47 protein-coding genes and 1 tRNA gene (1 of these 48 running past the window's edge) are annotated in these 57,671 nt (G+C 71.1%); 40 read left to right on the top strand and 8 right to left on the bottom strand.

The features are described 5' to 3' along the window. The 10 genes from HF526_RS34555 to HF526_RS10950 form a co-directional block, all read left to right on the top strand. The coding region (locus HF526_RS34555; protein ID WP_211177050.1) for a hypothetical protein at nt 1-249 on the top strand (249 nt) is incomplete at its 5' end. 213 nt (nt 250-462) lie between these two features. Next, the gene (locus HF526_RS10910; protein WP_169381268.1) at nt 463-2,499 is read left to right on the top strand and encodes an MFS transporter; all 2,037 of its coding nucleotides are present in this window, start codon (nt 463-465) and stop codon (nt 2,497-2,499) included. Then, the gene (locus HF526_RS10915) at nt 2,496-3,647 is read left to right on the top strand and encodes a DNA polymerase III subunit delta' (protein WP_169381269.1); all 1,152 of its coding nucleotides are present in this window, start codon (nt 2,496-2,498) and stop codon (nt 3,645-3,647) included. Before HF526_RS10910 ends, HF526_RS10915 begins: the two co-directional genes overlap by 4 nt. A 44-nt stretch (nt 3,648-3,691) precedes the next feature. Next, nucleotides 3,692-4,111 carry a nuclear transport factor 2 family protein gene (locus HF526_RS10920; RefSeq protein WP_169381270.1) on the top strand — a complete coding sequence of 140 codons (420 nt, stop codon included), beginning with the start codon at nt 3,692-3,694 and terminating at the stop codon, nt 4,109-4,111. Between the two features lie 124 nt (nt 4,112-4,235). Continuing rightward, nucleotides 4,236-4,312, top strand: a tRNA-Thr gene (locus HF526_RS10925). Nucleotides 4,313-4,603: 291 nt separating this feature from the next. Then, nucleotides 4,604-5,713 carry a plasmid pRiA4b ORF-3 family protein gene (locus HF526_RS10930; RefSeq protein WP_169381271.1) on the top strand — a complete coding sequence of 370 codons (1,110 nt, stop codon included), beginning with the start codon at nt 4,604-4,606 and terminating at the stop codon, nt 5,711-5,713. Beyond that, nucleotides 5,707-6,423 (top strand): UPF0158 family protein, encoded by a 717-nt coding sequence (locus tag HF526_RS10935; RefSeq protein WP_169381272.1) that lies wholly within the window; start codon nt 5,707-5,709, stop codon nt 6,421-6,423. The genes HF526_RS10930 and HF526_RS10935 overlap by 7 nt, the downstream gene beginning before the upstream one ends. Next, nucleotides 6,423-8,066: an SWIM zinc finger family protein gene (locus HF526_RS10940; RefSeq protein ID WP_169381273.1), complete on the top strand. Its 1,644-nt coding sequence runs from the start codon at nt 6,423-6,425 to the stop codon at nt 8,064-8,066. Before HF526_RS10935 ends, HF526_RS10940 begins: the two co-directional genes overlap by 1 nt. A 95-nt stretch (nt 8,067-8,161) precedes the next feature. Beyond that, nucleotides 8,162-8,434 (top strand): hypothetical protein, encoded by a 273-nt coding sequence (locus HF526_RS10945; RefSeq protein ID WP_169381274.1) that lies wholly within the window; start codon nt 8,162-8,164, stop codon nt 8,432-8,434. Further along, nucleotides 8,431-8,778, top strand: coding sequence for a PIN domain-containing protein (locus HF526_RS10950; RefSeq protein ID WP_169381275.1), 348 nt, complete (start codon nt 8,431-8,433; stop codon nt 8,776-8,778). The genes HF526_RS10945 and HF526_RS10950 overlap by 4 nt, the downstream gene beginning before the upstream one ends. Nucleotides 8,779-9,100: 322 nt before the next feature. Here HF526_RS10950 and HF526_RS10955 read toward each other — a convergent pair whose 3' ends face one another. Beyond that, nucleotides 9,101-9,718 (bottom strand): TetR family transcriptional regulator, encoded by a 618-nt coding sequence (locus tag HF526_RS10955; RefSeq protein WP_169381276.1) that lies wholly within the window; start codon nt 9,716-9,718, stop codon nt 9,101-9,103. A 125-nt stretch (nt 9,719-9,843) separates the two neighbouring features. Here HF526_RS10955 and HF526_RS10960 point away from each other — a divergent pair, with 125 nt between their 5' ends. The 5 genes from HF526_RS10960 (at nt 9,844) to HF526_RS10980 (ending at nt 15,987) form a co-directional block, all read left to right on the top strand. Further along, nucleotides 9,844-11,388, top strand: coding sequence for an acyl-CoA synthetase (locus tag HF526_RS10960; RefSeq protein WP_169381277.1), 1,545 nt, complete (start codon nt 9,844-9,846; stop codon nt 11,386-11,388). Between the two features lie 33 nt (nt 11,389-11,421). Next, complete coding sequence (locus tag HF526_RS10965; protein ID WP_169381278.1) at nt 11,422-12,414, top strand: LLM class flavin-dependent oxidoreductase; 993 nt, start codon at nt 11,422-11,424, stop codon at nt 12,412-12,414. Between the two features lie 65 nt (nt 12,415-12,479). Then, entirely contained in the window at nt 12,480-13,235 is a 756-nt protein-coding gene (locus tag HF526_RS10970) for an SDR family NAD(P)-dependent oxidoreductase (protein WP_169381279.1), read from the top strand. A 22-nt stretch (nt 13,236-13,257) separates the two neighbouring features. Next, a complete protein-coding gene (locus HF526_RS10975; protein ID WP_169381280.1) occupies nt 13,258-15,231 on the top strand; it encodes an acetoacetate--CoA ligase in 1,974 nt (657 codons plus the stop codon). 3 nt (nt 15,232-15,234) lie between these two features. Next, nucleotides 15,235-15,987: an LLM class flavin-dependent oxidoreductase gene (locus tag HF526_RS10980; protein ID WP_169381281.1), complete on the top strand. Its 753-nt coding sequence runs from the start codon at nt 15,235-15,237 to the stop codon at nt 15,985-15,987. 301 nt (nt 15,988-16,288) lie between these two features. Here HF526_RS10980 and HF526_RS10985 read toward each other — a convergent pair whose 3' ends face one another. Genes HF526_RS10985 through HF526_RS10995 form a run of 3 tightly spaced genes read right to left on the bottom strand, consistent with a single transcriptional unit; the run spans nt 16,289 to nt 19,910 of the window. Further along, nucleotides 16,289-17,716, bottom strand: a complete 1,428-nt coding sequence (locus HF526_RS10985) for an oxamate carbamoyltransferase subunit AllG family protein (protein WP_169381282.1) — start codon at nt 17,714-17,716, stop codon at nt 16,289-16,291. Next, the gene (locus tag HF526_RS10990; RefSeq protein ID WP_169381283.1) at nt 17,713-19,125 is read right to left on the bottom strand and encodes an FdrA family protein; all 1,413 of its coding nucleotides are present in this window, start codon (nt 19,123-19,125) and stop codon (nt 17,713-17,715) included. Before HF526_RS10990 ends, HF526_RS10985 begins: the two co-directional genes overlap by 4 nt. After that, nucleotides 19,122-19,910, bottom strand: a complete 789-nt coding sequence (locus HF526_RS10995; protein ID WP_211177051.1) for an oxamate carbamoyltransferase subunit AllH family protein — start codon at nt 19,908-19,910, stop codon at nt 19,122-19,124. Before HF526_RS10995 ends, HF526_RS10990 begins: the two co-directional genes overlap by 4 nt. Here HF526_RS10995 and HF526_RS11000 point away from each other — a divergent pair, their 5' ends adjacent. The 20 genes from HF526_RS11000 to HF526_RS11095 all read left to right on the top strand — a co-directional run bounded on the left by HF526_RS11000 (nt 19,911) and on the right by HF526_RS11095 (nt 45,849). Continuing rightward, a complete protein-coding gene (locus HF526_RS11000) occupies nt 19,911-21,176 on the top strand; it encodes a helix-turn-helix domain-containing protein (RefSeq protein WP_169381285.1) in 1,266 nt (421 codons plus the stop codon). A 163-nt stretch (nt 21,177-21,339) separates the two neighbouring features. Continuing rightward, complete coding sequence (locus tag HF526_RS11005) at nt 21,340-22,725, top strand: uracil-xanthine permease family protein (protein ID WP_169381354.1); 1,386 nt, start codon at nt 21,340-21,342, stop codon at nt 22,723-22,725. Then, nucleotides 22,722-23,555, top strand: coding sequence for an FAD binding domain-containing protein (locus HF526_RS36885; protein WP_169381286.1), 834 nt, complete (start codon nt 22,722-22,724; stop codon nt 23,553-23,555). Before HF526_RS11005 ends, HF526_RS36885 begins: the two co-directional genes overlap by 4 nt. Beyond that, complete coding sequence (locus tag HF526_RS11015; protein ID WP_169381287.1) at nt 23,552-24,040, top strand: (2Fe-2S)-binding protein; 489 nt, start codon at nt 23,552-23,554, stop codon at nt 24,038-24,040. Before HF526_RS36885 ends, HF526_RS11015 begins: the two co-directional genes overlap by 4 nt. Next, on the top strand, nt 24,037-26,433 hold the full coding sequence (cutA, locus tag HF526_RS11020; RefSeq protein WP_169381288.1) for an aerobic carbon-monoxide dehydrogenase large subunit: 2,397 nt from the start codon (nt 24,037-24,039) through the stop codon (nt 26,431-26,433). The genes HF526_RS11015 and cutA overlap by 4 nt, the downstream gene beginning before the upstream one ends. Next, complete coding sequence (locus tag HF526_RS11025; RefSeq protein ID WP_169381289.1) at nt 26,430-27,083, top strand: SRPBCC family protein; 654 nt, start codon at nt 26,430-26,432, stop codon at nt 27,081-27,083. Before cutA ends, HF526_RS11025 begins: the two co-directional genes overlap by 4 nt. Next, complete coding sequence (locus tag HF526_RS11030) at nt 27,080-28,495, top strand: amidase (RefSeq protein WP_338051405.1); 1,416 nt, start codon at nt 27,080-27,082, stop codon at nt 28,493-28,495. Before HF526_RS11025 ends, HF526_RS11030 begins: the two co-directional genes overlap by 4 nt. Before the next feature lie 230 nt (nt 28,496-28,725). Continuing rightward, complete coding sequence (locus HF526_RS11035; RefSeq protein ID WP_169381291.1) at nt 28,726-30,804, top strand: hydantoinase/oxoprolinase family protein; 2,079 nt, start codon at nt 28,726-28,728, stop codon at nt 30,802-30,804. Then, entirely contained in the window at nt 30,801-32,750 is a 1,950-nt protein-coding gene (locus HF526_RS11040) for a hydantoinase B/oxoprolinase family protein (RefSeq protein ID WP_169381292.1), read from the top strand. The genes HF526_RS11035 and HF526_RS11040 overlap by 4 nt, the downstream gene beginning before the upstream one ends. After that, the gene (locus tag HF526_RS11045; protein ID WP_169381293.1) at nt 32,750-33,436 is read left to right on the top strand and encodes an SDR family oxidoreductase; all 687 of its coding nucleotides are present in this window, start codon (nt 32,750-32,752) and stop codon (nt 33,434-33,436) included. The genes HF526_RS11040 and HF526_RS11045 overlap by 1 nt, the downstream gene beginning before the upstream one ends. Before the next feature lie 234 nt (nt 33,437-33,670). Beyond that, entirely contained in the window at nt 33,671-34,603 is a 933-nt protein-coding gene (locus tag HF526_RS11050) for a carbamate kinase (protein WP_169381294.1), read from the top strand. A gap of 25 nt (nt 34,604-34,628) precedes the next feature. Then, complete coding sequence (bar, locus tag HF526_RS11055; RefSeq protein ID WP_169381295.1) at nt 34,629-35,732, top strand: barbiturase; 1,104 nt, start codon at nt 34,629-34,631, stop codon at nt 35,730-35,732. Nucleotides 35,733-36,203: 471 nt separating this feature from the next. Further along, on the top strand, nt 36,204-37,361 hold the full coding sequence (locus HF526_RS11060; protein ID WP_169381296.1) for a CaiB/BaiF CoA transferase family protein: 1,158 nt from the start codon (nt 36,204-36,206) through the stop codon (nt 37,359-37,361). A 118-nt stretch (nt 37,362-37,479) separates the two neighbouring features. Beyond that, nucleotides 37,480-38,112 (top strand): cation diffusion facilitator family transporter, encoded by a 633-nt coding sequence (locus tag HF526_RS11065; protein WP_338051406.1) that lies wholly within the window; start codon nt 37,480-37,482, stop codon nt 38,110-38,112. 235 nt (nt 38,113-38,347) lie between these two features. Continuing rightward, the gene (locus tag HF526_RS11070) at nt 38,348-38,992 is read left to right on the top strand and encodes a phosphoribosyltransferase (RefSeq protein ID WP_211177052.1); all 645 of its coding nucleotides are present in this window, start codon (nt 38,348-38,350) and stop codon (nt 38,990-38,992) included. A gap of 926 nt (nt 38,993-39,918) precedes the next feature. Then, nucleotides 39,919-42,576 (top strand): helix-turn-helix transcriptional regulator, encoded by a 2,658-nt coding sequence (locus HF526_RS11075; protein WP_275403963.1) that lies wholly within the window; start codon nt 39,919-39,921, stop codon nt 42,574-42,576. A 358-nt stretch (nt 42,577-42,934) separates the two neighbouring features. Next, entirely contained in the window at nt 42,935-43,174 is a 240-nt protein-coding gene (locus HF526_RS11080; protein ID WP_169381299.1) for a hypothetical protein, read from the top strand. A gap of 31 nt (nt 43,175-43,205) precedes the next feature. Continuing rightward, nucleotides 43,206-43,448, top strand: a complete 243-nt coding sequence (locus HF526_RS11085) for a hypothetical protein (RefSeq protein ID WP_169381300.1) — start codon at nt 43,206-43,208, stop codon at nt 43,446-43,448. Between the two features lie 310 nt (nt 43,449-43,758). After that, complete coding sequence (locus HF526_RS11090; protein ID WP_211177053.1) at nt 43,759-44,967, top strand: hypothetical protein; 1,209 nt, start codon at nt 43,759-43,761, stop codon at nt 44,965-44,967. A gap of 39 nt (nt 44,968-45,006) precedes the next feature. Beyond that, a complete protein-coding gene (locus tag HF526_RS11095; RefSeq protein WP_169381301.1) occupies nt 45,007-45,849 on the top strand; it encodes a GIN domain-containing protein in 843 nt (280 codons plus the stop codon). A 31-nt stretch (nt 45,850-45,880) separates the two neighbouring features. Here HF526_RS11095 and HF526_RS11100 read toward each other — a convergent pair whose 3' ends face one another. Continuing rightward, a complete protein-coding gene (locus HF526_RS11100) occupies nt 45,881-46,705 on the bottom strand; it encodes a glycoside hydrolase family 25 domain-containing protein (RefSeq protein WP_169381302.1) in 825 nt (274 codons plus the stop codon). A 216-nt stretch (nt 46,706-46,921) separates the two neighbouring features. On the opposite strand from HF526_RS11100, the gene HF526_RS11105 reads away from it, so the two are divergent. The 5 genes from HF526_RS11105 to HF526_RS11125 all read left to right on the top strand — a co-directional run bounded on the left by HF526_RS11105 (nt 46,922) and on the right by HF526_RS11125 (nt 54,384). Continuing rightward, complete coding sequence (locus tag HF526_RS11105) at nt 46,922-47,419, top strand: DnaJ family domain-containing protein (RefSeq protein ID WP_338051407.1); 498 nt, start codon at nt 46,922-46,924, stop codon at nt 47,417-47,419. A 675-nt stretch (nt 47,420-48,094) separates the two neighbouring features. Further along, nucleotides 48,095-49,030, top strand: coding sequence for a C40 family peptidase (locus tag HF526_RS34560; RefSeq protein ID WP_211177054.1), 936 nt, complete (start codon nt 48,095-48,097; stop codon nt 49,028-49,030). Nucleotides 49,031-49,302: 272 nt separating this feature from the next. Continuing rightward, nucleotides 49,303-49,761 carry a MarR family winged helix-turn-helix transcriptional regulator gene (locus HF526_RS11115; protein ID WP_211177055.1) on the top strand — a complete coding sequence of 153 codons (459 nt, stop codon included), beginning with the start codon at nt 49,303-49,305 and terminating at the stop codon, nt 49,759-49,761. Then, nucleotides 49,758-53,681 (top strand): ABC transporter ATP-binding protein, encoded by a 3,924-nt coding sequence (locus tag HF526_RS11120; protein WP_338051408.1) that lies wholly within the window; start codon nt 49,758-49,760, stop codon nt 53,679-53,681. Before HF526_RS11115 ends, HF526_RS11120 begins: the two co-directional genes overlap by 4 nt. Before the next feature lie 10 nt (nt 53,682-53,691). Continuing rightward, entirely contained in the window at nt 53,692-54,384 is a 693-nt protein-coding gene (locus HF526_RS11125) for an HAD family hydrolase (protein WP_169381304.1), read from the top strand. A gap of 10 nt (nt 54,385-54,394) precedes the next feature. Here HF526_RS11125 and HF526_RS11130 read toward each other — a convergent pair whose 3' ends face one another. The 3 genes from HF526_RS11130 to HF526_RS11140 form a co-directional block, all read right to left on the bottom strand. Beyond that, complete coding sequence (locus HF526_RS11130) at nt 54,395-56,023, bottom strand: AMP-binding protein (protein WP_169381305.1); 1,629 nt, start codon at nt 56,021-56,023, stop codon at nt 54,395-54,397. 70 nt (nt 56,024-56,093) lie between these two features. After that, on the bottom strand, nt 56,094-56,840 hold the full coding sequence (locus tag HF526_RS11135) for an SDR family NAD(P)-dependent oxidoreductase (protein ID WP_169381306.1): 747 nt from the start codon (nt 56,838-56,840) through the stop codon (nt 56,094-56,096). 31 nt (nt 56,841-56,871) lie between these two features. Next, a protein-coding gene (locus HF526_RS11140; RefSeq protein WP_169381307.1) for an acyl-CoA dehydrogenase family protein crosses the window boundary here: on the bottom strand, nt 56,872-57,671 show its 3' portion. The gene runs 349 nt beyond the window's last position; the window shows 800 of its 1,149 coding nt (coding positions 350-1,149); the start codon falls outside the window, past its right edge; its stop codon occupies nt 56,872-56,874.

Raw genomic sequence — 57,671 nt, forward strand, 5'->3', positions numbered from 1 at the left:
GCGCCGGCAGCGGCTCCCGCCCGCCCTGCCCGTCGTCCGGCCGACCGCCAGCACTCGCCCGGTACCCCGGCTGCGCCGGCCACCGTCGGCGGGGTGCAGTACCGCCCGCGCATCGAAGCGGAGCCGAGCATCCTGGGCCTGTCGCGGCACACCCGGGGCCGGTTCGGCGCCCGCGCGTTCAACCTCTTCTTCATCGGCGTGTTCGCGCTGATCCTGATCCAGTTGATCGTCGCGTTACTGAACCCCTGAGAGCCCCCTGAGCCCCGTCGGATGCCCGTGGCGCCGGTTTCGGCGGGGCGCCGACTACCCTGACCGCCGAAGGTCGGCACCCGCTCCAGGTGCCTGCCCCCCAGGTCCGGCGCAGCGCCGGGCCCGCCGAGGAGGTGAGGAGCGATCGGTTCCGAGGCCGCTCCGCCCGGTGCGCCCGGGCTCTCCCCGCCGACGTCGCACCGTGTCCGCAGCGTGCTGGCGATCCCGGCGTTCCGCCGGTTGTGGCTGGTCACGGCTGTCTCGTCGACGGGCGACTGGCTGTCGCTGCTCGCGCTGTCGTCGCTGGCCACCCAGCTGACGACCGGTTACCAGGCGCAGAGCTTCGCCCTGGGCGGTGTCGTCGCCACCAAGCTGTTGCCGGCCCTGGTCTTCGGGCCGTTGGCCGGTGCGCTGGCCGATCGCTTCGACCGCCGGCGCGTGATGGTCGTGTGCGACCTGCTGCGGTTCGGGCTGTTCATCTCGATCCCGCTGGTCGGGTCGCTGTGGTGGCTGTTCCTCGCCACGTTCGTCATCGAGATCTGTTCGTTGTTCTGGATCCCGGCCAAGGACGCGTCGGTCCCGAACCTGCTGCGCCGCCCGGACCAGGTGGAGACGGCCAACCAGCTCGCGCTGGTGATGACCTACGGCGTGGCGGTGATCACCGCGTCCGGTCTGTTCACGGTGGTCTCCACGGTCGGTTCGCTGTTCGGCGGCACCACTCCGGTCACGACGGTCTACATCGCGTTGATCATCAACGGGTCGGCCTACCTGCTGACCGCGGCGACCGTGTGGTTTCGCATCAAGGAGATCTCGGGACGGCCGGAGAGCCGCCGGGAGATGGCGCCGGGACTGATCGGTCTGCTCCGGGACGGCTTCACGTTCATCGGCAGCACACCGCTGGTGCGCGGGCTGGCCATCGGTATCATCGGCGCGTTCGCCGCCGGCGGCGCGGTCATCGCGTCGGCCAAGCTGTACTCGGCCAGTCTGGGCGGTGGCGACGCCGCCTACAGCGTGCTGTTCATCGCGGTGTTCGTGGGTCTCGCCCTCGGTATGGGCGCGGCCCCGCGGCTGGCCCGGCGGCTGCCGCACAACCGGCTCTTCGGCGCCGCGATCGTCGCGGCCGGGTTGGCGTTGACCCTGGTGTCGCTGGCCCCCCACCTGTTCGTGGCCATCGCCGCGGTGGGGCTGGTCGGCTGGTTCGCCGGGATCGCGTTCCTCACCGGGCTGACCATCATCGGATCGCAGGTCGCCGACGAGGTGCGAGGCCGCACGGTCGCGTTCGTCCAGTCGCTGGTGCGGCTGGTCCTGCTCGGCTCGATGTCGCTGGTGCCGGTGCTCGTCGGTCTGGTCAGCGCGCGCACGATCGAGGTGCTCGGCTACCCCTTTATCGTCGACGGCACCCGCACGGTGATGTTCGCCGGCGGTCTGGTGGCCGCGGTGGTCGGGATGCTGGCGTATCGGCAGATGGACGACCGCCGGCTCGAGCCGCTGCTGCCCGATCTGCTCGCGGCGCTGCGCCGGGGCGATCGGCGAAGCGGGTCCGGGGTGCTGATCGCGGTCGAGGGTGCGACGCCCGAGGAGACCGCCGAGCAGGCTGGGCGGCTGGCCGCGACGCTGCGCGCCCAGGGACACACCGTCGTCGAACCCGAGGACGGTGAGCGGGATCAGGCCCGCTGGGCTGCGGCCACCCGGGAGGCGCACCTGTCGAGTGCGCGGGCCAAGGCGCTGGCGGCCGCGGCCGTGCGTGCCGATCTCGTCGAGCGGGTGATCCGTCCGGCCCTGAACCAGGGTGCGGTCGTCGTCGTGGACCGATTCCTGGCCAGCCCGCTCGCCCAGTTCGGGGTGGCCGCACACCGGATGGACGCCGAGCTCGACCCTGGAGAGCTGGAGAACCTCGCCGGCTGGGCGACCGGCCGGCTGCGCCCGGACATCTCGGTGCTCCTGGACCGGGCGCCCACCCCGGCCCCGCCGTCGGCCGAGCCGCTGCCGTCGGCCGAGGCGCCGCGTGAGCTGGCCGGTGAGGAGCACGTCCGCGTGCAACGGCTGCTGACCCGGATGGCGGCCGCCGAGCCACACCGCTACGTCGTCGTCGACGCCGACGGGACGGCCGAGGAGGTGGCCGCCCGCGTCGCCGCCGGGCTGGCACCGGTGTTGCGCACCCCCGTCGAGCCCGAGCAGATCACGCAGCCGGCCGGCGGGGACGAACAGCCCGTCGGGTCGGCCGTTGAACCGGACCGGGCGTCGCCATGAGTGTCTGGACCGAGGTCGTCGGGCAACCTGCCGCGGTCGCCGAGCTGAGCACGGCCGCACAGGACCCGACCGCGATGACGCACGCGTGGCTGTTCACCGGCCCGCCCGGGTCGGGCCGCTCGGTCGCGGCGCGGGCGTTCGCCGCGGCGCTGCAGTGCCCGCAGCACGGATGCGGGGAGTGCAGCGCGTGCCGGACGGCGATGGCAGGAACGCACGCCGACGTCCGCGAGGTGGTCCCGGAGGGCCTGTCGATCTCGGTGGCCGAGATGCGGTCGCTGGTGCAGCTGGCCGCCCGCCGCCCCGCCACCGGACGCTGGCAGATCCTGATCATCACCGATGCCGACCGGCTCACCGAGGGCGCAGCGAACGCGCTGCTCAAGGCGGTCGAGGAACCGGCGAGCCAGACGGTCTTCCTGCTGTGCGCCCCGTCGGACCATCCCGAGGACGTGCCCATCACCATCCGGTCGCGCTGCCGGCTGGTGCCGCTGCGCACACCGTCGGCCGAGGCGGTGGCGGGTGTGCTGGTGGAGCGCGACGGGATCGACGCCGAGACCGCGCAGTGGGCGGCATCGGTGTCGGGCGGGCACGTCGGACGGGCGCGCCGGCTGGCCCGTGACGCCGAGGCGCGCGGCCGCCGCGAGCGCATCCTGAGCGTCCCGCTGCGGCTGCGAGGCCTCGGTGACGCGTTCGCCTTCGCCGACGACCTGGTCCGCTCGGCGGAGGCCGAGGCGGCCGAGGTCAGTGGCACCCGCGATGCCGCCGAGCGCGAGGAGCTCGCGGTCGCGATGGGTGCCGGGGGCACCGGCAAGGGCGCCGCCACTGCAGCCCGCGGGGCGAAGGCCGCCGAGCGGGAGCTGGAACGCAAGCAGAAGTCCCGCGCCACCCGGACCCAGCGCGACGCGCTCGACCTCGCCCTCGTCGACCTCGCCGGGTTCTTCCGCGACGCGCTGATCGCCGAGAGCGGCGCCCGGGTGCCGTTGTCCAACCCCGATCGTGACGCCGACGCCCGCCGCGTCGCCACGGAGTGGTCGGCGGAGTCGTTGCTGCGCCGGCTCGAGGCGGTCCTGGCGTGCCGGGAGGCGCTCGAACTCAACGTGAAACCGCGGATCGCCGTCGAGGCGATGATGGCCGCGCTGCACCGCGGCTGACCGGCGCGCGGGTTGAACCCGCCGGCCGCGGGTAGCCGAGAGGCATGTTCGAGGACAACCACATCCGCAACTCCACGACCCGACGGTTCGTCGGGGCGCTGCGGCACTTCGAGCAGCAGGGCGACATCGGGCCGCTGGTCGCCCTGTTCACCGAGGATGCCGTGCTCTTCCGACTGGATGGCCGAGGTGAACGGCGTGGCGACGTCCGGCGGTTCTGGCAGGAGTACCGGGCGCAGTTCGCGGAGGTGCGGACCCGGTTCCTCAACGCCGTCGAGGGGGCGGACACCGTCGAGGGGTACGAGGAGGCCGGCCTGGAGTGGCACAGCGAGGGGAGGCTGGCCGACGGCCGCCCGCTGGACTACTACGGCTCCACGTTCCTCGCGCTCGACGGCGACCTCATCACCGGCCTGCGCTCCTATTACGACACGGCCGTGTTCGTGAAGATGCCGGTCGTCGCCCACTGACCCGGACACGCGGGATCGCGGCCGGCTGCACGATGTGCGTGGCCTCGATGTGGCGCCGGGGATCACGGCGCGGGGGCCCGGAGGGCCGCGGAGGCGGGCCGCTACACTGATCCCCGCACCACCCGCCGCCTTAGCTCAGTCGGTTAGAGCGACGCACTCGTAATGCGTAGGTCTGGGGTTCGACTCCCCAAGGCGGCTCCATTTTCGCAGGTCAGACGCTTACATGAGGATTCATTCCTTTGTGGCGTGATCGGCGTGGCCTCCTTCGTCTGCATCGTCGCTGGTCAGGGCGTCATGGCGTGGCCTCCCTCGGTGTGCGTTCGTCATCGTGCGCATCAGAGGCAGGAGCGGGCATGGATGGCGGGGATGGGTCGTAGCGAACCAGTGATCTGCGCTTGTGCCGGTGATGCCGATGTCGCAGGTGAGCACCCGGCCACGTCACGGCCGGCCAGCGGGGTTCGGGTGCCGCGGAGCGTCGGTACCGTGCTAGCCATGCAGACGACCCGGCTGCGGATCACCATGCGAGGCGTCGAACCAGAGGTCGTCCGGGTGATCGACGTGCCCGCCGCTGTCACGTTGGCGGAGTTGCACGATCTGCTGCAGGTGGCGCTCGGCTGGACCGATAGCCACCTGCACATGTTCGAGGCCGACGGGATCCGGTATGGCGTGCCGGATCCGGACTGGGACGATGAGCTCCGACCTCGTGACGAGGCGATGGCCCTGCTCCGGGAGATGCCGGGGCGGTTCGCGTACCTCTACGACTTCGGCGACAGCTGGGAGCATGTGGTCGAGGTTGTCGGCGCGGGCGGCGAGGATCCGGGCTGTGTGGAGGGCGAGGGTGCCTGCCCGCCGGAGGACTGCGGCGGCGTGCCGGGGTACGAGCACCTGCTCGAGGTGCTCGCCGACCCGAGTCACGAGGAGTATGAGCACCTGCGGGAGTGGGCAGGTGAGCTTCCGGTCTTCGACCGGGAGGCGACGAGCCTGCTGATCCGGCAGACGGTGGGTGAGGTGCCGGAGAGCGTGCGGATCGTCCTCGATCTGCTCGCGGGCGGGGTGAACCTGACGCAGGGTGGGCGGCTGCCGCGTGCGGTGGTGCGGGCGGTGCAAGAGCAGCGGCCGGGCTGGTACCCGCTGGACCGGCCGGCGTCGATCGAGGAGGACCTGCCTCCACTGGCGGTGCTGCACGACATTCTTCGCAAGGTCGGGCTGGCCCGGCTCGCCCGCGGGGTGCTGAGCCCCACCCGGGCGGCGGGCGACGACCTCCAGGTCGTCCGGCGGTTGCGCCGCTGGTTCGAGCCGGGCGGGTACGAGGAGATGCTGGCGACGACGGCGGTGGCGGTCCTCGCCGCATCCGGCCCGCTCGCACGTGAGGATCTGGTCCGTCGGGTCGTGCCGCTGATGGGCGTCGGGTGGGGTGTCGGCGGGCGGGCCGCTACGGCCGACGATCACGAGTCGTCGTTGGGCTGGATGTCCGCAGAGCTTCGCGCGCTCGACCTCCTCAGCGGGGACTGGCGCACGTGGGAGGCGGGGCCCTCGGCGCGCACGTTGCTGCCGCGCGCGACGGCGCTGGCCGCGCTGTCCGCCGACGAGAAGCCATGGTGACCTGGGAGGCCCGTCGGGACTGGCTGCAGCGGCTGCGCGGCGCCGTGTACCGCGGGGACGGGGCCGCGGTCGTCGGCCTCCTCGCCGCGGGCGAACCGCTCCCGGTCTGGCAGCTCATCGGGGACGGGGTGGCGTCGGCCCTTGCCCACCGCGTCGAGGGAGCGGCCGGGCTCGCCGCCGACTGTGCCGCCGCTCTGCGCGGGCGGGGCTGGGTCGGCGACGTCGAGCTTGCCGAGCAGTTGGACGGGCTCGCGGGCACCGGTCCGATGCAGCTGCTCCGGCCACTCGCCGTGGACCTGGATGTCCTGACCGAGATCCTCGAGGGCGATCCGCTGACGACCGGGGGCGCGCTGGACCTGCGGACCGGTGAGGTGTGGCCTCGGTCGGCGATCGAGTACGCCGAGGAGGACGGCTCGGATGTGGAGGCGCCGGACTTCGAGGACACGGACCGCTTCCGCTGGGCGGACGGCGACTCCCGCGACGGCTACCGCGACATGGTCGGCTTCATCGACACCGTCGCCGACGCGCGGCTCGGCGAGCGCCTTCACGACGCCATCCATGGTCGCGGCGCCTTCCGTCGGTTCGCCGACATCCTCCGTCGGAGCTCCGAGGTCGAGCTGGGCCGCTGGTTCGAGTGGAGCAACGAACGCAAGCGCGGCCGGGCCCGGGCCTGGCTCGTCGACGTCGGGTGCCGGGTGGCGAGCCGCTGATGAACCTCGACATCACCGACGTCGAGCGGCTGACCGATCCGGTCACGTTCGGGCGCGGCCGGGAGTACGCGGAGGGAGGTGCGGTCGGGCGGGTCAGGCATGTCGCCGGCGGGGTGCGGGCCACCGTGACCGGCTCGGAGCCCTACGCCGTCGAGCTGGACTCCGGGCCGGACGGCTTCGGGTTCCACTGTTCCTGCCCCGTCGGCCTGTCCGGGGCCTTCTGCAAGCACTGCGTGGCGCTCGCGCTCGTGGCGGCGGGATCGCCGGACACCGCTCCTGATCCGCGGGCCTACCTGGAGACCCTGAGCCACGACGAGCTGATCGACATGATTCTGGATGCCGCGGGCCGCGACGAGGTGCTCCACACTCGGCTCGCCGCGGCCGCGGCGGACCCCGACGCACCGGGATCCCTGCGGCGCATCCTGTTCGACGCGATCGTCCCGCGCGGATACGTGCGCTACGACGAGGCGTACGGCTACCTGCAGACCGTCGACGCCGTCGTCGACCGGGTGGAGGCGTTGCTGGACGCGGGCCGTGCCGACCTGGTCCTCGAGCTCACCGAGTACGCGGGGGACTGTGCCGAGCGGGCCGTCGAGTACGTCGACGACTCGGACGGCCTGCTCGGCGGGATCACCGACCGTCTCGCCGATCTCCATCTGGCGGCCTGCGAGACGATCCGTCCCGATCCTCGCGAGCTCGCCCGGCGGCTCCACGCCCGCGAGTCGGCCGGCGGTGACCTCGGCATGTTCGACGACGCGGTGTCCCGCTATGCCGACCTCCTCGGCGAGCCCGGGCTCGCCCTCTACCGCGACCTGGCCGAACGGGACTGGGCCGCGCTCCCCGAGCGAACCGCCGCCCATGACCCGGCACGCCTGCGGGTCCGGAGCACGCTGGAGGCGCTCGCCGCCCTCACCGGCGACGTCGACGCCGAGGTCGAGGCGATGGCCCGCGACCTGTCGTCGGCCCACCAGTTCCTCCGGATCGCGGAGCGCCTCCTGCGCGAGGACCGCCACGGCGACGCGCTGCAGTGGGCGGAACGCGGCCTGGAGAGTCACGGCCTCGCCGACGCGCGGTTGGTCGAGCTCGCGGCTGCGGAGTACCACCGAGTAGGACGCGGGGCGGCGGCGGTCGACCTGCTCCGGAGGGTGCTCGACCGCGCGCCGACCCTGGGGAACTACCAGCGGCTTGCGGAGCACGCCCGACGGGCCGGGATGTGGGCCGACGAGCGTGACGGGGCTCTCGCGCGCCTGCGCGCCGAGGTCGATCGTCGCGAACCTCCGCGGTACCGGTGGCAGCCGGCGGCCGACGCCTCGCTGCTCGTCGAGGTGCTGCTCTGGGAGGGCGATCCCGACGCCGCATGGGCGGAGGCGCAGCAGGGTGGCTGCTCGGGCCCGACGGTCATGCGGCTGGCCCGGGCCTGCCGGGAGCTGCGGCCGCAGGAGGTGATCCCGCTGTACGAGCGTGAGATCGAGGCCGCGATCGGACGCAAGAACAACTCCGCCTATGCCGAGGCCGTCGAGTTGCTCATCGAGGTGGAGCCCCTGTTCGAGGCGGACGGGTTCGCCGACCACCTCGCCGAGCTGCGTCACACGCACCGGGCCAAACGCAACCTCATGGCCCTGCTCGCCGCGCGGGGCTGGTGACGTTGTGGGGCGAGCGCCGCATCCTGGTCGGCGTTCTGCCATGCAGCCGTCGAGCCGCCTCGATCGCGACGGTCCACCGGTAGTATGCAGGCACCATGAGCACCACGCCTGAGACCGCGGACTCGTTCGAGGTCGTCGTCAGCAGCGACGGGAGCCTGACGGTTCCGGCCGCCGAGCTGGCGCGCCACGGCGTGCGTCCCGGAACCCACCTGCGGCTGGTGAAGCCCGAGGTAGCCAGTCGTCGAGGTGGTCGGTCGGCGGGCAAGCTCGCTGGTCTGGTGCCGGACGAGGTGATCGAGGCGTGGTCACAGGCGCTCGATGACGACCGGCCCGAGCGTCGTTCCGCGCTCGGGCCTGTCGCCGGGTGAGAGTCGTCGCGGACTCACATTCGCTGCACTACTACCTGTTCACGCCGGACCGGCTCTCGGAGCCGGCGTTCGACGCTCTGGGTAACGCCGAGAACAGCGACGGGCTCGTCGTCTCGGCCGCGACGCTGGGTGATCTCTGGTACTCGTCGCACAAGATCGGCAAGCGGGCGTTGACACCGGGTGCTTTCGAGTCCCTGCACGCGACCGTGCTGGATCCGGAGAACGAGGGCTTCGAGGTGGCCGCCGTCGACGCTGCGACGATGGCGCGCTTGGTGGCGTGGCCTCCTTCGTGGCCTCCAACTGGTTCCTGCGATACCAGCTGGTGCCTCCTCGTGCGCCGCTGACCTGCGCCGATGCCACTAGTGCCTGTCGCGAACGCGTGGACGAGAATTCGCGCAATGCGTAGGTCTGGGGTTCGACTCCCCAAGGCGGCTCCATTTCTGCAGGTCAGAGGCGTGCAGCTGTGCGCTGTGTGATGTGAGTGCGCCACTGCCAGGCATTCGTGCAACAGCGTTTCAGATGTCAGGGCGCCTGGAACCGTGCTGGTCAGCCCGCTTCGGTGAACGATCCTGTGCGGAAGTGTTGTGGCATGGCGAAGTCATGCCACGGCGGGTGCGTTGCTCGCAGGTTCGAGGCAGGCGACTGAGCCAGGGTCTCGTGTGTAGGTCAGACGAACAGCCGGGGCAGCAGGTCTCGGCTGCCGTCACGGAGGTCGTCGAGCGCTGTCTCCGAGCCGGCGAGGTGGCGCTGCAGCGCCTGCTGGAACAGCCCGTCGAACATCGCGTAGGCCGCGGAGGGCGAGCAGGTCGGCTGGGTGCCGGTGAGGTCGGCGTAGGCGCGGACGAGGCGCCAGATCATGTCCTGCAGCCTGCCGTCGATCTCGGCGACGTCGTCGCGGAAGGCCTCCTCGAACAGGGACTGCGAGCGCAGGTCGTACCAGAGCCGGTGCATGAGCGGGGCGTCGGCGAGCGTGGTGGCCAGCCCGTTCCCGCAGGCTGCGGCGAGCTCGTCGGGTGTGGACGCCTCGGCCACGAGGCCCTCGTAGCGCTGCACGCAGGCGTCCTTGTAGCGCCGCACGCAGTAGGTGATCAGGTCAATCTTGTCGGCGAAGTAGTAGTGCAGAAGCCCGTGGGAGAACGACGTGTTGTCTGCGATCGTGCGCAGGCTGGTGCGCGCGTAGCCGAGGTCTGCCAACGTCAACAACGCCGCGTCGGCGAGCTCGCGGCGGCGGTCCTCGAACTTGTCGGCACGGGACCGCAACCGCACGGCGGCTGAGCTGGGCATGAGGCTGACGATACCCAACGGGCGGATTTCCTGACCAGTCGTCCAAGAAAATCTTGACATCCGTCCAAGATCAGGCCACGGTCGTGCCTGCCATCACTGGTGCTGACGAAGATCGAGAGACGACGATGTCGCTGACCTTCTATCTGGACAAGGGGGCCTCCCTGGACCCCGAGGCGTCCTGCCTGACCCTCGACGGGAGGTCGCTGTCGTACGGCGAGGTCGTCGAGCTCTCCCACGCAGTCGCCAGGGCGCTGCGGCGCTCGGGCGTCGAGCCCGGGGACAAGGTCGGCATCCTCTCGGCCAACGACCCGACCGCGTTCTCGTGCGTCTTCGGCATCGCCCGGGCGGGTGCGGTGTGGTGCCCCATCAACCCGCGCAACGCGGCAGGTGAGAACGCGGAGCTGCTCGACCTGTTCGACTGCTCCGCGTTGATCTTCCAGCCGGCCTTCGACGAGCTGGTCGCCGAGATCGTCCCGAAGCTTCCGAAGCTGACCACGCTCGTCCGGCTCGGCGACGGCGGGGATGACGGCGGGGACCTGGTGCAGGCCTTCCACCCCTGGCTCGACGCCGCCCGGGCCGATCCCTCCGCCGAGGCCGGGCAGCCCGAGGACGTGGTGGCACTGGTCGGCACCGGCGGCACCACGGGGCGCCCCAAGGGGGTCATGCTCACCGACCGCAACCTCGAGGCGATGTCGGCGATCACGCTGATGAGCTATCCCTTCGAAGGGCGGCCGGTGTACCTGGCCCAGGCTCCACTGACCCACGCGGCCGGCGTGCTGTGCTTCCCGATCCTCGCCCGCGGCGGGGAGGTCGTGATCATGGCGAAGCCCGACGTCGGCCGGTTCCTGGAGCTGATCGAGCGGCACCGGGTCACCCACACCTTCCTGCCGCCGACGCTGATCTACATGGTCCTCGGCCACGCGGCACTCGACAGCACGGACCTGTCGTCGCTGCAGTGCTTCTGGTACGGCGCGGCGCCGATGTCGGCGGCCAGGCTGGCCGAGGCACTCGACCGCATCGGGCCGATGGCGCAGCTCTTCGGGCAGTCCGAGGCCCCGATGATGATCTCGACGATGTCACCGGCCGAGCACCGCCTGCCCGACGGGACGATCAACACCGCACGGCTGTCGTCGGCAGGCCGGCCCTCGCCGCTGGTCACCGTGGCGATCCTCGACCAGCAGGGCCGGCCCGTACCGCGCGGGGAGCGGGGGGAGATCTGCGTCCGGGGCTCCCTGGTGATGGCCGGCTACTACCGCAACCCCGAGGCCACGGCCGAGGCGTCCGCCCACGGCTGGCACCACACCGGCGACATCGGTTTCCTCGACGAGGACGGCTACCTGTACATCGTCGACCGCGCCAAGGACATGGTGATCACCGGCGGGTTCAACGTCTACTCCGCCGAGGTCGAGCAGGCGCTGATGGCCCACGACGCCGTCCGCGACTGCGCGGTGATCGGCCTGCCCGACGAGAAGTGGGGTGAACGGGTCACCGCCGTGATCCAGCTCCAGCCCGACGCCGAGGTCGATGTCGACGACCTGATCGCGTTCGTCAAGCAGCGCATCGGCAGCGTCAAGGCGCCCAAGCAGATCGAGATCTGGCCCGACCTTCCCCGCTCCACCATCGGCAAGGTCCTCAAGACGGAGATCCGCGGCACGCTCACGGGTCACTGACGTAACCGACGAAGGCCGTAAGGAGGCCGCATCATGAAACTCGCTCTCTACCTGCCGAACTTCCGCGACAAGGTGACCGTCAAGGAACTGGAGGACCTCACCGCGCTCGCCGAGGAGCTCGACTTCGACTCGGTGTGGACGCTCGACCGGATCGTCGTCCCGGAGGCGTCGGACCGGCAGGAGATGCAGTACTCGTTCGGCATGATGGACGACCTGCCCAAGGCCCTGCCGGTGTCCTCGCGCGGCGAGTGGTTCCAGGGCATGCCGCTGATTCCGTGGCTCGCGGCGAAGACGTCGAAGGTCCGGATCGGGATGAGCATCATCGACACGCCCTACCGCGCCCCCGGCGTCCTGGCCGCCGAGATGGCCACCATCGACCATCTCTCGAACGGTCGGCTCAACGTCGGCGTCGGGTCCGGGTGGATGCCCGAGGAGTTCGCCGCCTCGAGCGCCTCGCACATCTTCCCGAAGCGGCACAAGCACGTGCGCGAGACGATCGAGATCATGCAGGGCATCTGGAGCAACGACCTCTTCGAGTACCACGGCGAGTTCGCGGACTTCGAGAGGTGCGGGTTCGGGGTGAAGCCGCTGCAGAAGCCGGGCCCGCCGATCTTCTTCAGCGGGCTCAAGGACCCGGAGCGCGCCGCGAAGCGCGTCAGCAAGTACGACCTCGCAGGCTGGATCGGCATCCAGGACTCCCCGGAGGACATCGCGACGTGGCGCGGCGGGATCCAGCGCGAGCTCGAGAAGCTCGACAGCCCCCGCAAGGTCGACGACCTCGAGATCAGCAGCATGCTCTGGACGGTGATCCTGGACGAGGACGTCGACCAGACCCCGGCAGGCAAGGCCACCAACCTCATGGTGGGCTCCGAGCGGCAGATCACCGACCGGCTGAAGGCGTACAAGGAGGCCGGGATGACCATGCCGCTCATCTGGCCGCCGTTCGCCGACGTCCCCGTGGCCAAGACGCTCGACGACCTCAAGCGGCTCAAGAACGACATCATGCCGAAGGTCGAGGCCTCCTGACCGGCTCCCGACGGATCTCCGCCGGCACCCCCTGCAACGAAGTATGAGAAGTATGAGAGGAAGAGATGTCCGAGCTCGAGGGTAAGCGGGTCTTCGTCACCGGGTCCGGTGCCGGGATCGGCAAGGCGATCGCGACGCTGTTCACGCAACGAGGCGCCCGGGTCGTGGTCAGCGACATCAACGCCGATGCGGCCAAGCAGACGGCCGACGAGATCGGCGCCGCGGGCGTCGCCAACTGCGACGTCACGGACGAGGCCCAGGTACAGGCCGCGGTGCAGCAGGCGGTCGATCTCCTCGGCGGCCTCGACGTGCTGGTCAACAACGCCGGGATCGAGGTCTCCTCGCCGCTGCTGCAGCAGTCCACGGAGAGCTTCGACAAGATCTACGCGGTCAACGTGCGCGGTCCGTTCGTCGCCATGAAGGCGGCGATCGGGCACTTGATCGAGTCGAAGGGCAACGTCGTCAACATCTCCTCGATCGCCGGCATCGGTGGCAGCCCGCTGCTCGGCTCCTACTGCGCGACCAAGGCAGCGCTGATCCAGATGACCCGGGTCGCCGCGGTGGAGATGCGCCCGACGGGCGTGCGGGTCAATGCGGTCTGCCCGGGCTTCGCCGACACCGCCATGGTCGACCGGCTCGTCCCGGACTTCGAGGCGGCGACCCAGGTCCCCTTCGGCGACCTCGTCGCCATGAAGCAGGGCAGGCTCGGCACCCCGGAGGACATCGCCGAGGTGGCGGCCTTCCTCGCGTCCGACCGGGCGTCGTGGGTCACCGGCAGCCACTATGTCCTGGACGGCGGGCTGACCGCGTCGCTGGTGTGACGTCGACAGGGAGGCGGTGCAGATGGCCGACACGCTCTGGAGCCCGACGGCGGCCCGCATCGAGGGGTCCGCGCTGCGCGAGTTCCTGAACTGGTTGGAGAGGCGCGAGGGGCGGCCTTTCGGAGACCACGACGCGTTCTGGGCGTGGTCGGTCGAGGATCTGGACCGGTTCTGGCTCTCACTGGTCGACTACTACGAGGTCGACTTCTCCGCGCCATGGACGCAGGTGCGCACCGCCGACCCGATGCCGCACACCCGCTGGTTCACCGGGGCGCGGCTGAACTGGGCGCAGCATGCGCTGCGCCGCGGGGCCGACCACGCCACCGCGCTGCTGTGCATCCAGGAGGGTGGCCTGCCCGCGCGCGAGATCACCTTCGGTGCCCTGCGCCGATCGGTGGCGGCGGCGGCCGGCTGGCTGCGTCGGGTAGGCGTGCGTCCCGGCGACCGGGTCTGCGCCTACCTGCCGAACACCGAGCACGCGGTGATCGGCGTCCTCGCCGCCGCCGCGGTCGGCGCGGTGTGGTCGTGCTGCTCCCCGGACTTCGGCGCCGAGGGCACCATCGGTCGCCTCGCGCAGCTCGAGCCCCGTGTGCTCATCGCGACGGACGGCTACCACTGGAACGGCAAGGAGATCGACCGCAGCGACGTCGTCGCGCAGCTGCGCGAAAAGCTTCCGACGCTGCGTCACTTCGTCCACGTCCCGTACGTGTTCGACCGGCCGCACCCCGACGGCTCGACACCGTGGGACGAGCTGCTGACCCAGGACGAGCCGCTGGTGTTCGAACAGGTCGAGTTCTCCCACCCGCTGTGGGTGCTGTTCACCTCCGGCACCACCGGGCTGCCCAAGGGCCTGGTACATGGCCACGGCGGAATCACGCTGGAGGGCCTGAAGTGGTCCGGGCTGTACTGCGGGCTGCGCCCCGCTTCGCGAGAGTTGGGCCCCGCCGAGCGGATGTTCACCTACACCTCGACCGGCTGGGCGCTGTGGAACATGCAGCTGGGCGCGCTCACCCAGGGCGCGAGCATCGTGCTGTACGAGGGCAGCCCCGGCCACCCGGCGGGCGCGGTCTGGGAGGTCGCGGCACGTACCCGGGCGGACGTCATGCTGCTGGGCGCCGCCGTGGTCACCGCTACGGCGAATACCGGGGTGTCGCCCCGGCAGGAGCACGACCTGAGCCGGCTGCGCCACGTGATGGTCAGTGGCTCGGCGCTGCCCTCGGCCGGATACCACTGGGTGATGGAGCACGTCAGCCCGGACCTGCGGATCGACTCGACCAGCGGCGGCACCGACATCTCCGGCTCGTTCGTCGGCGCCAACGAGTACGCCCCGGTCCGGGTGGGTCGCATCGGCGGCCGGCTCGCCGGTGTCGACTGCGCGGCCTGGGACGAGAACGGCCATCCGGTCGTCGACTCGGTGGGCGACCTCGTCGTCACCCAGCCGATGCCGTCGATGCCGGTGCACCTGTGGAACGACCCGGACGCGCAGCGGTACGCGGAGTCGTACTTCGAGACCTGGCCCGGCGTCTGGCGGCACGGGGACTGGGTGACGCTGTACTCCGACGGCAGCCTCGCCATCCACGGCCGTTCGGACTCGACGCTCAACCGGCAGGGCGTGCGGCTGGGCAGCAGCGACTTCTACGACGTGCTCGAGACCATGCCGGAGATCAGCGAGGCCCTGGTGGTCGGGGTCGACCAGCCCGACGACGGCTACTGGTTGGGCCTGTTCGTCGTCCCGGCCCCCGGGCACGCGCTCGACGAGAACCTGAAGCAGCGGATCGTCACCACGTTGCGAACCCGTCTGACGCCCCGTCATGTCCCGGACGAGATCGTCGAGGCGCCCGCCGTGCCGCACACCCTGAGCGGCAAGCGGCTCGAGGTCCCGATCAAGAAGCTGCTGACCGGCAGGCCACTGGAGAAGGCCGCGAACATCGCTTCCGTCGACGACCCCGACGCGCTGCGCTGGTACGCGCGGTTCGCGGCGGACCGGCTGGAGTAGCCCGTGCGCCTGGGTGCGACGCTCGCCCACCTGTCCGATGCGCCGCCGTTCGCGGTCGCCGAGTGGGCGAGACGCCTGGTGGGCGCCGGTTTCGAGAGCCTGTGGACTCCCCAGATCATCGGGCGCGGCTCCCTGGTCCCGGACCCGTTCGTGACGGTCGCGGTGGCGGCCACGGCCACCGAGGGGGTGGAAGTGGGAACGGCCACTGTGCAGGTGCCGCTCCATCATCCCGCCGACCTCGCGCACCGGATCCTGTCGCTGAAGTCCGTGTGCGGTGACCGCCTGACCCTCGGCATCAGCCCCGGGTCGACCGACGCCGACTACGCCACCTTCGACCGGGACTACACCGCGCGCTTCCGAACCTTCGACCAGAACGTGGCGCGGCTGCGGGTCCTGCTCGCCCACGGGCGGGACGAGCGCGCCGACCTCGCCCCCCCAGCCGGTGCCACCGGCGGGCCGCCGCTCCTCCTCGGCTCGTGGGGTGCCAACGTCGAGCGGGCCGCCCGGGAGTTCGACGGCTGGCTGGCCTCCGGATACCGCCGCACGGCCGACCAGATCATCGCTGCCCACGAACGGTACCGGGCCGCCGGTGGCCGACGGGCCATCGTGTGCGCTGTCCGGCTGTCCGGAACGGACGACCTCGGACCCACCGGCGAGCAGCTCCAGCGCTACGCGGAGGCCGGCTTCGACGACGCCGTCGTGCTGATCGAACCAGGAGGTCCGGATCCCGAAAAGGTCAGAGCCCTCCTTCCATGAGCCGTCAAGGCGTGTCTGCGACGATCGTCGAGGACGGCCAAGGTCTGGACAGGTGGCGGCGCCGGGGAGTGTTGCGTCCCGCATCCGCCACCGAAACCGTGTGGGAGCCGGTCGAACACCGCTCGCTGTTCAACGAGCAGAACGTCGGGCGTGCAGGCCACTCGGTGCACACGATCTTCGTCGACGATCCCGACGGCCTCGTCACCACGGTCATGGAACGGGGGATAGGACCCGTGCAGCGGGAGACCTACCCGAACGGGGTCCGGAACGTGCTGTTCCGCGACCCCGACGGGAACGGTTCTCAGGCTCGCGACCGGGTCAGCTGGGCGAGTCGGGCCAGTGCCTCGGGGAAGATCTCGGCCGGCGGGGTGACCAGGCCGGCTCCGACCTGGCCGACTCCTGCGATCCTCCCGGCCATACCGGTGTTGATCTGCGGGAGTATGCCTGTACGGCAGACTTTCGTGACGTCGATGCCGGACGGGACGCCCTGGAACTCCAGTACCGGCACCGACCAGCGCGGGTTCTCGCCGAGGGTGATCTCATGCATGCGGCGGGTGGTTGCCAGTGCGTCGGGCACCGAGCCGCCGACGAAGCGGACGATGGCGGGCGCGGTGGCCATGGCGAATCCGCCGATCCCGGCGGTCTCGGTGATGGCCGAGTCACCGATGTCGGGGTTGGCGTCGTCCGGTCCGTACTCACCGAGGAAAAGTCCGTCGGCGAGCTGCGCCGGTCCGGTGAACCACTCATCGCCGGTGCCGGCGACCTGGATCCCGAAGTCGGTTCCGTTGCGAGCCATCGCAACCACCATCGTCGAGCCCTCGACACCGCGCGCCGCGTCGAGAGCGAGCTTGCAGGCCGGCATGGCCAGGTTGAGGAAGAAGTGGTCGTTTCCGCCGATGAATCGCAGGGACTCGGCGACATCGCTGCGGCTGAACCCGGCGTCGATTCCGGCGGTGACCATCGCCGGGGAGAGGTCGCGGAGCAGCATCAGCGTGCCGGCGCGGTTGCGGTTGTGCGCCTCGTCGCCCATCTGCAGCATCTGGGTGAGGATGCCCGTCACGTCCACCGGGCCGCTCTCGTCGCGGACGCGCCGGACCGCGGTCTGCAGGAGGGGACCGAGGACGTTCCCGAGCCAGCGCAGTCGGTGCAGGACGTCCGGCGCGTACGCGCCGTAGCGAAGGACCTTGCCGAGGCCCTCGTTGAGCGAGCAGTACGTGCGGCGCCCCGTCGCCGGGTCCTCGAGCACGAACATCCACATGCTCGGGGTGACCACGCCGGCCATCGGGCCGACCGCGGAGCGGTGGTGGCACGGTTCCAGCGACACCGACGTGCCGGCCTCGAACAGCGCCGCGGCCTTCTCGGGGTCATCGACCAGACCCTCGAGCGCGGCACCGCCCATGAGGGCTCCACGCAGCGGACCTGAGGCACGGTCCCAGGTGATCGGCGGACCGGCGTGCAGGAACTGGCCGGGTTGCAGATCGAGGGCCTCGGACGCGGGCACGACATCGACCAGTGTCGCGGTGACCTTGAGCATCGCATCGAGTGCGCGTTCGTTCGCGGAGCGCCTCAGCGGATCAGCCGCGACGATCGCGAGGTCGGCCTCGGTGTGCTCCATGGGCGGGCGCCAGTCCACCCGGGTGACCGGGACGGCCTGCTCGGCCACGGCGTCGGCGAGCAGGTCGGTGCCGACGTTCACAACGCTCTCGACGACGCCGTTCGGGGTGGTCACGATCGCTCTCCGATCTGCTGCATCATCTCGATCGCGCGGCGCGTGGCATGCGCGTTGGACAGGTGAACCTCGGCGCCGGCATCCGCGAGCGCGCGGACTTGCCGGTCGCGCCGCTGCGGGTCGGCCTCGGTTCCGACGACCGTGACCACGACCGGCTTCGCGAGGTCAGCGATGGCCGGGGCGAGCAGAGCAGCGGGGTCGGCGTCGGCGCCGTGTCCGAGTACCACGTCGAGCAGGAGGACCGCGGTCTCGGGGTCGGCGGCGGCCTTCACGAGGTGCTCCAGCCGAAGGGTCGGGTCGATCATCGGGTGTGCCCGGCCGGTGGTGTAGGCGTCGTCTCCGAAATCGATGAAGGTGTGGCCGGCATCGGCACCGAATGCCTCGCCGGCGATCAGCTTCGCTTCGCCGGCGAGGGTGCCGCCGACGAAGAGACCACGGAGGTACCGACCACCGGTCGGGTGCTTCGCCGTGCCCTCGACCGGCCAGCTCGGCACGGGACGCCCGAGGCGTCGCAGCACGGCCTCGGTCGACGCGGTGAGGTCCGGCTGCCCGGGGCCGAGAAGTGCGAACTCGACCGGGGTGGTCAACTCGTCGGCGAACGCCTGGATCTCGGCGGCGACCTCCGCGGCCGGCGGCTTGGAAACGATCACGATGAGCTCGACGGACGGGTCGGCGTCGAGCCGTCTCATCGCCTCACGGGTGGCCGACCCACCGACGTCGGCGGACAGGTCGCGACCGCCCACGCCGAGGGCGGAGGCGACACCGACGCCGGCACGGTCGAGGAGCGCGAGCAGTTGCTGGCAGCCGGTGCCGGATGCGGCGACGATGCCCACCGGGCCGGGGGACACGGTGTTGGCGAAGCCCAGACCGAGACCTCCGATGACCGCCGTCCCGCAGTCGGGGCCCATCACCAGGACCCCGCGCTCGGCCGCGGCACGCTTGAGTGCGATCTCCTGCTCGACGGGGACGTTGTCGCTGAAGACCATGACGTCGCGGCCCGCGTCGATGGCGTCCATGGCCTCCACCATCGCGTGCGCACCCGGTACCGACACCAGCGCCAGCCCTCGGGGGCTACGCCGGAGCGCGGCAGCGGTGGTGCGCGGCGGCGCGACCACCGTGGAGTCCGAGGCCGCCTGGCGGTTGGCGTCACGCAGCGCCTGGTCGACACCCGCCAGCGCCGCCGTCAACGCCTGGGGTGCGTCGAGCCTCAGGGCGACGATCATGTCGTTCGGGCCGGCCGCAGCCGGCACGTCGAAACCCATCTCGGCCAGCACCTCGACATTGAGCGCGGTCGCCATCGCGACCTGGGCGGCCACGACGCCGTCGAGGCCCTGCACGGTCCGGCTGACCTGGAGCAGGGTGACCGAGTCGGCATAGGCGCCGGGCCGAAGCTCGACGTGGGTCGTCATGCGGCAACTCCTGGGGTGTGGAGGGCGGACAGGGCGAGGCGGGCGCCGTGCAGCAGCCCGCTGCCGGAGGTATGACCGATCGCAGCCAGAGCTGCTGCAGCGTCGGTCTCCGCCGGCGCACCGAGCGCCGACACGTAGACCGCGAACTCCGGGACGACCTCGCCGTTGAGGGCACAGTCGAGCAGCGACGCGGAGAGCAGGGTGGTGCGGGAGAGCCGGGCCCGGACAGCCGCGTCGACGGCCGGGGTTCCGACGCCGGCCGCACGGTGGACCGCGATCCAACCGCACAGAACATCGTCGCCGAGCGGAGTGAGCCCGTCGCCGCGGCCGATGAGCCGTGCGACGACAGCCGGCGTGATGACGGGCAGGACGATGCCGAGTTGCTCGGCGACGGTCTCGACACCGGTGAGCGTTGACGCGGCGCCCGCCAGCGGCGGGACGCCGACGTCGAGGAGCCGGCCGACCGTGACGGGCACACCGTCGAGGTGCAGGACGCCATCGCGCAGGTGCGCGCTCCCGACATCGAAGGATTCCGCGAGCGAGCGCAGCGCACACGGCACTGCTGTGGCCCGCCGGCCGATCACACCGACGCACCGGCCGCCGACGTCGACGTACACGGCGTCGCGTCCACGATGCACCACACGTACCGGCCCGTCGGAGCTGCGGCGAAGGTGCGCATGCACCCGCAACGGCGCGCTGACCGGGATCACACGCTCGACGCTAGACGCGAGGATTACGGTTTGCCGATGTAAGGATCTGCCAACTCGTGCAGCGAAGGAGCGCAAGTGTTGATAACAGGGGATCGTGAGGAGCTTGCGAGCGCTGCCCTGGCACGCGTCGACGCGCTGCACACCGCGCTGACCCAGATCGTGCTCGAGGGCGGCGACCTGGCCGGAATCGCAGCGGAGGTCGGCCGGGTCCTCGGCGTGGGCGTGGCCTTCACCTCGGCCGACGGACGGGAGCGTGCGTCAGCTCTGCCGGACGAACTTCGTCAGGTGCTGACCGAGCACGAGCTGATCGACCCCACGGGGCGGCTGCGTGTGGAGCGGATGGGCCCGGAGGGGGCCGCGGTGGGCAGCGGTGAGGCCCGAGCGCTCAGGGTCGCGGCGGGCGGCGCGAACCTGGCCAAGCTGGTGTGCCTGCGCCCGGAGGAACCACTGTCCTCGGACGATGTCCACGCGCTCGAGCGTGCAGCCGCAGTCGCTGCGCTCCTGATCACCCGCGAGGAGGCGGTCACCGCCGTCGAGACCAAATACCAGGGCGACTTCCTGCGCGACCTGCTCCTGCGGCGCTCCCCCGACCCGGCCTACGTCGCCGAGCACGCCGACACCTTCGGATGGGACCTGCGCCGCACGGTCGTCGTGGTGTCGGCCGAGCTGGATCCCCCCGCCCCCGACCAGCCGGTCTCGGGCAGCGAACGCCGACTGTGGCAGAAGCGGTTCTCCGCGGCGTGGCGGCAGGTCAGCGCCGGGCTCGGCGAGGGCATACCGACGGTCGACTTCTCCTCCGAGGTCGTGACCCTTCTGCCGATCGCAGACGACGAACCACCGGCCGGCCAGGCCGTCGTCCGCCGCGCCGTCACCGCGGTCACCGGCGACAAGGGAGGTGGCCGTCGCCCCTTCTCGGTCGGCGTCAGCCGCGCCGCGACGAGCCTCGACGATCTCCCCGGGGCATACGCCCAGGCGCGCCGCGCCGTCGAGGTCGGCCGGCGGGTCAGCGGAGGCGGATCGACCACGTTCTTCGACCAGCTCGGCCTTCATCGGTTGATCGCCCTGATCCCGGACTCGGGCGAGCTGCGTTCGTTCGTCAGCGACGCCCTCGGCGTCCTCGCCGAGCCGACCTCGGAGGCTGCCGACCTGCGCGAAACCCTCCAGATCCTGCTGGACACGAACTTCAACATCGCGGAGGCCGCGCGGCTGCAGTTCTTCCACTACAACACGATGCGCTACCGGGTCTCCAAGCTGGAGCGCCTGCTGGGCCCGCTGTCCACCGATCCGCATCTGCGACTTGATGTCGCGGTGGCGCTGCAGGTGCTGAAAATCGCCGGTTGACCACCGTGCTCGCCTGCGTGTGACACATTCACGCAATTCGCCTGAACTCACCGATCCGTTGACAACATATGCCATCCATCCCGCCGGTCCTTCGGCATGAGTCGCCGTCGTGGGTGTGAAGTTCGGCTTATTAGCTTGTGGCGATAGCTCGGGCCTGTCGCTGATGCCGAAGGGGTCGTCCGTGTCGATCTTCAAGTGGGAAGTGGTCGATCCCCGGCCGGGTGAGGCGGTTGCGCCCCGCCAGCGGCTGAGCTGGGGAAAAACCATCGGACTGGGTGCCCAGCACGTGGTCGCGATGTTCGGCGCGACCTTTGTGTTCCCGCTCGTGATGGGGCTGGACGCCAATCTCGCGATCATGTTCTCGGGCATCTGCACGCTGCTGTTCTTGCTCGTGTGCAGCAACCGGGTCCCCAGCTACCTCGGTACGAGCGCCGCGTTCGTCGCGGGCGTGGCCGCCATCCGAGCGCAGGGAGGCGACTCCGCCGACGTGACCGGCGCGATCCTCGTCGCCGGCGTCGTGCTCCTGCTGGTCGGCGTGCTGGTCCATTTCGTCGGCGCACGGGTCATTCACGCCGTGCTGCCGCCGGCTGTCACCGGCGCCGTCGTCATGCTCATCGGCTTCAACCTGGCGCCGGTCGTGGCCGCCCAGTACTGGCCGCAGGACCAGTGGGTCGCCCTGCTGACCGCCACGTTCATGGTGTGCGCAGCCGTGCTGCTCCCCGGGTTCTGGTCGCGCATCGCGGTGGTCCTGGCCCTGGTGTTCGGCTTCGTGATCTCGTTGATCTTCGACGGGCTGTTCGGGCCGATCAACTCCTGCGGTGGCGAGGGCTGCACAGCCACCGTGCACGAGCGCGTCTCCTGGGCGGGGGTCAAGGCGGCCGACTGGATCGGGCTGCCGAGCGGGACCCTGCGCGACGGCGTCAGCGTGATCCACGCACCGAGCTTCTCGCTGACCTTCATCCTGCTCGTCCTCCCCGGCGTCATCGCATTGATCGCGGAGAACACCGGCCACGTGAAAGCCGTCGCCGAGATGACCGGCGAGAACCTCGACCCCTACATGGGGCGCGCCCTCGGCGCCGACGGGGCCGCGACCGCGCTGGCCAGCCTGTTCGGTGGCTCGCCGACCACGACCTACGCCGAGAACATCGGTGTCATGGGCGCCACCCGGGTGTACTCGACCGCCACGTACTACGTAGCAGCGATCGTTGCCATCCTGCTGGGCTTGTGCCCGAAGTTCGGCGCGATCGTCGGCGCGACCCCGGGCGGTGTCCTCGGCGGGATCACGGTCGTGCTCTACGGGATGATCGGCCTGGTCGGCGCGAAGATCTGGGTCGAGAACCGGATTGACTTCGGCGACCCGGTCAACGTCGTCGGCCTCGCGGGCGGCCTCATCGCCGGCATCGGCGGTGTGACCCTGAAGTTCACCGACGGCTTCTCACTCGGCGGCATTGCCCTCGGGACCATCCTGGTGATCGTCTATTTCCACCTCGTCAACAGGAGCGGCCGCCGAACCGAACGGACGTCCGAAAAGGCCACGGAGGCCCTGTGAAACCTGCTTCCTTCGACTACGTCCGGCCGGGCACACTCGCCGAGGCGGTCGCCGTCCTGGCCGCAGAGCCGAACGCCAAGGTGCTCGCCGGCGGCCAGAGCCTGATCCCGCTGCTGTCGATGCGACTCGCCTCCCCCGCGGTCATCGTCGACATCAACGGCCTCCCCGGCCTGGACACCATCTCCGTTGTCGAGGGGGACAGCCCGGGCGTTCGCGTGGGCGCCCTCGCCCGGCACAGCGCCGTGCTGGCCTCGCCCGAGGTGCAGCGTGTCCAACCGCTCGTTCCCCTGGCGTTGTCCCACGTGGCCCACCCGACCATCCGCAACCGCGGCACCACGGTCGGGTCGCTGGTGCACGCCGACGCCGCGGCGGAGATGCCGCTGGTGCTCACGCTGCTCGGGGGCTCGCTGGAGGTCGAGGGCCCGGACGGGCGGCGCACGATCGCCGCCGCCGACCTGTTCGTCGGGCCGCTGGAATCCTCGGTCCACCACGACGAGATCGCGGTGTCGGCCTTCTTCCCCGCCCTGCCCACGGGCGCCGGCGTGGCCTTCGCCGAGATCGCCCGCCGGCACGGCGACTACGCCCTGGTCGGGGCGGCAGCCCTGGTCGAGGCGGACTCGATCAGGGTGGGCTACCTGTCGGTCAGTGAGGTGCCCACCGTCGTCGACCTCAGCGGCACACCGCTGGAGGAGATGGGGGAGGCCGCACTGCAGCGGCTCGAACCGGCCGACGACATCCACGCGACCGCGAAGTACCGCTCGCAGCTGGCCCGGGTGCTGACCACCCGGGTGGTACGAGCGGCCATGGAGAACGCGAAGGGAGCCCGATGAGCGATCGGCTGCACGACGTGCGCCTGATGGTCAACGGTGCCGTGCACGAGATCCGGGTACCCGCACGGCGGCTGTTGTCCGACGCACTGCGTCACGACCTGGGTCTGACCGGCACCCACGTCGGCTGCGAACACGGCGTGTGCGGGGCCTGCACCGTCCTGGTCGACGGGCAGCCGATGCGGTCGTGCCTGATGCTCGCCGTCTCTGCGCAGGACTACGAGATCACCACGGTGGAGGGTCTCACCAACCCCGACGGCTCCCTCGGGCCCGTGCAGCAGGCCTTCGCCGAGTGCCACGGCCTGCAGTGCGGCTTCTGCACGCCCGGCTTCCTCACCACCATCACCGCCGGACTTCGTCAGCAGCCCCGGCCCACGCACGAGCAGGCCCGCGACATGATCGCCGGGAACCTGTGTCGCTGTACCGGCTACCTGAACATCGTCAAGGCCGTCGAGCGGGCCGCGGAGCTCCAGGCCGGCGCCTCATGACCACCAAGCTGATGGGGCAGAAGGTCCAGCGCGTCGAGGACCAGCGGTTCCTGCGCGGCCAGGGGCGATACGTCGACGACATCGCCGTCGGGCGCGATGTCCTGCACGCGGCGGTACTCCGCTCGCCGCACGCGCACGCCCGAATTCTCGACATCGATGTCTCCGACGTCCTCGACGTCGACGGCGTCCACGCGGTCTACACCTACGACGACCTCGCCGCCTTCTCGACGGCGATGGCCGAGCCTCTGCCGCTGCTGATCCCCCACCCCGCACTCACCCACGGCCGCACCCAGTACACACTGGCGAAGGACGAGGTCAACTACGTCGGTGAGGCGATCGCGTTCGTCGTGGCCGAGGACCGCTACCTGGCCGAGGACGCCGTCGGCAGGATTCGCGTCGAGTACGAGCTCCTGCCCGCGGTCGTCGGCGTGGACGCCGCACGCGCGGCCGAGCACCTGGTCCACGACGATGTACCCGGCAACGTCGGCGCGCGCATGGAGCAGAACATCGGCGACGCTCCGACGGCGATCGCGACCGCGCCCCACCGGCTCGAGCTCGATCTCACCATCGAGCGCAGCGCCTGCATGCCCTTGGAGGGCCGGGGCACCGTCGCACGTTGGGAGCCCGACCTGAACCGCCTCCAGATGTGGACGTCGACGCAGACGTCCACCGGGGTCCGCGCCGCGGTCGCGCTCAAGCTCGGCCTCGATCTCGGACAGGTCGACGTGATCACGCCCGATGTCGGCGGCGGGTTCGGCGTCAAGATCAACCACCCGTGGCCCGAGGAGCTCCTGGTCCCGTTCGCAGCCCGAGCGCTCGGCCGACCGGTCAAGTTCACCGAGGACCGCCGCGAGCACTTCATCTCCTCGGCGCACGAGCGCGGCCAGGTGCAGCACATCGAGGTCGGCTTCGACGACGACGGCCGTCTGCTCGGCCTGAACGTCGAGTTCTGGCACGACCACGGCGCATACACCCCGTACGGCCTGATCGTGCCGATCATCACCTCGACCCAGCTGCTCGGCCCCTACAAGCCGCAGAACTATCGCGTGGTCTTCGAATCGCTCTACACGAACACCGTGATCGTCACGCCGTACCGCGGCGCCGGCCGCCCGCAGGGTTGCTACGCGATGGAGCGCACCATGGATGCGATCGCGAAGTACCTCGGCAAGGACCGCACCGAGGTGCGGGCGGCCAACTTCATCCAGCCCGACGAGTTCCCCTACGACCACGGGCTGATCTTCCAGGACGGTCGCGCGCTGGAGTACGACTCCGGCGACTACCCCGCATTGCTGGAGAAGCTCAAGAAGCTGATCGGCTGGGAGCAGTTCCCGGCCTTCCAGAAGGAGATGGCGGCGCAGGGCCGGCGCGTGGGGCTCGGTCTGGCCTGCTACGTGGAGGGCACCGGTGTCGGCCCCTACGAAGGCGCGCACGTCCACATCGAGACCACCGGGAAGGTCAAGGTCGCGACCGGTCTGACCACGCAGGGGCAGGGGCATGCGACAGTCTTCGCGCAGCTGGTGGCCGACGAACTCGGTGTGAAGTTCGACGACGTCGAGGTGGTCACCGGTGACACCCGGCGAATGCCGTACGCGGTCGGCACATACGCGTCCCGGGCGGCGGTGATGAGCGGGTCGGCGATCCACCTCGCGGCCAAGCGGGCCAAGGAGAAGGCGCTGAGGATCGCCGCCGAAGCCCTCGAGGTGGACGTCAGGGATCTCGAGATCGTCGACGGTGTGGTGTCGGTGAAGGGCTCGCCCGGCAGCTCGATCGACCTGGCCACGGTGTCGGTGCTGTCCAATCCGCTGCGCTATGCCTTCGACGAGGCGTCGAAGGCCGCGACACAGTTCTCGGTCGGCGACGCCCGGAAACCCCCGGTCGCCGAGGACGAGGAGCCCGGCCTGGAGGGCAAGGACTTCTACAGCCCTCCGCATGCCACGTTCGCCGCCGGCATGCACGCGGCGATCGTCGAGACCGACCCGGACACGGCCGAGATCACGATCGTGAAGTACGCCGTCGTCCACGACTGCGGCCACATGATCAACCCGATGATCGTCGAGGGCCAGATCCACGGCGGCGTCGCCCAGGGCATCGGAGGCGCCCTCTACGAGCGCATGGCCTACGACGAGTCCGGGCAGCTGCTCAATGCGTCGTTCATGGACTTCCTGATGCCCTACGTCACCGAGATCCCCGACGACATCGACATCGACCACCTGGAGACGCCGTCCCCGCTCAACCCGCTCGGCATCAAGGGCGCGGGCGAGGCGGGGGTGATCCCCGCGGCCGCGGTCTTCGCCGCCGCCATCGAGGACGCCGAAGGCTTCCCGATCACCGCGATGCCGCTCTCCCCGTCCGACCTGTTCGCCCTTCGAGAGACCCGCGGAGCAACCCCATGAAGATCAGTGGATCCAACGTCGTGCCCTTCCCGGTGGCCAAGGTGTGGGACGCCCTGCTCGACCCGCGGGTTCTCGTCGCGACCATCCCGGGCTGCGAGAAGCTCGAGAGCACCGTCGAGAACGAATACGCCATGACGGTCACGGCCGGCGTGGCGGCCATCAAGGGCACCTACGCCGGGACCTGCACGCTGTCGGACCTCAAAGACCACGATTCCCTCGTGATGAAGCTCACCGTCTCCGGCGCCCCGGGCACGATCGACGCCACGGTGGACGTCGCCTTCGACGACCTCGGCGCCGAGGGAACCCGGATCTCCTACGAGGCCGACGCCGTCGTCGGCGGGATGGTCGGCGGTGTCGGCCAACGGATGCTGAGCAGTGTGTCGAAGCGGATGGCCGCAGAGTTCTTCGGCAACATCGGCAACGCCATCGCCCAGCCTGCCGCGCCCGCCACGGTTGCGGAGCAGGGCGCCGAGCCCGTCGCGGGCCCGGCAGCCTCGACCCGACCCGCGAATCCGGTCGTCTTCACCGCACCCGCCGGCAGGACCGGCGGAGCCGGCTCCCAGGACGACCTCCTGAAGGGCGTCGGCATCGGAGCCGGGCTGGTCCTGCTCGGGGCCATCGTGGGGTCGGCACTGACCCGCCGCCGGTGAGCTCGACGATGGAGCTGTCGGTCGAGTCCACCGCGCGTGACCAGGCGGCGGCGGTCCGCGCCCGCGAGATCTCCGCCCGTGAGCTGCTCGACCTGCACCTGAAGCGCATCGCCGAACGCAATCCCGAACTCAACGCGATCGTCGCCCTGGACGAGGAGCGCGCGCGAGCCGGGGCCGCCGCGGCCGACGAGCTGCTGGCGTCGGGCGCCGAGGTCGGGCCGCTGCACGGGCTGCCCTTCGCGTTCAAGGACACCCACGCCGTCGCGGGTTGGCGCACCACGTACGGCTCACCGTTGTTCGCCGAGCACGTTCCGGGCCGTGACGAGTTGATCGTCGAACGGATCCGCCGGGCCGGCGTGGTGACCATCGGCAAGACCAACGTGCCCGAGTTCGCCGCCGGGTCGCACACGTTCAACACCGTCTTCGGCACCACGCTCAACCCGGTCGACCCGTCGCGGTCCGCGGGCGGTTCGTCCGGGGGCGCGGCGTGCGCGCTCGCGGCCGGGATGGTGCCGCTCGCGGAGGGTTCCGACATGGGCGGCTCGCTGCGCAACCCTGCCTCGTTCTGCGGCGTGGTCGGGCTGCGGCCCTCGCTGGGCCGCGTTCCGGAATGGCCGCTGTACAACCAGTGGGAGACCACCTCGGTCGGCGGCCCGATGGCGCGCGACGTCGGTGACCTCGCACTGCTGCTCTCCGTGATCGCGGGACCCGACCCTCGCGCGCCGCAGGCCTTGGGGGATCCGGGTTCGGCGTTCTCCCCTCCGATCCGGGGGTCTCTGTCCGGGCTGCGGGTGGCCCTCTCGGTGGACCTCGGAGGCGCGTTCGAGGTCGATGGCGAGGTCGCCGCGATCGTGGCGTCCTCGGCGTCGGTGTTCTCCTCGGCCGGGGCGCTGGTGGCATCCGCCCATCCGGATCTCGCCGGCGCCGACGACACCTTCCGCACCCTGCGTGCCTGGCACTTCCAGGCGAAGTTCGGTCGGATGCTCGACGCGAATCCCGCCGCGTTCAAACAGTCCTTGGCCGACAACATCCGTGCAGGAGCGTCGCTGACCGGCGGTGACATCGCACGCGCCTACGCCCAGCGCACCACCCTCTCCGAGCGGATGCGCGAGTTCTTCGCCGGCGTCGAGGGGGCGCCGTACGACGTGCTCGTGCTCCCGGCGTCTCAGGTGCCGCCCTTTCCGGCCGACCGGGAGTTCCCGCAGGAGATCAACGGCCGGCCGATGAAGACCTACCTCGACTGGATGCAGGCGGCGTACTTCATCACCGTCACCGGCTGCCCGGCGATCTCGCTGCCGTTCGGGCGCACTGCTGACGGGCTGCCCGTCGGGCTGCAGATCGTCGCCCGGCACGGAGCCGATCTCTTCCTGCTCGAGGTCGCCGCCGCCGTCGAAGACGTCCTGCACAGCTGAAGAGAGCCCACCGACGCGGGCCCGCTGTCTCGCGACGCCGCTGATTTCCCTGGCAGAGTTTGCTCATCAATACGGGTTTCGTAGGCAGTTTCTGCCATGGCCGCGGAGGTGTGCGGCCGGTTGAATCGGAGCGCGCCCAGCAGCTGGGTCCTCGTCCCCGGCCGGCTGGTGGCCAGCTCGACGTCGATCGACCACCGACGTTCCCGCTCAGAGTTCCAGGAGGAGCACGCATGACCCGGCGCATCCGGATCGGCATCGACACCGGGGGCACGTTCACCGACGTCGTCGCCTTCGACGAGGACTCAGGCTCACTCGTCACCACCAAGACGCCGTCCACGCCCAGCAACCCCGCCGACGGGTTCCTCGCCGGCATCGACAAGGTGCTCGGCATGCTCGGCGCCGACGGTTCGGCGATCGACGCCGTCAGCCACGGCACGACGGTGGCCACCAACCAGCTCCTCGAGGGCAAGGTGGACCGGCTCGGCTACATCACCAACGACGGGTACGAGTCGATGCTGGAGATCGCCCGCCAGTCGGTGCCCGACGGCTACGGCAACTCCTACTTCTGGGTCAAGCCGAACCGGATCGTCCCTCGCGACCTGGTCAAGGGCGTCGGCGGCCGGCTGGACTTCACCGGCGCCGAGGTGCGGCCGTTCGACGAGGACGGCGCCCGCGCGGTAGCGCGCTGGTTCAAGGCCCAGGGCATCAACACGCTGGGAGTGTGCTTCCTGCACGCCTACGCCAACCCGGCGCATGAGCAGCGGATGCGCGCCGTGCTCGCCGAGGAGCACCCGGGGGCGGTGGTCTCGCTGTCGAGCGAGGTGTTGCGCGAGTACCGCGAGTTCGAGCGGTCGATGACCACGCTGGTCGACGCGGCGGTGAAGCCGCGACTCTCCGCGTACGTCACCAACATCAAGGCTCGGCTCACCGCATACGACGACCGAACCATCCCGTTCTACGTGATGAAGTCCAACGGTGGGGTGCTGTCGGCCGACGAGGTCGTGCACCAGCCGATCACCACCGTGCTCTCGGGTCCGGCTGCAGGCGCCCTCGGCGCGGCGCTGATCGCGAGCGTCGCGGGCTTCGACAAGGTGCTCACCTCCGACGGAGGCGGTACCTCGACCGACGTCTCGGTGGTGACCGACGGCGAGCCGACGCTCACCACGGAGGGATCGGTGGGGGCTTTCCCCTCGAAGATCCCGATGATCGACGTGGTCACGGTCGGCGCCGGTGGCGGTTCCATCGCCTGGACCTCGCCGGAGGGCACGCTCAAGGTCGGCCCGCACTCCGCCGGCGCCGATCCGGGCCCGCTCTGCTATGGCAAGGGGGGCACGGATGTGACCATCACCGACGCCCACGTCGTCCTCGGCCGGATCCCGCCGCACCTGCTCGGCGGTGAGATCCCGCTCGACGTCGGCGCGGCGCGCGACGGCATCGAGGCGTTGGCCAAGGAGCTCGGGCTCAGCGCCGAGGCGTGCGCCACCGGAATCCTGGAGATCTCGGCCTGGAACCAGGCCAACGCGCTGCGGCAGGTCACCGTCAAGCGCGGGCTCGACGTCCGCGACTTCACCCTCACCACCTTCGGGGGGTCGGGATCGCTGCTGCTGTGCCGCCTGGTCGACGTGCTCGGCCTGCCCGCTGTGCTCGTACCGCCGAATCCCGGCAATGTCTCGGCGTTCGGGCTGCTGACCGTCGACGTGAAGAACGACTACGTCCAGACGCACGTCTCGCTGGCCGACTCGCTCGAACCCACCGACGTCGCCGGCATCTTCGACACCCTGACCGCCCAGGCCGCCGAGGCCCTGATCAAGGAAGCCTTCGCCCCGGAGCAGCACCAGTTCGTCCGGACCGCCGACCTGCGCTACTTCGGCCAGGCCTTCGAGGTGCGCGTCCCGGTCCCCGACGGCGAGATCACCCAGGACGCGCTCGACGAGGTGGCCCGCCGCTTCCACGCCGAGCACAGGGCGCTCTACGGCTACGACTTCGCCGGCGACCCGAGCCAGCAGGTGGAGTGGGTCAACCTGCGCGTGTCGGGCGTCGGCCCGATCCGGCGGCCCGACATCCAGCGGCACGACCTGGTCGCCAACCCGACGGTGACCGAGAAGGGGCGCCGCCAGGTCTGCTTCGACGCCGCCGACGGTTACGTCGACACGGCTGTGCTCTGGCGCCCCGACCTCGCACCCGGCACCGTCGTCGACGGCCCCGCGATCATCGAGGAGTTCGGCTCGACCGTGCCGCTGCACCCGGGCTTCACCGCCCGCATCGACGAGTACCTCAACATCATCGTGACCCGGAAGGCGAACAAGTGACCACCTCGACGAGTTCGACCACCGAATCGCGGCGTGCCACCACACAGTTCCCCTTCGGCACCCTCACCGCCGACGCCGGCGCGAGTGCCGACCCGGTGCTCGTCGAGATCGTCCAGGGGTCGCTGGCCAGCGTCGAGATGGAGGTCGAGACCGCCATCGCCCGCACCAGCCGCAGCCCGATGATCCGCGACGCGCACGACTTCCGCGCGGGCATCCACGACCGGCTGCTGCGCAAGCTCACCGGCCGCTCCTACTCCGCGCTCGTCCACCCCGTCGCCCGCGATTTCCCGATGGAGGAGATGCGCGAGGGGGACGTCTTCTTCCACAACGACGTCTACCGGTCCGAGGGCGGCATCGGGCATCTTCCCGACCTCTGCGTCACCGTGCCCGTCTTCTCCGGGCCTGCCGGGGAACGCAGGGTGGTCGCGTTCATTCAGGCCTTCGGCCATCACGACGACATCGGCGGCGCGGTCCCGGGTTCCATGCCCTCCCACGCGACCAGCGTCTTCGAAGAAGGGCTCATGGTCCCGCCGATCAAGCTGTGGGACGCAGGGGTGCCCAACCGCTCGGCGCTGGCGATCATGACGCGGAACTCCCGCATGCCCGAATCGCTCGCGGCCGACCTGGATGCGGAGTGCTCGGCCTGTCTGATGGGCGCCCGCCGCCTCGGCGAGCTCTTCGACCGCTACGGCGTCGACGTCGTCGAGTCCTGCTTCGATGCGATCATCTCCCGCACCACCGAGACCTACCGGCGCGAGATCCTCGGCAAGATCCCGGTCGGCACCTGGGTGTGGGAGGACTACGCCGAGCACGACGGCGTCGACGAGCCCCGGCTGCACACCCAGCGGATCACGCTCACCCGCACCGCGGCCGACGACCCGGACGGCGAGCGGCTGATCCTGGACTTCGCCGGCACCTCGCCCCAGGCGAAGGGCCCGATCAACCACTGCGGCGACTACAGCGACGGCGTCTTCCTGAAGAAGTGGCTCGCGCCGATCCTGCGCAACCTCGCCGACACCCCGGAGCGGATGGCCGAGCTCGACGTCAACGAGGGCATCGTGCCGCTGATCGAGATGCGCTTCCCCCCGCCGGGGACGCTGCTCACCCCGGTCTTCCCGGCGCCGACCAACGCCCGCACGTTCGTGATCCTGCGGCTGCTCGGCGTACTCGCCGGAGTGGTCGCCAAGGCGGTCGACGGCCGGATGCCCGCCGACCAGGAGACGATCCGCTACACCGGGGTGTACGGAGAGGACCTCGACGGCCGCCCCTACCTCATGAGGGAGGTGCTCGGCGGGGGCTCCGGAGGCCGGTACTACGCCGACGGCGAGGACACCATCCATGTCGTCCCGGACTCGCGGAACCTCCCGACGGAGTTCACCGAGGCCCGTTTCCCGTTCCGCGTCGAGTCCCTGACCCTCGCCGTGGACAGCGGGGGAGCGGGGCAGTTCCGCGGCGGGCTCGGGTACGAGAAGCACATTCGGATGCTCAAGGACGCCCACTTCATGTCGATCGCCGACCGGTCGATCCTGGCGTGCTGGGGTGTCAGGGGCGGCAAGGCCGGCCGGCCGTTCCAGGTCACCGTCGACCCCGGCGGTCCGAACGAGCGCGAGGTTGACGCCCTGGCCGACGCCGAGCCGGTCAAGGCGGGCGAGGTGATCCGGATCCGCACGACCGGCGGCGGCGGGTGGGGCAACCCGCTCGAGCGCGATCCCGCGCTCGTCGTCCGGGACGTGGTCTGGCGCAAAGTGTCCCCGGCCGCGGCGCTCGCCGACTACGGCGTCGTGCTCACCGGCTCCCTCGACGACGACACGCTGTCGTTCGACGAGACCGCGACGGCCACCGAGCGCGCCGGGCGGCCCGGTCCGGGCGAGGTGTTCTTCGACCGCGGACCCGGATACGCCCGGCTGGCGGCGGGCGCCACGTACGCCGACGTCGACGTGCTCTGATGCGGGTCGCGGTGCTCGGCGGCCACGGCAAGACCGGCCGGGCCGTATCGGCAGCTCTGTCCGCCCGCAAGGCGGAGCCGATGCCGCTCGGCCGGTCGGACTGGGCCGATCTCCCGGCAGCGGTGGCGGGCTGCTCTGCGGCCTACGTCATCGCTCCGAACATGCACCATGACGAACCGGCGTACGTGGCCGACGCGCTGGAAGCCCTGACCGCGGCCGGGGCCGGGCGGGTGGTCTACCACTCGGTGGCGTCGCCGTATGCGCCGGACATGCCCCACCACCTCGGCAAGGCCCGGGCCGAGGACCTGGTGCGTCGCTCCGGGCTGGCGTGGACGATCCTCCAGCCCGGCGCCTACCTCCAGAACCTCGACCTGACCAAGCCCGTCCGGGTGCCCTACGACGTGCACGCGACCTTCGGCTTCGCCGACCTCGACGACGTGGCCGAGGCCGCCGCCGTCGTGCTCCTCGAGGACGGGCACGACGGCGCGACCTACGAGTTGGCGTCCCGGACCGCGACGGTCGCCGAGCTGGCGGCCGAGGCCGGAGTCACCGCGGACCGGGCCGAGTGGACCGGCGAGGGCCTCGACGAGCCGGCACGCTCCTGGCTGGGGGCGATGTTCGCCTACTACGACCGGCACGGCCTGCCCGTCGGCACGTACACGCTGCGTGCCCTGCTGAGACGGTAGCCCGGCCCGCGGCGATGAAGCGGCGATGAATACGACTCGTTCTCCGGACCATGTCGAGAGGAGCACGCAATCGATGTGGCGCACCGCGCCCGGGACGGGGGTCCCGGTGCCCACCCGAGTCCGGTTGCACCAGGCTGCGGCCTCCGGTGCTGGCAATAGTTGCCAGCGCTCCCGGTCCGGCCTCGTCGGCGCCGACGGTGAACCGCACCGGCAGCGCTGCCTAGGTTTCGACACATGAGAGTTCTGCTCGCCCTGGGCGGCAACGCGATGACGAACGCCGCCGGCCGAGCGGCGCCGCAGGACCAGATCGCCGCGGCGGCAGTCGCGATGGAGGCGGTCGCCGGCCTGCTGGAGCGCGACGTCGAGGTCCTGATCACTCACGGCAACGGCCCGCAGGTCGGCAACCTGCTGACCAAGAACGAGCTCGCCGCCTCCGTCGTGCCCCCGGTTCCGCTGGACTGGTGCGGCGCTCAGACGCAGGCCACGGTCGGGTTCGTGCTGATGAACGCCCTGGACGCCGCCCTCGTGCGGCGTGGGATCCGGCGCCGCACCGCTGCGGTCGTGACGCGCACGCTGGTGGCTTCCGACGACTCCGGGTTCATCCGGCCGACCAAGCCCATCGGCCGCCACCTGCCGGCCGAGGAAGCCGAGGTGCTGATCGGACACGGGCAGACGTGGGAGGACCGCGGGAAGGGCTGGCGCCGTGTGGTCGCCTCGCCCGAGCCACTCGACATCATCGACGGGCCGGTGGTGCGGTCGCTGGTGGAGGCCGGATTCGTCGTCGTCGCGAACGGCGGCGGTGGCATCCCGGTCGTCCGCGAGCCGGACGGCAGCCTGCGGGGGATCGAGGCGGTCATCGACAAGGACCTCGGCGCCGCACTGCTGGCCGACACGGTCGGTGCCGATGTGCTCGTCATCGGCACCGACGTCCCGCACGCCGTCCTGAACTACGGCACCCCCGACGCGAAGGACGTCGGCACGGTCACCGCCGGGCAACTCAGGGCCTTCGCCGCCGAGGGGCACTTCGCCAGCGGGTCGATGGGCCCGAAGGTGGAGGCCGCCTGCCGGTTCGTCGAGCGGGGCGGCACCAGAGCAGTCATCACCGATCTCGACCACATCGCCACAGCCGTCTGCGGCGACGCGGGAACCGTCGTCGTCGCGAGCTAGAGCCGACCGAAAGAGGAGAGTCCCGATGCCCGAGGCCATCGAAGTCCGCAAGGTTCCGATCCACTCCGTCGCCGACGCCAGCGAGCTGGCGAAGCTGATCGACGACGGGGTCATGCAGGCAGATCGGGTGATCGCGATCATCGGCAAGACCGAGGGCAACGGGGGTGTGAACGACTACACGCGGATCATCGCCGACCGCGCCTTCCGGGAGGTGCTGATCGACAAGGGCGTGCCGCCGGAACAGGTCAAGCAGGTCCCCATCGTGTGGTCGGGTGGTACCGACGGCGTCATCAGCCCGCACGCCACCATCTTCGCGACCGTCCCACCGGAGGACGTGACCCCGACGGCCGAGCCCCGGCTGACCGTGGGCTTCGCGATGAGCGAGCCGCTGCTGCCCGAGGACATCGGCCGCACAGCGATGATCGACAAGGTCGCCGAAGCCGTCCGCGTCGCCATGCAGCGGGCCGGTATCACCGACCCCGAGGACGTCCACTACGTCCAGACCAAGACCCCGCTACTGACCATCCACACCATCCGCGATGCGAAAGCACGGGGAGAGTCGGTGTGGACCGAGCACACCCACGAGTCGATGGACCTCTCCAACGGTTGCACCGCGCTGGGCGTCGCCGTGGCCCTCGGGGAGATCGACAAGCCGGGCGATGAGGACGTCATGCACAACCGCTCGCTGTACTCCTCGGTGGCGTCGTGCTCCTCCGGTGTCGAGCTCGACCGGGCACAGGTGGTCGTGATCGGCAACGCCCCCGACGTCGGCGGTCGCTACCGGATCGGTCACTCGGTGATGAAGGACGCGCTCGACCAGGACGGCATCTGGGATGCGATCAAGGACGCTGGGCTGGACCTGCCCGAGCGGCCGCACCCGTCCGACCTCGGCGACCGGCTCGTCAACGTCTTCCTCAAGTGTGAGGCGTCGCAGGACGGCCAGGTCCGCGGCCGGCGCAACGCGATGCTCGACGACTCCGACGTCCACTGGCACCGCCAGATCAAGTCATGTGTCGGTGGTGTCACTGCAGCCGTCACCGGCGACCCGGCGGTCTTCGTCTCGGTCTCGGCGGCCCACCAGGGGCCCGACGGCGGCGGCCCGGTGGCCGCCATCGTCGACCTGGGCTGAGGCGCGGGTGGAGCCGGAGTCCGCTCGGTCGCCGCTGGGCGCGGGGTGACCCTTCGGGCCACCCGTCACGAGACTCGCCGCGGCTCTCCGTCATCCGACGGTGAGCCGCGGCCGCGTGTCGTCGCCGGTAAACCGCCGACCCTCACGCCTGCCGCATTGTTCTCCGCTTTTCCTTCGCCCCTCCGAGTCCTTCCTCGTCCTCGAGAATTGCTCCTGCCCGTCGCAGTCCGGGCGCGATCGCGCGCTGTGACGAAAGGCGGGTTTCGCCCTCGCGATCTGCATCATCACGCCGTGAACCTTTGAGAGTCTTCGCTGCTCACAGGGCTGGAGCGGCTGTCGCACGCGTCGGCGGACTCGATTGCTGCCGAAGAGTGTGGCGCTAGTGGCCAGCATTTCTCGCCCTCGCTTGTCATCTCTGACCATATCTCGTTCCGAGAGCACGTCATTAGTGTCGCGCATATGTCCCAGAACATGAGTGAAGGTCCGCTCGCAGATCTGGTCGTGCTCGATCTGACCCGTGCACTGGCGGGTCCGCACGCCGCGATGATGTTCGGTGACATGGGCGCTCGTGTGATCAAGGTCGAGCCTCCGGCCGGCGATGACACACGGTCCTGGGGGCCACCGTTCATCGGCGACGAGGACGAGCGGGAGTCCACCTACTTCCTCTCCGCGAACCGGAACAAGGAGTCGCTGGTCCTCGACCTGAAGTGCGACGGGGACAAGCGCGTACTCGCCGGTTTGGTGGAGCGCGCCGATGTGCTGATGGAGAACTACCGCGTCGGAGTGCTGGAACGCCTCGGCTTCCCGGTGTCGCGCCTGCACGAACTCAACCCTGGTCTCATCGTCCTGTCCATCACCGGCTTCGGCCACGACGGCCCGGAGGCCGGCCGCGCCGGCTACGACCAGATCGCGCAGGGCGAGGGTGGGCTGATGTCGATCACCGGTGGCCGGCAGCCCACCAAGGTCGGCGTTCCGATCGCGGACCTGCTCGCCGGGATGAACGGAGCCTTCGGCGTGCTCGCAGCGTTGCACGAACGCGCTCGTACCGGTCACGGGCGCGTGGTCCGGACCTCCCTGCTCGCCGGGATGATCGGCGTGCATGCCTTCCAGGGCACCCGCTGGACGGTTGCCGGCGAGGTACCCGGCCTGGCCGGGGATCACCACCCGTCGATCGCACCGTACGGCATGTTCGCCACTGCCACAGCGCCGGTCCAGATCGCCTGCGGCTCCGAGAGCCTGTGGCGGTCCCTCTGCGATGCGCTCGGCTGGGACCCCACCGAACCCGGGTTCGCGACCAACCCGCTGCGCGTCGCCAACCGCGACGCCCTCATCGCCCGGCTGGAGGACCTGTTCACCGCTGAGCCGGCCGAGCACTGGCTGAAGCTGCTGGCCGACGCCGGCGTGCCGTCGGGCAAGGTGCGCTCCTTGGACGATGTCTACAGCTGGGAGCAGACCCGTTCACAGGGGCTGCTGCTCAGTGTCGACCACCCCACTCAGGGCACGCTGAACCTGCCCGGCTCGCCCGTCCGGTTCGATGACAACGGCTACTCCGGCGGGCGCTCCACTCACCTCGCCCCTCCGACGCTCGGGCAGCACAACGAGGCGATCCGCGAATGGCTCCGCTCCTGAACGGTGAGGCTGAGGGACGCTTCTCCGCCTGCGCCCTGTCGGCCGGCCCGCCGGCCTGCGCCTCGGCCACGCAGTGCTCGAGACCGGTCGCGACTCTGCGCCGTCCTAGGATCGGCGGGTGTCTCGGGAGAGGCGGTTGTGGGTGGTGCTGCTGCTGAACCTGCTGCTCATCGCAGGTTTGGTGATCGTGGGTCTGCGCGCGCACTCGCTGGGGGTGGTGGCTGCCGGAGCTGACTACCTCGCCGATGCCGCGGCCATCGGTGTGTCGTTGTTGGCGATCTGGCTGGCCCACAAGCCCCCGAGCGGCCGACGTCCCGGCGGCTACCCGAACGCGACCATCATCGCGGCAATGGTCAACGGCGGGTGGCTGCTGGTGTTGAGCGCATTGGTGATCGTGGCGGCGATCCAGCGGCTGATGTCGGGTGCCCCGTCGGTGGAGGGGCTTCCGATGCTGATCGTGAGCGCTGTCGCGGCAGCTGTGATGCTGATCGGTGCCCTGATCCTCAGGGGCGACCCGGGCATCGACGACGACCATGGTGATGACCTGAACGTGAAGGCGGTGCTGCTCGACACGGCGGCCGATGCGGCCGCTGCCGGCGGGATCGCTCTCAGCGGTGCGGTCATCCTGTCCACGGGTGGGCTGTACTGGCTCGACCCCGCGATGGCCCTGATCATCGCGACCGTCGTGGGGTACCAGGCGCTGAAGCTGATGAGGAAGGTCGTCACGGCATTGCGGCCGTCGCGGCGGTAGGTCGGCCCGCCCGGCCGAGCATCTGAACCACCGCCGCACCGGCCGGCATGGGCGGCAGGGGCCGGACCGCAGCCGGCTCACCACTCAGCCCCGCCACCATCGACGTCCGCGATCACCCCCAGGTGGTCCACGACGGGTGATGACGGCCCTTCCCGGCCGGTCCCGTCGCGACACTCGAAGGCCAGCGACAGCAATTCTTCAGCTTGAGCTAAGAAACGGGCCATATGGTCGGGTCATGCACCAGGCCGGTCGAGGGGCACTCCTGGAGACGTTCCGGTGCGGCGGCGGCCGTGCCGACGTGTGGCGCGACGGGGCTGACGCCGACGCTCTGGCGGCGGTGGTCGCAGGACTCGTGCAGCCCTGGCGGTCCGAGCGGATCAGCAAGGTCGTCGGTATCGACTCGCCCAGGTTCCTGCTCGGTGGGGCGGCCGCGATCTCGCTCGGCGCCGGGTTCGTCGCCGTGCGGGAAGCGTCCTTGCTACCGGGGCCGGAGATGACTGCCGAGACGGCCGCCGACTATCCGGGCCTACGGCACCTGCTGCGCATGCAATCGGTGCTCGGCGTGCGCGACCGGGTCCTGCTGGTCGACGACTGGGCAGAGGGAGGAAGCCAAGCGTGCGCGGCGCGTGAGCTGGTCGAGTCCTGCGGCGCGACCTTCGCGGGCGTAGCAGTACTCGTCGACCAGCTCGATCCCGGTCCCAGGGCTGCTCTCGGCCGGGTCACCTCGCTGATGCGGGCCGACGAGCTCCGAACGCCCGACCCGGCAAGGGACAGCGAGTCGCAGCAGCAACCGGTCGGCGAGCAACCCCTGACCGCGATCAGGGCCCGGGGCCGGTCGGCGCCGGGAATGTTGCCGGTGAACGCCCATATCGCCATGTAGACGACGACACCGCCGGTGACGTCGCCGCCGCAGCGCCTTCTCCCGTAACGCGTGATCATTTGTTGTGAGCCGGGCGCGGGGCTCTCGCCCGGTGGGACTCCACCGCCGAACACGTCGTCGAGACGGCCACCGTCACGACCGCTGACGCTCTCGGCCTCCGGAGACCACCGACCGGCTCGCGCCAGGCCTCGCCGCCGACCTGTTCGTCCTCGCCGGTGACCCTCTCGAGGAGGTCACCGCGCCGGGCCGGTCGGAGTTGGTCGTCGCAGGCGGACGAGCCCACCGTCAAGCACCGACGATGTCGTGAGGGCGGGGTGCGGGATCGCGGCGGGCCGTTGTCGCGGTCATCGGCGCGGGGCTCCGGGGATCGCATGCGGCGCGAGCGCATGCCAAGGGCGGCATGGCCCCAGTCGCCCGGACAGCGGTGCCGGCACGGCCACGCGGCCGGTACTCACGTAGGCGCCGCCCCAGACCCCGGCGACACCCATCCAACCCATGCGCCGGGCGCCGAACACAGCAGCACCCGGCAGGGAGGGGCCGACTCGTATGCATCGTGCAACGGACGACCGGATGCTCCATTCCACCGTCGGCTCGGCGCCGCGAACCGCACGGCGCGAGATCGCTCCGCCGACTCCGACTGATCATTCTCTCGACTCGCCGAGTGAGTTCCTCGGCGAACGTCGCGGACGGACACGTTACGTGCACAGTGGGACGAACCGGTCCCGAATTAGCTGAAGTTGAAACAAATTCCGGGTGGTCGGATTAGCCGAAGGGGCAGGATGGGGCAACCGGTGCTGGTCGAACTTTCGCTACCGCACTATCGTGTGTCGGGCCGATAGCCCAATTACGGGTCGATATCGACATGACGTCTGTGGCTCAGGAGTAGAGAGAGGGGCGCGTTCCGGGCGGGCACCTCCGGGACGCTGATGATCATCGTGACGACAGATGCATGGAATTTCCGCGGCCGTGATACCGAGCTGCGAATGATCGCCGAAATCTTGAATGGTGACCAGCCCCGCTGCGTGGTGATCGCCGGAGGGGCGGGAGTCGGCAAGACCCGGCTGGCACGGGAGGCGCTGGCCGAGGTCCAGGACCGCGGACGGCCGACGCGCTGGGCGGCCGCAACCGTCGCGGCGTCCGCGATCCCGCTCGGGGCGCTGGCCCACCTGCTCCCGGCGGCCGAGGGCGCATCCGGCCCGCTGGCGCTCCTGCAGGGGGCACTGTCGGCGCTGGGCAACGGCGGGTGCGGGGAACGGATGGTGGTGGGGATCGACGATGCGCACCTGCTCGACGACCTCTCGGTCGCCCTCGTGCACCAGGTCGCGCTCGTAGGCACTGTCGCGGTGGTGCTGACGGCGCGCACCGGCGAACAGACGCCGGGAGGACTGGCTGCGTTGTGGAAGGACGGGGTCGCCACCAGGATCGAACTGACCCCGTTGGGACGGGCCGACACCGACGAGCTGGTCCAGGCGGTACTGGGCGGCATCGTCGATGCCCGCACGACGCAGAGGCTGTGGGAGGTCAGCCGCGGAAACCCGCTGTACCTGCGGGAACTGATCGCGAACGGGCGGGCCACCGGGTCGCTGCGGTGCCGCGACGGAGTGTGGCACTGGGACGGCATCAGTGTGACCTCACGTCTGAGCGCGATCGTCCGGGAACACCTCGGCGAGCTGGACCCCGCGCAGCGGGAGGTGCTCGAGGTCATCGCCGCCGCGGAACCCCTGGCCATGGACCGGCTGCTCGGCCTGGTCCCGCCCACGACCGTGGCGGCCCTGGAGCGCCGCCGGCTCGTGAGCGTGGACCGGGAGCGGGGGTGCACCGAGGTGCGCCTGGCGCATCCCTTGCACGCCGAGGTCATCCGCGCGCTGACCCCCGAAACAGCGGCCCGCCGGTTGCGCCGCCGGCTGACCGCGGACGGCAACCCGTCCGTGGCCGGCTGCCGGCCCCCCGACTCCCGCCTGTTGCGCGCCGGCGAGCTGGCGCTGGACGGCGACGAACCCGTGGCGGACGCGCGGCAGCTCACCGATGCTGCTGTGCAGGCCGGCGCGGCGTTCGAGCACGATCTCGCCGATCGGCTGGCACGGGCCGCGATCGCGGCCGGGGCCGGCTTTCCCGCGTACTCCGCGCTGCTCGATGCGCTGCACTGGCAGGGCCGGGCCGCCGAGGTCGAGCAGCTTGCCGCCGCGGCAGCGCCGCTGGCCCGGCGCGATGATGAGCGAGCCCAGCTCGCCGGGCTGCGAGCCCGCACCCTGCTCTGCGAGCATGACGTCGCGGCGGCCGACGTGATCGTGGCCGAGGCCGAGGCCGCCGTCAGCGCCGAGGGCCCCCACCTCGAGCTGATCGGGATCCGCGGCCTGCTGGCCTTCTTCGAGGGGCGATGCGCGCAGGCCGTTGAGCTGGGGACCCGCGCCCTGGCAGGCATCGGCGACAACGCCCCGGGGCCACCGCAGGCCTGGGCCGCGCTGGCCGCCGGTCTGGCGGTGGGCGGACGGTGCGCCGCCGCGCTCGGGGCCGCGAGGTCGGGCCGGGACGCGTTGATGCACGCCACCGCGGGTCCCGCGCCCGCGTTCACCAGGCTCGTGCTGGCCACTGCGGAGCTGCTGGCCCTGTCGCTGGCCGGGAAGATCGGTGAGCTCGAGCACCGGGCCGCCGAGCTTCATCGCGACGCCATGCGCGGTCCCGCATGGGCCGGCGACGCGGTGGCCGCGCTGCACATGGGGTGTGCGGCACTGGCCGCAGGCCGAGCCCCGGCGGCGGTCCGGTGGCTCACCGAGGCCGGCGCCGGCCTCCGGCCCAGAGACCCGGTCGGAATGCAGCACCTGTGCACCGCGCAGCTGGCGCAGGCGCACGCCGTGCTCGGGGACACCGAGGCCACCGGCCGGCTGCTCGCCGGACTCGACACCTGTCAGCGGCGGTTCACGGTGTTCGAACCACATGCCCTGCTCGCGAAGGCGTGGCACCTGGCGGCCGACGGCCACCCCGCGAGGGCGGTGGAGGTGGCGTTGCAGGCTGCTGCGGTCGCCGCGGACGGCAGCCAGTGGGCCGTCGAGGCGCGCGCCCGGCACGCTGTGGTCCGGCTGGGCCGGGCAGCCGAGGTGGCCGGTCGGTTGCGGGAGCTGGCCGAGAGCATCGAGGGTGAGTTGGTCCAGGTGTACTCGGCGCATGCCCACGCTGCGGCGGCCCACGCCGGGGGCGGCCTTGACGAGGTGGCAGCCCGGTTCGCCTCGCTGAGGGCCTCGCTGCTCGCCGCGGAGGCGGCCGGGCAGGCGGCAGCGGCCCATCAGCAGGCCGGCGACCGCAGACGCGCGGCGGCCGCCACGGCCCGGGCCACCGCGCTGGCCCGGGCCTGTGGGACGGTCCGAACCCCCGCATTGGCCGCTCTCGGGCCCTCGCGGCTCACCTCCCGCGAATCCGAGGTGGCCGCCCTCGCCCGCGCGGGCCTGCACAACCGGGCCATCGCCGACTCCCTGGTGCTGTCGGTCCGCACCGTGGAAGCCCACCTCGCCAACGTCTACGCAAAACTCGGGATCAATACGAGAGCGCAGCTTCGGGACGCCCTGAGCTCGGACTCGAGCCTCGCTTGATCCATGTGGCCGAATACACGCCCGTCGACTTGTTGAGCGTTGATCCCGCATGAGGTGGCCGACTCTGCGGTTAGGTACCGGAGCGTCGACTACGTAGTCGCCGGGGCGAATCTCCGTAGTGTCCGGGTAGGAAATCTAGGTATTACTCAGCGGAACTACGTGGTGACAGTTCGACGGTCGGCGCACGAGGATGGAACAGGCTTCATCACGGACATCCGATGAGGCTGAATTCAATGAGGGACGCTCGGATGCGGACGGTCGTGCGAATTGCGGCGACACCCGAAAAGTCCGCAGTCGATTGCTGAACTCTTTCTACACCGGCCCTATTCGGGGCCGGGCGTCTGAGGAGGGGAACGGAATGTCGCATGCTCTGAGCTTCGCCGAGCTCGACGACCAGCACGTCGAGCTGCTGCCGGCGCGCACGGTCATGACCGGCGTCACCGGCACAGGTACCGGCGGCGCCGGTGGAGCGGGTGGAGCCGGTGGTATCGGCGTCAACGCGCTGAACATCGACCTGCTCGGCAACCAGACCAACAGCGCGGGCAACGGTGGCAACGGCGGCGCCGGCGGCACCGGGATCGGCAACCTTTTCGGCTGAGTACCCCGCACTGACGGGAGGGAGACCTGACATGTCCAATTCTCTGAGCTTCGCCGAGCTCGACGACCAGCACGTCGAGCTGCTGCCGGCGCGCACGGTCATGACCGACATCACCGGCACCGGTACCGGTGGCGCCGGTGGCGCCGGCGGTCACGGCGGCATCGGTGTGAACCTGCTGAACATCGACCTGCTCGGCAACCAGACCAACAGCGCGGGCAACGGCGGCAACGGCGGCACCGGCGGCGACGCGGCCGGCAACGTCTTCAAGTCCTGACACCGGGCCGCTGCTGATCGTTCGGCGGCACCACCGAACAGGGGAGGGGCGGCCGGTCACCGGTCGCCCCTCCCCGTCCGGCAGGCGGTCGTCGTCGGCCGATCCGCAGCCAGAGGCCTACCCGGAGGGAGTCGTCGTCATCGAACGCGGACTACTCGACGCCACATCGGTCCCGAGCACGGGCACCGGTGCGACGCCCCGGCTCGCCGACGGAATCGAGCTCATCGGTCCCTATCAGGGCTCGGGCTTCCAGGAGCCGAAGTACATCATCAGCCGGGCCGACGGTCAGGTCGTCCAGCTTCCGCGGCTGTTGTACCTGGTCGCGGAGCAGCTGGACGGGCAGCGCGATCTCGAGCAGCTGGCCGCGGCGCTGACCGTCGAATTCGGGCGGGCCATCACCGCCGAGCAGGTCTCGTTCCTGGTCGAGAACAAGCTCCGTCCGGCGGGGATCGCCGCCGTCGCGGGCGTCGTTCCCGGCGGCGCCGGCTCCGCGGTGGCCGCCCCGCGCCGGCCCGACGCCCTGCTGGCGCTGCGATACCGCCTGCCGGTGGTGCCGGCCCGGGTCAGTTGGGTCATCGCAGCTGTCTTCCGGCCGTTCTACTGGCCACCGGTCCTGGTCCTGGCGCTGACGGCGTTCGTCGGCCTCGACGTGGCCGTCGTCGTACGAGGCGGCGTCGCGCAGATCCTGCCCAGCGCACAGGCGCTCGTCGCGCAGCCGGCATTGACGCTGCTCGTGTTCGGTCTGGTGCTCGCGTCCGGCATGTTCCACGAATGCGGCCACGTCACGGCCTGCCGCTACGGCGGCGCCCGCCCCGGGGTGATGGGGCTGGGCATCTACCTGGTGTGGCCGGCGATGTACAGCACCGTCACCGATGCCTACCGGCTCAGTCGCGGCGGGCGCCTGCGCACCGACCTGGGCGGCATCTACTTCAACGTCGTGTCCATCGCCGGGATGAGCCTGGCCTACCTGTGCACCGGGGCGCCGTGGCTGCTGGTCGCGATCGTCGTGCTGCACGTGGAGACCGCCTGGCAGTTCCTGCCGTCGATCCGGCTGGACGGCTACTACATCCTCGCCGACGTGATCGGCGTGCCCGACCTGTTCAGCTACCTCAGGCCGGTGCTGCGGAGCCTGGTACCGGGCCGGGCCGCCCATCCGCGGGTCGCCGAGCTCAAGCCCTGGACCCGCCGGGTGATCAGCCTCTGGGTCGCAGGCGTCATCCCCGTCCTGCTGTTCTTCCTGGTCAACTTCTTGATCCTCGCGCCACGGATCCTGCCGGTGGTGGCGCACTCGTTGCTGGCGCTGCTGGACGCGATCGCGGCGGCGGTGGCCACGGGCCAGCCCGCACGAGCCGCGTTGGGCATGGTCCAGGTGGTGTTGCTGCTGCTGCCCTGGGCGGGGATCGCCATGGTCGCCGTGGGCTGGAGCCGCACGTTCGGCCGCCTCGCCCTCGCTCGCAGGCGCAAGGCGCGAACCGCCGGCGGCGCCGAGGCGCCTGCCGAGCACCGCGCATCGAGCTGACCTCGCCGGCCAGGCTGGACCACCGAGGAGGAGCCCACCATGAGTCTCGCGCATCGCCCGGTCGGCTCGGCGCTGCGCGGCGGCGTGACCGTCGCCGTCGTTCTGCTGCTCCTCGCCGGGTGTCAGCAGAGCTGGACCGGGGGCAACGGCGGTGCAGGCGGGAACGGCGCCGACGGCACGGGCGGCGCGCCGGGTGCCCCCGGCAGCCCGGGAACCGACGCCGGGCCGGCCGATCCGCCGACCGGCTCCGGCCACCCCGTGGCCGTGCACGTGCCGGTCCCCGGGGTCACCACCCTGGTGGTGGAGGCCGGCTTCACGGTGCACGTCCACATCGGCGAGCCCGAGCAGGCGATCGTCCGGATGGACGACAACGTGACCGGCATGGTCGAGGCCCGGGTGGACGGTGCCCGGCTCCGCCTGGGGCTGCGCCCGGGGGCGGCGGTCCGTGAAGCCACGCTGTCCGCCGAGGTGACCGTGCGGCACCTCGACCAGGTCACGGCCGGCGGCGCGAGCCAGGTACGGTTCGACTCCGACCTGATCGGTGACAACCTGCTGCTCACCGCGGCCGGGAAGAGCGAGATCGGCGGGCCGATCCGGATGACCCGAACCCAGGCGGGTGTGTCGGGAGCCAGCAGGCTCGCACTCTCCGGGCAGGTCGGGCGCCTGCAGGTGGCCGCCTCCGGAGCCAGCGAACTCACACTCTCCGCCCTGGCGGTCACCGACCTCGACGCCACGCTGTCCGGGGCCAGCCACGCCGACACCGCCGTGAGCGGCACGTTGGCCGGCGAGGTCAGCGGCGCCTCCTCGCTGCGCTACCGGGGCAGTCCACGCACCGTGCGCCGGCAGGTGACCGGTGCCTCGTCGATCGACCAGGTCAGGTAGCGCGAGGCGTCCTCGCCCAGCACGTGACCGGTCAACGGCCCGTGGCGTGGTTCCCGGAGCCGGGCGGGGACGGCGGGGGTGCCGGGAACGGTGTGAAGGCGTACGGCGAACAGGTCATGTCGTAGTCGCGGACGTCGTCGTACCACTGGGCGAGAAGGACCTGACCGCCGGAGAAGCTCGGCTGGGTGCAGCGGTCGCGGGCCTCGGTGGGGTAGTCCAGCCGCCCGGCCGTGGCCCAGACCGGCACGCCGGGAACCAGCCACGACCCGGTGATGTCCCGCCAGCCGGCGAGGTAGGAATAGAGCCCGTACGCGACGCCGGCGTCGCGGAGACCGCGCATCAGGCCCTCGATGACGGCGCGATTGTCCTGCTGCTGTTGCGGAGTGCTCGTGGGCCACGGCTGAGCGGGCCGCGGCTCCACATCGATCCACACCACGGGAGTCGCGAACCGGACGCGACCGAGCGAGGTCAGGGCGAACCGGGCCTGCGCGTAGCCGACGTTGCTCAGCCGCGCGGCCCGGTTCGTCGTGGCCCAGGGGCCCGAGGCGCCGTATCTGCCGAGCTGAGCCGGGGTGGGGAACGCCGGAATCGTGTACGCCTGGGCGGACTTGTCGTGAGTCCTGGCCCAGTCGACCTGGGCGGCGAGGCAGGGGTTCTCCGTGAAGGGCAGACCCTTGGTGAGCCCGATGACCACGAACTGTGTCGTCGGCGGTGGCATCGGCAGATCGTGCCCGCCGATCGTCGCCGGGCACTGCGGCCACGACACGTCATGGCCGTAGAGTGTCGGAGCCGGTGCGGCCTGGGCCGGCGCAGTGCCGGCGATGAACGCCATCAGGAGCGCGGAGAACAACGCCATCGCCGGTGTACGGGGGCAACGGGCCACCCTGCGCTGCGCCCCGCTCAACGGAGGTGCCGGGCCTGGTCGCCGCTGCGCGGCGTGCGGCCACGGCGGAGTGTTCGTCGGCCACGTCGCGAGAAGCCAGCCACACCGCGATCATCGCAGCCGTCTCGGCCGGCCGTGCCCGGTAGCGTCGAGTCATCCGGAACGATGCGCGTTCGGGAGGGCGACGCCGTGAACGATCCCTCGTCCCGCTACGAATCGGCGGTGGAGAAGCAGATCCGGATGGCCGAGGAGCGCGGCGACTTCGACAACCTGCCCGGCCACGGTAAGCCGCTCCCCGGCCTGGACGGCCCGCCCGATGACCTGTGGTGGGTGAAGGAGTTCCTCCGCCGGGAAGGGCTGTCGACCGAGGCGCTGCTGCCCACATCGCTGCAGCTGCGCAAGGAGATCCAGAGGTTGCCCGAGACGGTCCGCGGCCTGCCCTCGGAGCGGGCGGTGCGCGATGTCGTGGCCGAGCTCAACCTGCGCATCGTGGACTGGCTGCGTGCGCCGTCGGGTCCACAGGTGCCGATCGGTCCGGTGAAGGCGGACGCCGTGGTGCAGCAGTGGCGCGCCGACCGGCCCGCGGCGCCGGAGCGGCCGGCCCCGATCGATCAGGGACCGACGGATGCGGCACCGGCGCAGCGGCGCCGATGGTGGCGTCGTGTCGGGCGCCGGCGCCGGCGCTGACGTCTCCCGCCGGCACACCGCACGCGTCCTCTCGCCTCACCGGGCCGGTTTCGCGCGTCGCGGGCGGGTGGAGCGCCCCGACGCAGGAGTGCGCGGGGCGCTCCACCGTGGCCCCGGCTGGGGCGGCGCCTGGAGGGTGCGCCGCCCGGGTTGGGAGCGCCGGAGGCAACCCGAACGTAAGGAACGTCGGCTCATCCGAGCTACCGCGCTACCGCGGAAGCGATGAACGGTCCCGTCCTGACGGCCGATGGTTGCGCTGCGTAGCAGCCCGGTGTGTCAGGTGGTCCGCGCCGGCGAGCGGAGGCCCGAGGGTCGAGGGGGGCGCACGCGCGACCGGCCGTGAGTGAGACCGACCCGGCGGCCATGCCACTCGCCGAGCAGTCGTCGTCACTCACCGCAGTCCCGACGGGAGGTAAGCAACCCGTAATCGCACCGATATCGAGCGATCACCGTCGGTGGAGAGCCGGTCGTCGCAGAGTGTGCGTGAAGCCTCGTCCCGGCGATCACGGAGTGATTACCGTGCTGCCCGCTGGTCGGCGCCCGCCGGCCGGTGCGCCTGGTCGGCCGTCGCCCCTGCCCGCCGACACTCCCCCGGGCGCCCGTCAGCACACGGGGCAGGGGCGGAGCAGCGCGGCCCTCACATCGCCCTGCTCCGCGGACGCCGAGGTACAGCGCATGACTGCAGACGGTGCGAAGCACCGCGCCCCCGCACAGCGGGAGAGCGGTGGTGAGGTCCGGCTTGCCACTGAGCTGATCGAGCGGTTCGCCGGCGCGCCGGCAGCCGGCGGTCCCCATCGGCACGCGGCGGCGGCCGGCGCATCGGGCGCCTCGGACGACGAGCCCGCCGCTCACGCCGGCGAGGACACCCCATCCGCGTCCCGGCCGTCGTCGGTGGCGCCGCACCAGTCCGTGCTCGCCGTCGTCGCCGCGTCGGTCGTGGGTGCGACCGCGGCGGTGACCAGCGCGGCCGGTGCGCCCACGGCGGCCGCGCCGCACCCGGCCCCGAGCGACACCCAGTACATGCGGCTGGCCGCCGCGACGACCAGCACCGTGGGCGACGCGCCACGCCCGCTCCCCGCCACGGCCGCGGTCGCCGAGACCGTCGTGGCGACGGTGCCGGAGCTGGAGCATCGCGTCGACGCCGCGCGGATCGCTGCCCAGGCCCTGATCTCCGAGCAGGAGCATGCCGCGGCCGCACGCAAGGCCCAGGCCCTCGCCGCCGCGGCGCACGCGCCCGGCGGCGACGCAGCCGGGCTCAGTGGCCTCGGTGTCGGCGCGGCCGCGCTCAAGGCGGCCCTGACCAGGCTCGGGATGCCCTACGAGTGGGGCGCCGCGGGCCCCAGTGCCTTCGACTGTTCCGGACTGGTCCTCTGGGCGTTCAAGCAGGTCGGCATCAGCCTGCCGCACTCGGCCGCTGCGCAGTCGACGATGGGTACGGCGGTGCCCCCCGGCCAACTTCAGCCCGGCGACCTCGTGTTCTTCTACTCGCCGGTCAGTCACGTCGGCATCTACCTCGGCGACGGCAAGGTCCTCGACGCGACCGAGTCCGGGCAGCCGGTGATGATCTCGAAGATGGCCGACCTGCCGTTCCACAACGCCCGCCGGCTGTGACCGGATCGGCTGCGCACCGGCCATGACCGGATCCGCCACGGGACGACCGTCCAGCAGCCGGACCACATCCGCTGCTGCCCGGCCTGCAGGTGCCCTGCCGGGGTCGTGCCGGCTCGCCATCTCGGCGGCGCACCACCCCGGCGGGGAGCCGGGCCGAACGTTGCTGAGTACCCGCAGGTGAACCGGTCACGCCCAGCTGAGCCGAAGGAGGTCCCGGGCCGCCCGGCAACCATGACGGTTCGACTGACGAACTAATTGGTTAGCATTGCACAGTGGCATCACCCAGCAGGATGAATCCGGACGCCGTCCAGGCCGTCCGGGCACTCGCGCGTGCGTCGCGGGTGCTGGAGCGTGTGTCGGGCGAGCTGAACCTCGCCCACTACCGGGTGCTGGCGGCGATCGGCTCGGGTGACGAGCGTGCGTCCCGCATCGCCGCGAGACTGGCACTCGGCAGGCCGACGGTCAGCGCCGCGGTGGCCTCGCTGTGCCAGCGCGGGTTGCTGACCCGCGCCCACGACGCGGGCGACCGGCGGGCGGCGGCCCTGGCCCTCACCCTGGAGGGCGAAGCGCTGCTCGACCGGGTCGAGAGCGAGATGGTCGCCCGGATCGAGGACCTGTGTACCCGAACGCCCGACGGCGCGCGGGTGCTCGAATCGCTGCGCTGGCTCGGCGCCGCGATCGACGAGAAGCACGCGGAGCGCCGGGCCGCTCGCGAAGGACGTGATCGTTGAGCGGCCCGCGGGATCGGGACGTGCCGCCGGCCGGATCGATCACGGCCACGACCGCCGGCGCAACGGCATCGCCACCGGAGGACACGGCGGCACGACCGGGCTGGGTCCGGCGGCTGTGGGGCTACATGCTCCGGCACCGGCGCAACATGGTGCTCGCGCTCGTCGCGGCGGTGCTCGGCAGCGCCTGCCAGACCGCCGTCCCGCTCGTCGAGCGGCAGATCGTGGACGACGTCATCGTGGCGCACACCTCCGCGCTGTGGCCGTGGCTGGTGCTGCTCATCGCCTTCGCTGCGGCGGGTTTCGGATTCGCCTACCTGCGGCGCTACCGGGGCGGCCAGGTGGCGCTGCAGGTGCAGTACGACCTGCGCAACGACATGCACGATCACCTGCAGTCGATGGACTTCGCCAATCTCGACCGGATGCCGACCGGGCAGCTGGTGTCCCGGGCGAACTCGGACTCGGCCCTCGTCCAGGGGCTCCTGAGCTTCTTCCCGATCATGAGCGGCAACGTGCTGCTAATGGCCCTCTCGCTCGGCGTCATGATCGTCCTGTCGCCCACGCTGGCGCTGATCAGCATCGTCGTGGCCCCGGCGCTGCTCATCGTCTCCTACCGCATGCGGTGGCGGATCTTCCCCGCGACCTGGGACGGCCAGCAACGCGAGGGTGACGTCGCACAGATCGTGGACGAGGACGTCAACGGTGTCCGCGTCGTGAAGGCGTTCGGCCAGGAGCACCGGGAACTCGAGCGCGTCGCCGACGCCTCGGCGAAGGTGTACGGCTCGCAGATGCGCGCGGTGCGCCTGCAGTCGCGTTACCAGCCTCTCCTGCAGGCGATCCCCACGATCGGCCAGGTCGCGGTCCTCGCCCTCGGCGGCTGGATGGCGCTGCAGCACGAGATCACGATCGGCACCTTCCTCGCCTTCTCCACCTACATCGCCCAGCTGATGGCCCCGGCTCGCCAGCTCGCCGGCGTCCTCACGATCGGTCAGCAGGCCCGCGCCGGCATCGAGCGCATCTTCCAGCTCCTCGACCTGCGACCCGCCATCGCCGATCGCCCCGACGCGGTCGATCTCCCCGCCGGCGGTGGCGAGATCACCTTCACCGGGGTCCACTTCGCCTACGGCGACGGAGCCCCCGTGCTCCAGGGCTTCGACCTGCACATCGCCCCGGGCGAGCGGGTGGCGCTCGTCGGACCGAGCGGGAGCGGCAAGTCGACGGTGACGATGCTGGTCTCGCGGTTCTACGACCCGGACTCCGGCACCGTGCGCGTCGACGGCCGGGACGTGCGCGAACTGACGCTGCACTCGCTGCGCGCCTGCGTCGGCGTCGTGTTCGAGGAGAGCTTCCTGTTCTCCGACTCGGTGCGCTCCAACATCGCCTACGGACGGCCGGACGCCACCGACGAGCAGATCGAGGCGGCCGCCCGCGCCGCCGAGGCGCACGAGTTCGTCGAACGGCTCCCCCGGGGCTACGACACGGTCGTCGGTGAACGCGGCCTGACCCTGTCCGGTGGCCAGCGCCAGCGCGTCGCGCTGGCCCGGGCCCTGCTGTGCGATCCCCGCATCCTGATCCTGGACGACGCGACCAGCGCGGTCGATGCCACGACCGAGGAGTCCATCCACGACGCCCTGCGCTCCGTCATGGCCGGCCGGACGACGCTGCTCGTCGCGCACCGCCGCTCGACGCTGCACCTCGCCGACCGCATCGTCGTGCTCGACCACGGTCGCGTCGTCGAGCAGGGCAGCCACGACGAGCTCATCGAGCGCAGCGCCGTCTACCGGACCCTGCTGACCGGGCTCGAGGAGGACCATGGCGCCGGCGACACGATCGAGGCGCTCGCGCCGACGGCCACCACGAACGGCGCGACCGCGTCGGCGTGGGCGGGACGCCGGCAGGCCGGCAACGGCACCCGGTCCGCGGCGCGCACCATCGGCGCGCCCGGCATCGGTGCCGGGCTCGGGCGCGGCGGTGGTGGAAGCTGGCGGCTCAACCTCGCCCCGACCCCCGACCTGCTCGCCCGGGTCGCTGCGCTGCGGCCGATCCGTGACGTCCCGGTCGTCGATCTCGACGCGGAGGCCCGGCACGAGCGGCGCTTCACCCTCACCCGGCTGCTGGCGGAGTTCCGCAGGCCGCTGCTCGCCGGTCTCGTCCTCGTCGTCCTCGACGCGCTCGTCACGCTGGCGGGCCCCGTCCTGGTCAAGACGGGCATCGACGAGGGGGTGGCCACGGGCTCGAAGGCGGTCCTGTTCACCGCGTCCGCGGTCTACCTCGTCATCACCCTCGCCGACCTGATCGACGAGATCGGCGAGACCTTCGTGACCGGCCGCACTGCCCAGCGGGTGATGCTGTCGCTGCGCATCCGGATCTGGGCCCAGCTGCAACGGCTCTCGCTCGACTACTACGAGCGCGAGATGGCCGGCCGGATCATGACGCGGATGACGACCGATGTCGACCAGTTCGAGTCGCTCATCCAAAACGGACTGCTCTCGGCGCTGGTCTCGATCGTCACGTTCGCCGGGGTGGGCGTCGCCCTCGTGCTGTTCGATCCCGAGCTCGGGTCGCTGACGCTCACCGTCGTGGTGCCGCTGGCCGTCGCCACGGTGGTGTTCCGGCGCCGGGCGGCATTCCTCTACGACCTCTCCCGGGAACGCGTCGCCATCGTCAACGCCGACTTCCAGGAGAGCCTGTCCGGGGTGCGGGAGTCGCAGGCCTTCGTCCACGAGCGCGAGACGATGCGGCGGTTCCACCGGCTCGGGCGCGAGTACCTCGAATCCCGGGTGGCCGCGCAACGCCTCGTCGCCACCTACTTCCCCTTCGTGCAGTTCATGTCGGCGGCGGCCGACGCCATCGTGCTCGGCGTCGGAGCGGGACTGATCGCCTCCGGGCACCTCACGGCCGGCGTCCTGCTCGCGTTCATCCTCTACATCGACCTGTTCTTCTCCCCGATCCAGCAGCTCTCCCAGGTCTTCGACGCCTGGCAGCAGACCCGGATCTCGGTCGCCCGGATCTCCGAGCTCATGCAGTTGGAGACCCGGACCCCGCCGGCCGAGCATCCCCGGGACCCGGGCCGGATCCGCGGCGACATCACCCTCGACGACGTCCGGTTCTCCTACCCGGCGGCGGCACCGGTCCGGCCCGGGCCGGACGGCGCCCGGCGCGGCCCCCGCGATCCGCGCCTGCTCGAGACCGCCGACGCGGTTCCCGGCCCGCCGCCCGAGGCGCTGCGAGGCATCAGCCTGCACATCGCCGCAGGGGAGACCGTGGCCCTGGTCGGCGAGACCGGGGCCGGCAAGTCGACGGTGATGAAGCTCGTCGCACGCTTCTACGACCCCGACCAGGGCAGCGTGCGCATCGACGGCCACGACCTGCGTTCGCTCGACCTGCTCGCCTTCCGCCGCCGGCTCGGTTACGTGCCGCAGGAGGCGTTCCTGTTCACCGGCACGGTCCGCGACAACATCGCCTACGGCCGGCCCGAGGCGAGCGACGCGGAGGTGGAGGCGGCCGCACGGGCGGTCGGGGCGCACGACTTCATCGCCGCGCTGCCGTCGGGGTACCTGCACGAGATCTCGGAACGGGGACGGTCGCTGTCGGCCGGGCAGCGCCAGCTGATCGCGCTGGCCCGCGCCGAACTCGTCGACCCCGCCGTGCTCCTGCTCGACGAGGCCACGTCGAATCTCGACCTCGCGACCGAGGCCCGGGTGGCCGCTGCGATGCAGCAGGTCTCGCACGGCCGCACGACGATCGTCATCGCCCACCGCCTGCAGACCGCCAAGACGGCCGACCGCATCGTCGTGCTCGACAGCGGCCGGGTCGTGGAGGCCGGCGGGCACGACGAACTGCTCGCACTCGGCGGGAAGTACGCCTCGATGTGGCAGGCGTTCGAGCTCGTCGGCAGCGGCTCGGGAGCGCAGCGGGGCTAGCGTCGGTGCCATGGCCGCACCCGCCCCGCCCGCATTCCTGTTCGACCTCGACGGCACCCTCATCGACAGCGTCTATCAGCACGTCCTCGCCTGGCACGAGGCCCTCACCGAGTTCGGGATCGACCTGTCGATCTGGCGGATCCACCGCCGGATCGGGATGAGCGGCGGTCTGTTCGTCACCGCGCTGCTGCGCGAGACCGGCGGTTCCCTGGACGTCGAGCAGATCCGGGCCCTCAACCTCGCGCACGCCGACGCCTACGCGCGCCGGCGCGAGTCCGTCCGTCCGCTCCCGGGCGCTCGTGAGCTGCTCGCCGAACTCACCGGGAACGGCGTGACCTGGGCGATCGCGACCAGCGGGCTGGCCAGGGCCGCCCGCCCCGCGCTGGACATGCTCGGGCTGCCGCAGGACACCCCGCTGATCACGCGGGACCAGGTGCGGTTCGCCAAGCCCGACCCCGACCTGTTCCTCGCCGCGGCGGCCCGGGCCGGGGTCGACATCACCGACGCGATCGTGGTCGGCGACAGCATCTGGGACCTGCTCGCCGCCCGGCGGGCCCGTGCGCTCGGCGTCGGGCTGCTCTCCGGCGGCTACGGGCGGGAGGAACTCGAGCGCGCCGGTGCGTACCGGGTCTACGCCGATCCCGCGGACCTGCTGCTGCACCTCGACGAGGTCGGCGTGCGGCGCAACGGGAACCGGGTCTGACCGGGCCGATTCAGCTCCCTCCGAGGATCTGCTCGCGCAGCCGGAACTTCTGGATCTTGCCGCTCGCGGTGCGCGGCATGTCCGCGACGACCTCCAGCCGTTCCGGCCAGTAGGGCTTGGCGACGCCTTTCTCCTGGAGGAACCGCCGCACGTCGTCCAGCGTCAGCAGCTCGCCCGGGGTGAGCACGACGACGGCGCAGGCCCGCTCCTGCAGCCGGGGATCGGGCATCGCGACTAGCGCCACGGTGTCGATCCTCGGGTGCTCGTACAGCACGTTCTCCACGTACGACACCGGGATGTTCTCGCCGCCGCGGATGATCACGTCCTTGGTGCGGCCGGAGATGCTGAGGTAGCCGTCGGCGTCGATCACCGCCAGATCGCCGGTGTCGAACCAGTCCCCGTCGAAGCTCGCCCGGGTCATCTCGATGCCGTTCGCGTAGCCGACGAACAGCGTCTGTCCCTTGACCTGCAGCCGGCCCTCGGTTCCGGCCGGCAGCTCGGCGCCCTCCCAGTCGACGACCCGGATCTGCATCCCGGGCCAGGGGCAGCCGTCGGTGTTGGTGATCTTGGCTTCCGGGTCGTCGGGCTTGCCCAGGGTGACCAGGCCGTTCTCGCTCTGCCCCCAGCCGCCGAGGACGGCCACGCCGGGCAGCTTCTCGCGCGCCTCACGCAGCATGACCCGCGGGATCGGGGCGCCCATGCAGCAGTAGCGGCGCAGCGAGGACACGTCGTGGTCGGCGAGGTTCGCCGCGCCCAAGGTGTCGCTGAGGAACGGCGTGGCGCCCGAGGAGATCGTGATGCCGTGCTCCTCGACGAGCTCGACGAACCGTTCCGCGTTCCACACGTCCTGGTAGACGCCCGTCGCGGCGAGCTGGGTGGGCAGCCGGGCGCCGTAGAGGAACCCGGTCAGGTGCCCGAACGTGGAGGCCATGTGGAACACGGTGTCGCCGTCCAGGCCCAGGCGATCCGGCCAGGGGTCGTTGGCGGCGATCAGCGTGTTGTGCGTGTGCATGACGCCCTTGGGGTCACCGGTCGTCCCCGAGGTGAACATCAGCAGGGTCAGCTCGTCGGGGTGTGGGCGCAGCGCCGGCAGCTCGGCCGGGTCGCGGCGCCGCTCCCACGGGGTCTCGATGAACTCCGCCCACGAGGACATCTGATCGAGTGGCTCGCCGACGACCATCACGTGCTCGAGATCGGGCAGTCCGGGGCGCAGTCGCTGCACCATCTCGGCGTGGTCGTAGCCCCGGAACTCCCGCGGCACCACGACGAGCTTCGAGGCGGCCAGCCGCAGCATGTAGCCGACCTCCCGGTCCCGGTAGATCGGGATCAGCGGGTTGCTCACGGCGCCGATCCGGCTCGCCGCGTAGTGCACGACGATCCACTCGGTCCAGTTGGGCAACTGGAAGGACACCATGTCACCCGGCCCGATCCCGAGTTCGAGCAGCCCGAGGGCACACCGGTCGACGAGCGCCTTGAGCTCGCCGTAGGTGCAGCGGCCCCGCGGATCGACGACGGCGAGCTTGTCCGGGTCCTTCGCCGCGGCGGCGTCGAGGAAGTCGGTGATGGTCCGGTTGCGCCAGTAGCCCTCGCGGGTGAAGCGCTCGGCGGTCTCGGGCGTCAGGATGGTCTCGAACGGCACTGTTCTTGTCCTGTCCTTTGTGGACCGTCGGCGTGACACGCGGCTGGTCCGGGCTGGTCTGGGGAGGGGCTCAGCTCATGGTCAGTCCGCCGCTGACGCTCAGGGTCTGGCCGGTGATGTAGCCGGCCTCGTCGGAGGCCAGGAAGGCGACGGCTCCTGCCAGGTCGTCGGGGCGGGCGAGCCGGCGGAAGGGGATCGCCCGCTCCAGCGCCTTGGTCAGGTTCGGGTTCTCCGCGCCGATCTCGGCGAGCAGCGGGGTGTCGGCCGGGCCGGGGCAGACACAGTTGACGTTGATCTGGTTGCGGGCCATCTCGCGGGCGAGCGTCTTGGTGAAGGCGATGATCCCGCCCTTGGCCGCCGAGTAGACGGCCTCACCCGACGACCCGACGCGGCCGGCGTCGGAGGCGATGTTGACGACCTTGCCGTAGCCCTGCTCCACCATGGTGGGGAGCACGGCCTTGCAGCAGTGCAGCGTGCCGTAGAGGTTGATCGCGATGACCCGGTCCCAGTCGGCCTCGTCGCTGGCCAGGAACGGCTGTACCTTGTCCCAGCCGGCGTTGTTCACCAGCACGTCCACCCGGCCGAGGGTGCCGGTGACCTCGTCGACCATCGCCCGGACCGACTCCCGGGACGTCACGTCGACCCGCAGCCCGACGCTGTCCCCGCCGAGCGCCCCGGCGACCTCGCGCGCCGAGTCCTCGTTGACGTCGGTGACGACGACGGTCGCCCCTTCGGCGGCGAGCTTCTCCGCGATCCCGCGCCCGATCCCTCGGCCGGCGCCGGTCACGATCGCGATCTTCTTGTCCAGTCGTGTCATGTCGCTCTCCTAGTCGTCCGACCGAGTCGTCTCACGGCGCCAGGGCGCGACCGACGCGCTGCCGGGCGATGACCGTCTTCATGATCTGCGCGGTGCCGTCGCCGATCTGCAGGCCGAGCACGTCACGCAGGCGTTGCTCCAGCGGCTTGTCGGTGCGGTAGCCGAGCTGGCCGTGCAGCAGCAGGCAGTTCTGGACGGCCTCGAAGGAGACCTTCGGTGCCCACCACTTGCACATCGCCGCCTGCGCGGTGTGCGGCAGACCCCGGTCCTTGAGCGACAGGGTCTGGTAGCAGAGCAGCCGCGCCGCGGTCAGCTGGGTCTCGGCCTCGGCGAGCGGGAACGCCACTCCCTGGAACCGGCTGAGCGGCTGGTCGAAGGCCTCCCGCCCGCTCACGTACTCCCAGGTCTCGTCGACCGACACCTGCGCGGCGCCGATGCACTGCAGCCCGATGAGGGCGCGGCTGAAGTCGAAGCCCTGCATCACCTGGGAGAAGCCGGTGCCCTCCGCGCCGAGCAGGTGATCGGCCGGGACCCGGACCTCGTCGAAGTACACCGCGCCGCGTCCGACCGCCGCCGTGCCCATGTCGTCGAACCGCTTGCTCGACACTCCGGGCAGCCCCAGCGGGACGAGGAACGCGCTGATGCCCCGGCCGCGGACCTCCTCCTCGCCGGTCCGGGCGAAGACCACGGCCGCGCCGGCCTGGTCGCAGAACGACAGCGACTTCTCCCCGCTCAGCACGTAGGACTCGCCGTCGCGCCGGGCCCGCAGCCGGGGCATGCCGGCGTCGGAACCGGCGTGCGGCTCCGACAACCCGATGCCGACGATCTCCT

This window comes from Pseudonocardia acidicola (assembly GCF_012911935.1).
Classification (GTDB): domain Bacteria; phylum Actinomycetota; class Actinomycetes; order Mycobacteriales; family Pseudonocardiaceae; genus Pseudonocardia; species Pseudonocardia acidicola.

Bases quoted from the DNA above. Each gene is read 5' to 3' on its own strand.
- HF526_RS10915 (WP_169381269.1), top strand. From the start codon at position 2,496: ATGAGTGTCTGGACCGAGGTCGTCGGGCAACCTGCCGCGGTCGCCGAG.
- HF526_RS10920 (WP_169381270.1), top strand. From the start codon at position 3,692: ATGTTCGAGGACAACCACATCCGCAACTCCACGACCCGACGGTTCGTC.
- HF526_RS10930 (WP_169381271.1), top strand. From the start codon at position 4,604: ATGCAGACGACCCGGCTGCGGATCACCATGCGAGGCGTCGAACCAGAG.
- HF526_RS10935 (WP_169381272.1), top strand. From the start codon at position 5,707: ATGGTGACCTGGGAGGCCCGTCGGGACTGGCTGCAGCGGCTGCGCGGC.
- HF526_RS10940 (WP_169381273.1), top strand. From the start codon at position 6,423: ATGAACCTCGACATCACCGACGTCGAGCGGCTGACCGATCCGGTCACG.
- HF526_RS10945 (WP_169381274.1), top strand. From the start codon at position 8,162: ATGAGCACCACGCCTGAGACCGCGGACTCGTTCGAGGTCGTCGTCAGC.
- HF526_RS10955 (WP_169381276.1), bottom strand. From the start codon at position 9,718: ATGCCCAGCTCAGCCGCCGTGCGGTTGCGGTCCCGTGCCGACAAGTTC.
- HF526_RS10960 (WP_169381277.1), top strand. From the start codon at position 9,844: ATGTCGCTGACCTTCTATCTGGACAAGGGGGCCTCCCTGGACCCCGAG.
- HF526_RS10965 (WP_169381278.1), top strand. From the start codon at position 11,422: ATGAAACTCGCTCTCTACCTGCCGAACTTCCGCGACAAGGTGACCGTC.
- HF526_RS10970 (WP_169381279.1), top strand. From the start codon at position 12,480: ATGTCCGAGCTCGAGGGTAAGCGGGTCTTCGTCACCGGGTCCGGTGCC.
- HF526_RS10975 (WP_169381280.1), top strand. From the start codon at position 13,258: ATGGCCGACACGCTCTGGAGCCCGACGGCGGCCCGCATCGAGGGGTCC.
- HF526_RS10990 (WP_169381283.1), bottom strand. From the start codon at position 19,125: ATGACGACCCACGTCGAGCTTCGGCCCGGCGCCTATGCCGACTCGGTC.
- HF526_RS11005 (WP_169381354.1), top strand. From the start codon at position 21,340: ATGCCGAAGGGGTCGTCCGTGTCGATCTTCAAGTGGGAAGTGGTCGAT.
- HF526_RS11015 (WP_169381287.1), top strand. From the start codon at position 23,552: ATGAGCGATCGGCTGCACGACGTGCGCCTGATGGTCAACGGTGCCGTG.
- cutA (WP_169381288.1), top strand. From the start codon at position 24,037: ATGACCACCAAGCTGATGGGGCAGAAGGTCCAGCGCGTCGAGGACCAG.
- HF526_RS11025 (WP_169381289.1), top strand. From the start codon at position 26,430: ATGAAGATCAGTGGATCCAACGTCGTGCCCTTCCCGGTGGCCAAGGTG.
- HF526_RS11035 (WP_169381291.1), top strand. From the start codon at position 28,726: ATGACCCGGCGCATCCGGATCGGCATCGACACCGGGGGCACGTTCACC.
- HF526_RS11045 (WP_169381293.1), top strand. From the start codon at position 32,750: ATGCGGGTCGCGGTGCTCGGCGGCCACGGCAAGACCGGCCGGGCCGTA.
- HF526_RS11050 (WP_169381294.1), top strand. From the start codon at position 33,671: ATGAGAGTTCTGCTCGCCCTGGGCGGCAACGCGATGACGAACGCCGCC.
- bar (WP_169381295.1), top strand. From the start codon at position 34,629: ATGCCCGAGGCCATCGAAGTCCGCAAGGTTCCGATCCACTCCGTCGCC.
- HF526_RS11060 (WP_169381296.1), top strand. From the start codon at position 36,204: ATGAGTGAAGGTCCGCTCGCAGATCTGGTCGTGCTCGATCTGACCCGT.
- HF526_RS11070 (WP_211177052.1), top strand. From the start codon at position 38,348: ATGCACCAGGCCGGTCGAGGGGCACTCCTGGAGACGTTCCGGTGCGGC.
- HF526_RS11075 (WP_275403963.1), top strand. From the start codon at position 39,919: ATGATCATCGTGACGACAGATGCATGGAATTTCCGCGGCCGTGATACC.
- HF526_RS11080 (WP_169381299.1), top strand. From the start codon at position 42,935: ATGTCGCATGCTCTGAGCTTCGCCGAGCTCGACGACCAGCACGTCGAG.
- HF526_RS11085 (WP_169381300.1), top strand. From the start codon at position 43,206: ATGTCCAATTCTCTGAGCTTCGCCGAGCTCGACGACCAGCACGTCGAG.
- HF526_RS11095 (WP_169381301.1), top strand. From the start codon at position 45,007: ATGAGTCTCGCGCATCGCCCGGTCGGCTCGGCGCTGCGCGGCGGCGTG.
- HF526_RS11100 (WP_169381302.1), bottom strand. From the start codon at position 46,705: ATGGCGTTGTTCTCCGCGCTCCTGATGGCGTTCATCGCCGGCACTGCG.
- HF526_RS34560 (WP_211177054.1), top strand. From the start codon at position 48,095: ATGACTGCAGACGGTGCGAAGCACCGCGCCCCCGCACAGCGGGAGAGC.
- HF526_RS11125 (WP_169381304.1), top strand. From the start codon at position 53,692: ATGGCCGCACCCGCCCCGCCCGCATTCCTGTTCGACCTCGACGGCACC.
- HF526_RS11135 (WP_169381306.1), bottom strand. From the start codon at position 56,840: ATGACACGACTGGACAAGAAGATCGCGATCGTGACCGGCGCCGGCCGA.